We start from the raw sequence: 57,671 nt of genomic DNA, 5'->3' as shown, positions 1-57,671 counted from the left end.
TCCCGGACCTGCCGGCGCCCCGCCCGGCGTTCGAGATCTGGGTGTACTCGCCGCGCGTCGAGGGTGTGCACCTGCGCTTCGGCAAGGTCGCGCGCGGTGGTCTGCGCTGGTCGGACCGGCGGGAGGACTTCCGCACCGAGATCCTCGGCCTGGTCAAGGCGCAGATGGTCAAGAACACCGTCATCGTGCCGGTCGGCGCCAAGGGCGGCTTCGTCGCCAAGCAGCTGCCGGACCCGGCCGTGGACCGCGACGCCTGGCTGGCGGAGGGCATCGCCAGCTACAAGACGTTCATCTCGGCGCTGCTCGACATCACCGACAACATGGTGGCCGGCGAGGTCGTGCCCCCCGCCGACGTCGTCCGGCACGACGAGGACGACACCTACCTCGTCGTCGCCGCCGACAAGGGCACCGCGACGTTCTCCGACATCGCCAACGAGGTCGCCCAGCAGTACAACTTCTGGCTCGGCGACGCCTTCGCCTCCGGTGGCTCGGCCGGTTACGACCACAAGGGCATGGGCATCACCGCGCGCGGCGCCTGGGAGTCCGTGAAGCGGCACTTCCGCGAGCTGGGCGTGGACACGCAGAGCGAGGACTTCACGGTCGTCGGCATCGGCGACATGTCCGGTGACGTGTTCGGCAACGGCATGCTGCTCAGCGAGCACATCCGCCTGGTCGCCGCCTTCGACCACCGGCACATCTTCATCGACCCCAACCCGGACGCGGCCATCTCCTACGCCGAGCGGCGCCGGCTCTTCGAGCTGCCCCGCTCCAGCTGGGCCGACTACGACACCAACCTGATCTCGGCGGGCGGCGGCGTCTTCCCGCGCACCGCCAAGGCGATCCCGGTCAACGCGCACATCCGCGAGGCGCTGGGCATCGAGGGCAAGGTCGCCAAGATGACCCCGGCCGACCTGATGAAGGCGATCCTCCAGGCGCCGGTGGACCTGCTGTGGAACGGCGGCATCGGCACGTACGTGAAGTCCGGCGCCGAGTCCCACGCGGATGTCGGCGACAAGGCCAACGACGCCATCCGCGTCGACGGCAGGGACCTGCGCGTCAAGGTCGTCGGCGAGGGCGGCAACCTGGGTCTGACCCAGCTCGGCCGGATCGAGTTCGCGCTGCACGGCGGCCGGATCAACACCGACGCCATCGACAACAGCGCCGGCGTGGACACCTCCGACCACGAGGTGAACATCAAGATCCTGCTCAACAGCCTGGTCGCGGACGGCGACATGACCGTCAAGCAGCGCAACAAGCTGCTCGCCGAGATGACCGACGAGGTCGGCCGGCTGGTGCTGCGCAACAACTACGCGCAGAACACGGCGATCGCCAACGCCCTCGCCCAGTCCAAGGACATGCTCCACGCCCAGCATCGCTTCCTGCGCCACCTGGTGCGCGAGGGGCACCTGGACCGGGCCCTGGAGTTCCTGCCGACCGACCGCCAGATCCGCGAGCGCCTCAGCACCGGCCAGGGCCTCACCGGCCCGGAGACGGCCGTCCTGCTGGCGTACACGAAGATCACGGTGGCCGAGGAGCTGCTGCACACCTCGCTGCCGGACGACCCGTACCTGCGCGGCCTGCTGCACACGTACTTCCCGACCGCGCTGCGCGAGCAGTTCGGCGACCGTATCGACACCCACCCGCTGCGCCGCGAGATCACCACGACGGTGCTGGTCAACGACACCGTCAACACCGGTGGTACGACCTATCTGCACCGGCTGCGCGAGGAGACCGGGGCGTCGCTGGAGGAGATCGTCCGGGCGCAGACCGCGGCCCGCGCGATCTTCCGCTCGGCGCCCGTGTGGGACGCGGTCGAGGCGCTCGACAACAAGGTCGAGGCCGACGTCCAGACCCGGATCCGGCTGCACTCGCGCCGGCTGGTGGAGCGCGGCACGCGCTGGCTGCTCAACAACCGGCCGCAGCCGATCCAGCTCGCCGAGACCGTCTCCTTCTTCGCCGAGCGGGTGGAGCAGGTCTGGAACGAGCTGCCGAAGCTGCTGCGCGGCGCGGACCTGGAGTGGTGGCAGAAGATCTACGACGAGCTGACCGACGCCGGGGTGCCGGACGAGCTGGCCACGCGGGTGGCCGGGTTCTCCTCCGCCTTCCCGACGCTGGACATCGTCTCGGTGGCCGACCGCATGGGCAAGGAGCCGCTGGACGTCGCCGAGGTCTACTACGACCTCGCCGACCGCCTCAGCATCACCCAGCTGATGGACCGCATCATCGAGCTGCCCCGCGCCGACCGCTGGCAGTCCATGGCCCGCGCGGCCATCCGCGAGGACCTGTACGCCGCGCACGCCGCCCTCACCGCCGACGTGCTGGCGGTGGGCAACGGCAGCTCCACGCCGGAGCAGCGGTTCAAGGGCTGGCAGGAGAGGAACGCGGCGATCCTCGGCCGCGCCCGCACCACCCTTGAGGAGATCCAGTCGTCGGAGACGTTCGACCTCGCCAACCTGTCGGTGGCGATGCGGACGATGCGCACGCTGCTGCGGACGCACTCGTAGCCGCGTCCGTGGACGTACGACGCGAAGGAGCGCCCCGGGCCCGATGGTCCGGGGCGCTCCCCGTTGTACGGCGGCGCTCAGCGCAGCGCGCTCGCCAGCAGGCGCGCCGCCCGGCGCACCCGGGGCCGGGCCACGCGCCGTACCAGCGGGCGCACCACCCGCGCGGTCACGCCCGCCGGGCGCCAGCGGACCTGGAGCCGGCCCGTGCCGCGCTCCTCCGGTTCGACGGTGACCTGGTGCGGGGCGGCACCGGAGTGGTACTCCACGCGGGCGGTCAGCGGGGCGAAGGCGGTCTCCGGGGCCAGCAGGACGCCCCGGTGGTGCTGCCCCTGGTGCTCCAGGCGCAGCACGGGATGGCGGGCGCCGTCGAAGCCGTGCAGCGGGACCGGGGCGGCGGCCAGGTCGACGTGGACATGGCCCTCGTAGACGCCCGGGCCCACCGGTGACAGCCGGAACGGCACGGCCATGCGCCGGCGCCCGGGGGAGAGCAGCAGGGTGGCGGCCTGCGGGCCCACCGGGAGGCGCAGCGCGGGGTCGTACGTGCGGATCGCGAGGTCCACGGAGGCGCCGGGGCCGGGCACGATCTCGGTGACCTCGTGCCGGAGCAGGGCGTACGGGAGGGGGCAGGTGTCCGGGGCCAGCTCGGACAGGTCCAGCTCGCGGCGCGCCTCGTCGGTGTCCGGGAGGCGGTCGCCCCAGTACGTACGACCGTCCTCGTCCGTGACGACGGCGCGCGGGCCGACCGCGTACCCCAGGCCGCGCGCGGCGAGCCGCGCGTCCGCCAGGCGCAGGTCGCGCACCAGCTGGAGCACGATGCGCTCGGGGCGCGGGAGACGGGCGTACGCGCCCGGCGTGAGCGTCGCGAGATACGGGTTGACGATCTCCGCGAACTCCCCCAGCCACTCCTCGTCGCGGTACGGCAGGTCGCCGGCGTACATCCGGAAGTCGTGCTTGAGGAACTTGTAGTCCTTCTCCTCGTGCAGCGCGCCGTGCCCGCTCTCGTCCAGGAAAGCGTCGACGAGCCGCTGGACGTGCACCCGGTCGCGCACGTTGTCGAGCCGGTGCCGCTGGTTGGAGATGGAGGCGGTGTCGGCGGAGGCGTGCGGGGCGATGTACCAGCGGTAGACCGTCTCCGGGATGACGGTGAAGGCGCGGGCCAGACAGTAGGCCTGCGCGGAGAACAGCTGGTCCTCGTAGTGGATGCCCTCCGGGAAGCGCAGTCCGTGGCGGTCGAGGAAGGCGCGGGCGTACATCTTGCTGGTCGCCAGGTGCTCGAAGAACAGCCGCGGTTCGGCGTCGATGCCGTGCACGGTACGGCGCTCGCCGACCAGGTCCGGCATCCACCGCGCGCGGTTCCCGGTGTCCGCGCGGACCCGCTCCACCGCGCCCATCACGAAGTCGACGTCCTGGTCGCGGTGGGCGGCCAGCAGCAACTCGACCGCGTGCGGTGGCAGCTCGTCGTCGCTGTCGAGGAACATCACGTACGGCGCGCGGGCGATCTCCAGCGCCCGGTTGCGCGGCACGCTGCACCCGCCGCTGTTCTCGTCCAGGCGCAGATGGAGGATCCGCGGGTCCTCGGCGGCCAGCCGGCGGGCCACCTCGGGGGTGGCGTCGGTGGAGTGGTCGTCGCTGATGACGATCTCGATGTCGGCGTGGGTCTGGCGGCGCACGGAGGCCACCGCGCGGGGGAGGCGTTCGGCGTCGTTGTAGACGATCACCACGACGGTGGCATCGGGTGCTTCGGGGGCCTGCGCGGCCCTCGGGGCTTCCGGGGTCGGGGTCATGACGCGGTCGCCTCCTGCGGGGTGGGCGCGGGGACGCGCTCGTCGACGGGGATGATCGGGGGGAGGGCCTCCTCCGGCTCGCCCAGGAAGACCCGGCGTACGACCCGTTCGGCGGCGCGGCCGTCGTCGAACTCGCAGAACCGGTGCCGGAACACCGACCGGGCCTTGGCCGCGTCGTCGTCGCGCCAGGCCTCCGAGGTGAGGAGGTCGGCGAGTTCGCCCTGGGTGCGGGCCACCGGGCCGGGGGCCTCGGCCATCAGGTCGAAGTAGACGCCGCGGGTGGCCACGTACGTCTCCCAGTCGTCGGCGTGGATGACGATCGGGCGGTCCAGGTTGGCGTAGTCGAACATGATCGACGAGTAGTCCGTGACCAGCGCGTCGGCGGCCAGGCACAGCTCCTCGACCGGCTCGTAGACGGAGACGTCGAGGACGCGGCCCGCGCGGCGCAGCCCGGTGAGGGCCGACGCCGTGCCGGCGTGGAAGTAGTGGGCGCGCACCAGCAGCACCGTGTCCTCGCCGAGCCGGTCGGCGAGCGCGGCGAGGTCCACGCGCGGGGTCCAGCCGGCCTCGTAGTCGCGGTGGGTGGGGGCGTAGAGGATCGCGCGCCGGCCGGGGGCGATGCCGAGGCGGGCGCGGATCACGGCGATGTCGGCGGCGGTCGCGGTGTAGTAGACGTCGTTGCGCGGATAGCCGTGGTCCAGGGAGACGAACCGGGACGGGTAGGCGCGTTCCCACATACGGGTGGTGTGGCTGTTGGCGGAGACGCTGTAGTCCCACTTGTCGATACGGGCCAGCAGGGCGGCGAAGTCCATGCCCTGGGCGGCGGCCGGATAGCTCATCTGGTCGATGCCCATGCGCTTGAGCGGGGTGCCGTGATGGGTCTGGACGTGCACCGCGTCCGGGCGTTTCACCACCGCGTTGGCGAAGTTGACGTTGTTGACCAGGAACTTCGCGCGGCCCAGCACCTCCCAGTAGCGGCGGCTGCCGGGCACGACATGGTCGGTGCCGGGCGGCAGCAGGCCCACACGGCCCGGGGCGACGATCCACACCGGGTGGATCTGCGGGGCGAGTTCGGCGAGCTTGGCGGCGATGGCGGCGGGATTGCAGGAGACGCCGCGGTTCCAGTACGCCGAGAAGACCGCCAGGTTGGGATCGACCGGGCGGCCCAGCGACCTGCGGTACTGGAGGGTGCGCACCTGCGTGCCGAGCCGGCGTTTGCCCGCGCGGAGGGCCGATTTCGCGGCCCGGCGGGCGTGGTTGGCGGTCTGGAGGGCGCGGTAGCGGGCGTAGCCGTCCTCTTCGAGGAGGGCGCGGCGCAGGCCCTCCGGCCCGGCCGGATGGCGCAGGCCCCTGGGCCGCCACCGGCGGGCCGCCTCGGAGGCGCGGTGGAAGAAGACCCGGGCGTCGTCCTCCGGCATGCCCGCGCGGACGAAGGTGCGCAGGCTGTCCCGGATCATCAGCTGGTACAGCACCGCGTGGGGCGGCGTGCGCGTCCGGGTGGCCTCCAGCAGGGCCTCGTAGCGGTCGAGGACGGCGAGGTGGTCGTCCAGGGTGCGCGGGGGGAGGCTTTCCCGGCGCAGTTCCCGGTGTTCGAAGCCGGGGTGGTGGGAGCAGGCGATCCGCGCGGCGGTGAGCAGGGCGGTGTGGGCGGCGAGCGCCTCGTCGTCGGTGCCGAGGGCGTCGGCGTGGGCGCGCCAGTGCTCCGCGCGTATGAGGCGGTTGCCGAGCATCGGGGTCAGCCGCAGCAGGGCGGGCCGGTCGTCGAGGGTGATCTCGGCGCGGCCCGCGCGGGCCAGCAGACGGCTGTCGTAGGAGGGCGCGCCGGAGGTCTTCCAGGTGGTGCGGACGTGGTCGAACAGGAGTACGTCCACCGTGTCCGGGAGTTCGGCGGCGCGGGCGGCCAGCAGGGCCGGGGCGCCCGCGGGGAGGCCGTCCTTGGCGTGCACGAAGTGCAGCCACCGTCCGGACGCCCGCGCCGCTCCCGCCGCGCGGGCCGCGGCGTCCCCGGTCCCGTCCGGCAGCGGGAGCAGCACCGCGCCCGGGTCGTGTTCGCGGGCCGCCTCCCGGGCCCAGTCGCCGACCGCGACCACGATCACCTCGGTGTCCGGGGCCGGGTCGGCGGCCAGGGAGGTGAGAAGGCCGGTCAGATGGCCCTGGGTGTTCGGGCCGTGGACGACGATGCTGAGCTCTGGTGGCACGGCGGACTCCCTTCACACGTTCGGGTGCCTCACGCGGCATGGCCTATTCGGTCATCGTGGCACCAAAGCGGTGAAAGGGTTAAGCCGAGTTGAGCCGGTCGGGACGCGGGGCGGGTGGGCGCCGGGCGGGGCGGGGCTCAGGAGGCGACGGCGGCCTGCGCGCCTTCGGCGGCCGTGGCCGGTTTGGGGTCGGGCTTCGGGGCGGCTGTGGCCGGCTTGGGGTCGGGCTTTTGGGCGGCGGCCGCGTCCGGCTTGAGCTCGGGCTTCGGAGCGGTGGCCGGCTCGGGCTTCGGGGCCGTGGCTGCTGCCGGCTTGGGCTTGGGCTTCGGCTTGGGCCTGGCCGTCTTGTCGCCGGTGAACGCCTCGTACTCCTTCAGGACGTCCTCCGTCGGCCCGTCCATCCGCAACTCGCCGCGCTCCAGCCACAGCACCCGGTCGCAGGTGTCGCGGATGGACTTGTTGTTGTGGCTGACCAGGAAGACCGTGCCCGCGTGCTTGCGCAGCTCGCGGATGCGGGCCTCGGAGCGCTTCTGGAAGGAGCGGTCGCCGGTGGCCAGCGCCTCGTCGATGAGCAGCACGTCGTGGTCCTTGGCGGCGGCGATGGAGAACCGCAGCCGGGCGGCCATGCCGGAGGAGTAGGTGCGCATCGGCAGGGTGATGAAGTCGCCCTTCTCGTTGATGCCGGAGAAGTCGACGATCTCCTGGTAGCGCTCCTTGACCTGCTCGCGGGACATGCCCATCGCCAGCCCGCCGAGGTGGACGTTGCGCTCGCCGGTCAGGTCGTTCATCAGCGCCGCGTTGACGCCGAGGAGGGACGGCTGGCCGCCCGTGTAGATCCGGCCGTTCTCCACCGGGAGCAGCCCGGCGACCGCCTTCAGCAGGGTCGACTTGCCGGAGCCGTTGGTGCCGATCAGGCCGATCGCCTCGCCCTTGTACGCCACGAAGGACACGTCCCGGACCGCGTGCACCCGGCGGACCCCGGACGCCTTCTCGGTCTGCTTGCGGCGCAGGATGCGGTTGAGGGCGGCGGTCGCGGAGCCGCGGCCGGCGCCGGTGCCGTTGACGCGGTAGACGATGTCGACGTGGTCGGCGATGACCGTGGGGATCTTCTCGGGGTTCTCGGGGGTCTGCTCAGCCACGGCCGTACGTCTCCTCAGCCTTCCAGAAGTAGATGAAGCCTCCGACGCCGGCGAGCAGGGCCCAGCCCGTCGCGAGCATCCACACGTGGGGTGGCAGCTGGCTCGCGTGGAAGCTGTCGATGAGCGCGAAGCGCATCAGGTCGATGTAGACGGCGGCCGGGTTGGCCTGGAGCAGCGTCCCCACCCAGCCCGGCAGGTCGGTGTGCTTGCGCAGGATGTGGTCGATGCTGAACATCACGCCGGAGGCGTACATCCAGGTCCGCAGCACGAACGGCATCAGCTGCGCGAGGTCCGGCGTCTTCGCCCCCAGCCGGGCCATGGCCATCGAGACGCCCGCGTTGAACGTGAACTGCAGGATCAGCGCCGGGACCGCCAGTGCCCAGGACGCGGCGGGCGGCACGCCGAAGGCGAGCAGGATCACGATCAGGGCCGACATCGAGAACAGCAGCTGCTGGAGCTGCTGGAGGCAGAACGAGATGGGCAGCGCGGCCCGCGGGAAGTGCAGGGCCCGCACCAGGCCGAGGTTGCCGGAGATCGCGCGGGTGCCCGCCAGGATCGAACTCTGCGTGAAGGTCCAGATGAACACGCCCGTGACCAGGAACGGAACGTAGTCCGGCACGCCGTTCTTGGTCTGCAGCAGCACGCCGAAGATCAGGTAGTAGACCGCCGCGTTCAGCAGCGGGGTCATGACCTGCCAGACCTGGCCGAGCTTCGCCTGGCTGTACTGGGCGGTGAGCTTCGCCGTGGAGAACGCGGCGATGAAGTGGCGGCGCGCCCACAGCTGCCGGATGTACCGCGGCAGGGACGGGCGGGCGCCGCTGACCGTGAGGCCGTGGCGGGCGGCGAGGGCCGCGAGGTCGGCGAGATCGTCGCCGGCCGGGGCTGGGGTGGTGGTCCGGGCGGTCGTCGGGGGCGGTGTGTCGAGGACCTGGCTCACATCCGCTGCTTTCGGTCGGGGGGGGAGGGGGGTGGGCGCGAGCGGCCGGGTTACGTCGGGACGGCACCGTATCGTCGCAACGCGAGCGTAGGACGTCGAGCGTCGGAACGCAACCGTTTCGTCGTGGCGTCCCGCGTCGGAACGCAACCGTTTCGTCGCAACGCCCTATGCTGTCCGCATGACGACGAACGCCGACGGCCCCCAGCCGCGTCCGCGCCGCCGTACCCCCGCAGGCGCGGCGGTGCTCCGCGAGGACGTGACGGAGGCCATCCGCGCGGCCGTCTTCGAGGAACTGGCGGCCGTCGGCTACGCGCGGATGTCGATCGAGGGCATCGCCCGCCGCGCGGGCGTCGGCAAGACCGCCGTCTACCGCCGCTGGCGCTCCAAGCTGCACCTGGTGCTCGACGTCGTCTCGGCCATCGCCGTGCAGGGCCTGCCGGCGCCGGACACCGGCTCGCTGGAGTCCGATCTGCGGCTGCTGTACGAGGTGACGTCCCGCGCCCTGCGGCACCCCATCGCCTCGCAGATCATTCCCGACCTGCAGGCCGAGGCGGCCCGCAACCCGGAGATCGCCGAGGCGATGCAGAAGGCGCTGCGGGACGGGCAGGAGGGCGTCGCGCTGAAGATCGTGGCGGCGGCGGAGCGGCGCGGCGAGGTCCGCCGGGGCATCGACGGCGAGCTGGCGCTCGACCTGATCTCCGGCCCGCTCTACTGGCGCTCGGTGGTGATCCGCAGCCCGAAGCTGCCGAAGGGATACCTGGCCGCGCTGTCCCACGCGACCGCCGAAGCCCTGAAGGCCCTCTGACATCAGCCGGTCAGCCGCCGCGCCAGCTCCCTCAACTCGCCCGCCCGCAGCACCCGTTCCCCGAAGCCGGGCAGCGGCACGTGCAAGGACTCGGTCCACCGCTCGGGTATCGCGTCGGCTCCGTACACCGCCCCCGCCAGCCCGCCGGTGACCGCGGCGACGGTGTCCGTGTCGCCACCGAGGTCGACGGCCGCGCGGACGGCGTCCTCGTAGGAGGAAGTGGTGCGGACGGCCCAGACGGCCGAGCCGAGGCAGGGCCAGACCGCCCCGTTGAACTCGGTCGCCAGGTCGGGGTGCCAGCCGGGGTCGAGGACGACGGCGTAGCGCGCGCGGTGGTCGGGGTGGACGGCCGCCAGCGTCTCCGGCAGGACGGCCGGCGGATCGCCCCCGGCGAGCGCGGTCCGCACCAGCTCGTGGAAGACGGCGGTGCCCTCCCAGGCGGCCCGGTCGCCATGGGTGAGGGCGGCCAGGCGGCGGGCGGCGTCCATGGTGGCGTCCCGGCCGAGGCCGGCGAAGTACACCGCGGAGGTCGCCGCCCGCATCAGGGCCCCGTTGCCCGCCGCGCGCTGGTTGACCTGGAAGTGCAGCGCGGCGGCCGTGTCCCAGCCGTCGCCGCCGCCCAGTACCGCCTCCGTCTGCAGCCCGATGTCCTTCGGCTCGGCCGCCGCCCAGCGCTGGAAGCGCCGGAAGACGTCGGGCAGGTCGAGCCCGCCCCGCTCCAGGAGGGACTCGCCGACCAGGACGGCCATCTGCGTGTCGTCGGTCGCCTCGCCCGGCTCCCAGCCGCCGCCTCCGCACATCTCCCCGCCCCGTCCCGGATGCGGGAAGCGGGCGGTGAAGGCCCCCTCGGGGCCGAACTCGAAAGGGGCGCCGAGGGCGTCGCCGACGGCGGAGCCGAGAACGGCGCCCACCGCGCGGTCGAGGCGAGAAGGGGACATCCGCGCAGGTTAGTCCCGCGCCGCCCCCGGGTGCAGCCGCACCCAGCCCTCCCACGCGGACGTGATCATGTCCTGGACGTCGTGCTTGGCCTTCCAGCCCAGCTCGGTGGCGATGCGCTCGGCGGACGCGACGACGCGGGCCGGGTCGCCGGGGCGGCGGGGAGTGACCGTCGGCGGGCGGTCGTAGCCGGTGATCGCGTTGATCCGGTCGATCATCTCCCGCACGGAGACGCCCTCGCCGCGCCCGATGTTGAGGGTGAGGTCGCGGCCGGGGGACGCCTCCAGCGCGCGGGCCGCCGCCACATGGGCCTCCGCGAGGTCGACGACGTGGATGTAGTCCCGTACGCAGGTGCCGTCCGGCGTCGGGTAGTCGTCGCCGAAAACGCGCGGAGGCGCGCCCTCGGTCAGCTTCTCGAAGACCATCGGGATGAGGTTGAAGACGCCGGCGTCGGCCAGTTCGGGGGCGGCCGCGCCCGCCACGTTGAAGTAGCGCAGGGAGGCGGTGGACAGGCCGGTCGCCCGGCCCGTCGCCCGGACCAGCCACTCACCGGCCAGCTTGGTCTCGCCGTACGGCGACATCGGCACGCACGGCGTCTCCTCGGTGACCAGGTCCACGTCCGGCATCCCGTACACGGCCGCCGAGGAGGAGAACACGAAGGACGGCACCCCCGCCGCGGTGACCGCCTCCAGCAGGACGCGCAGGCCCTCCACGTTCTCCCGGTAGTAGTGCAGTGGCAGGTCCATGGACTCGCCGACCTGCTTCTTCGCCGCCAGATGCACGACCCCGTCGATCCCGTGCCCGGCGAGCACCCGGCTCAGCCGCTCCCGGTCCAGGGTCGAGCCCACCTCCAGCGGCACGTGCTCCGGCACCCGTTCGGCGATCCCCGTGGACAGGTCGTCGTAGACCACGGCCCGCTCGCCCGCCTCGGTCATCGCGCGTACCACGTGCGCCCCGATGTATCCGGCGCCGCCGGTGATCAGCCAGGTCATGTGCGGCCGTCCCCTCGTCAGTCGGCCCCCGCGGGGCCCGGTCGGTGTGCTGGGCACACAGTGAAGCAGGCGAAGGGCCGCTGTGTGACGTGGGCGTGACGCGCCGTAGCCGGATGAAGGACGGGGCGGCGGCCAAGGGGTGGTGGATCGTGCGCCGGACGAATGCGATGAACAACCTGATGTGCCGTCAATCACCGCGAATGAGCTGTTAATAGCACAACATCGTGCCCGTGCTGCTGCGCGCCGAGACCAGGACCAAGCCGTCACGACCCGCTCGCCCCGCCCGCCTCGTCGCCGTGGCCGTCCCCGCGGCTGTCATGCTCGCCGTCGGCCTCTGGGGGCTCGACCGGGGCGGGATGTGGCGGGACGAGGCCGTCAGCTTCCAGGTCGCGCGGCGCTCGGTGCCGCAGATCTGGCGGCTGGTGCAGCACGTGGACGCGGTGCACGCCCTGTACTACCTCCTCCTGCACCCCGTTCTCGCGGTCCGCCCCGACGAGGTCGCCCTGCGCCTGCCCTCGGTCTGCGCGGCTGCCGCCACCGCCGGTCTGGTCGCGGCCCTCGGCGTCCGGCTGGCCGGGCCGCGCGTGGGTCTGTGGGCGGGGCTGCTGTACGCGGTCACGCCGATCGCCGGTCACTACGCCCAGGAGGGCCGCTCCTACGCCCTGGTCGCTGCCGGGGCCGCCGGGGCGACGCTGCTGCTGGCGCGGGGGATGGCGGGGCCGTCGTGGCGGGCCTGGGCGGCGTACGGGGCCGTCGTCGCCGGCACCTGTCTGCTGCACGTCCTCGCCGCGCTGCTGCTGCTCGCCCACGCGGTGACGCTGGCGCTCGCGCGGGTGCCGGGCCGGGTGTGGCGCGGGTGGGCCGCCGCGGCGGGCGCGGCGCTGCTGGTGCTGGCCCCGCTGGTGCTGGTCTCGCAGGGGCAGGCGGCGCAGGTGGCCTGGCTCCCGGTGCCCCGGTGGGGGACCGCCGAGCGGCTGCTGCGGGCGTTCGCGGGGTCGTCCGGCCCGGTCTTCTGGACGTACGTCGCCCTCGTCGCCGTCGCGGTGACGGGGGTCCGCCGGTCGCCGCTGGTACGGGTGGCGCTGCCGCTGATGGTCACGCCGCCCGCCGCGCTGATCGCCGTCTCGCAGCTGCGGCCGATGTACGACGACCGGTACGTGCTGTACGCCCTCGCGGGGGCACCGCTGCTGGCGGCGGCGGGCGCGGACCGGGTGCTGAGCGCCCTGCCGCGGCGGCCCCTGGCGGGAACCCTCGCCGGTGTGCTGGCCGTCGCCCTTGTCTTCGTCCACCAGCTCCCGCTGCACCGCCAGCACCGCACGCCCGCCCAGCGCGCCGACAACCTGGCCGCGGTCGCCGCCGTCGCCGCCCGCGAGCTGCGCCCCGGGGACCCGGTGCTGTTCCTGCCGTCCATCGGCCGGCGGGCCGCGGTGGCCTATCCGAAGGGGTTCCGGCGGGCATGGGACCTGGCGCTCGCGGTGCCCGGGCCGCAGTCGGGGACGCTGTACGGCCGGGAGCTGGGCGCGCCGGAGCTGCGGCGCAGGCTGGCCGGGGTGGACCGGGTCTGGGTGGTGGCCGAGCCGTACGCCCTGGGCTCGCGCTGGCGGCCGCGCAATCCGGTGGAGCGGACGAAGCTCACGGTCGTCGCCGAACAGTTCGTACCGCGCGCGCAGCACGTACGCGGCGGAGTGACCGTACGCCTCTACGTCCGCCGTACGGGCCCTGACGCACCGCCATCCCCGCGCGCCTGACCACCGACCTCCGCGCCCAGCGTCTGGCACGCCACCGTCCCCACGGTGGCCTGCGCCCAGCGCGCCGCCGTCCCCGCCGGACCGGCCGCCGGCCTTCCGCCTCGCGGCCCGCGCCCAGCGCGCCGCCGTCCCCGCGGGACCGACCACTGGCCTTCCGCCTCGCGGCCCGCGCCCAGCGCGCCGCCGTCCCCGCGGGACCGACCACTGGCCTTCCGCCTCGCGGCCCGCGCCTAGCGCGCCGCCGTCCCCGCCGGACCGACCACCGGCCTCCCGCCTCGCGGCCCCCGCCCCGCGCCTAGCGCGCCGCCGTCTCCGCCGTCTCCGTGGCCACCGCCGCGTCCAGTGCGCTGGTGAGCTGGTCGAGGCGGTCGCGGAGGGCGCGGATCTCGTCGACGTCGGAGCCGGTCGCGGCGACGATCCGGCGCGGTACCTCCACCGCCCGTTCGCGCAGGGCGGTGCCCTCCTCGGTGAGCCGGACCTCGACCGAGCGCTCGTCGCGTGCGCTGCGCTCGCGGCGTACCAGGCCGGCCGCCTCCAGCCGCTTGAGCAGCGGGGAGAGGGTGCCGGAGTCGAGCCGAAGCCGCTCGCCGAGCCGCTTCACCGGCTGGTCGCCGTCCTCCCAGAGCACCAGCATCACCAGGTACTGGGGGTAGGTCAGCCCGAGGTCCTTGAGGATCACCCGGTAGACGCCGTTGAAGGCGCGCGAGGCGGCGTGCAGCGAGAAGCAGATCTGGCGGTCGAGGCGGAGCCAGTCGTCCGCGGGCGTGCTGGTCATGGATCCAGAGTAGCTCTTGCGAGCCATTTAGTTGTGCACAACTGAATTGTGTGCTGTACTTCTGGTCGTACGGCGGCCGGACCGAACCGCCGCTCCCCGACCCGAGAGGGATGGTTTCCCATGGACGCGCTCTACACCGCTGTCGCCACCGCCACCCACGGCCGCGAGGGCCGCGCCGTCTCCTCCGACGGCACGCTGGACCTGCCGCTGGCCATGCCGGTGCAGCTCGGCGGCAACGGCCAGGGCACGAACCCCGAGCAGCTCTTCGCCGCCGGTTACGCCGCCTGCTTCGGCAGCGCCCTCGGCCTCGTCGGCCGCCAGGCCAAGGTCGACGTCTCCGACGCCGCCGTCACCGCCGAGGTCGGCATCGGCAAGCAGGGCGAGGGCTTCGCGCTCGCCGTCACGCTGCGCGTCGAGCTGCCCGACACCGTGGACGAGGCGACCGGCCGCAAGCTGGTCGAGCAGGCCCACCAGGTGTGCCCGTACTCCAACGCCACCCGCGGCAACGTCCCGGTCGACCTCGTCATCGAGTAACCCCCCGCGCGGACCCCTCACTCGGGAAGCCGCGCCAGCACCTCCCCCGTCCGCCGGCTCCACGCCACCACGACCGCCTCCTCGGGCACCTCGCGCCAGCGCGTCAGCAGCAGCCAGCGCACCTGGTGGCGGCGGGCGATGGCGGTGCGCTCGGCGCGGGTCGCCGCCGGGTCGAGATAGGCCCACATGTCGGCGACCCGCCGCCGGCGCTCGGTCTCGTCCAGCGCCGCGTCCGGCCAGGTCGGCGCGGCCAGGTTCGGGCCGTGCCCGGCGATGGCGTGCACGGCGTAGTAGCCGTCGGTGATCACCACCTCGCCCGGCTTGATGTACTCGGCGGCCCAGTCGTACGACGGCCAGCGCGGCGGCTGTTCGAAGCCGACCGGATCCAGCGACCGCGGCACCACCGCCCCCGCGTGCACGGAGAGGAACGCCGCGCAGGCCGCGACCGCCGCCCCCGCCCCCAGGATCCGCCGCCACACCGGCCAGGGCCGGGGCGCCGCCAGCTCGACGGCGAGCGCGAACTGCAGCGGCACCAGGGTGAGGCCGAGGATCCGCCCGTAGGTGTAGTGGCCGCTGAACCAGCCGTACGCCACCACCGCCGCCTCCAGTGCGAACATCAGCACCAGCGGGTCCCGCCAGGACGCGCGCCGCGCCCGCAGCCACAGCGCGGGCAGCCCGATCAGCGCCAGCCCGAACTGGCCACCGAGGTCGCGATACAGCCGCCGGTGCATGGCGTCGACGCTGGTGTCGCCGCTCAGCGCGAAGACGTCGAAGTACGGCCAGGCGGCACCGACCAGCAGCGCCACGCCCCCGGTCAGCGCCCACCGGCCGGCCACGGGGACGGTCCACCCGCGCTGCCACCCCAGCACCAGCGCCAGCCCGCCCAGCACCGCCGCCACCGAGGTGATCGGGTGCACCAGCAGGATCAGCCCGTACACCGCGCCCAGCCCCGCGTAACCGGTCAGGCTCGGCAGCCCGTTCGGCCCCACGAACCGCACCGGCCGGCCGTCCCGTGCCCGCGCCCCCGTCCAGGCCCACGCCCAGAAGGCGAGTCCGATCGCGAACGCCGACGGGTAGGGCAGCGTGCCGGTCATCGAGATCAGCGAGAGCCAGCCGCTCCACCAGGCCCGCTCGACACCCCAGAGCAGCGTCATCGCGGCCAGCGCCAGCACCGGCGCCCACGGCCGGGGCGTCAGCATCCGCACGAAGCGGTTCAGGCCGGTCAGCAGCACCAGCAGGTTCACCGGCCCGGAGAGCCGCACCACCTCCCAGCCGCTCAGCCCGGTCAGCCGGGCGAAGGCGCCCTGGAGGACGGCGTAGGGCGAGTAGTAGGGGCTGCCCGCACCCGGCAGGTCGGCGGTCGGGTGGCGCGGGTGGAGCAGGTCGGCCTTCAGGCGTTCGACGACCGCCGCGTGCTGCCCGGCGTCACAGCACAGCGGCACCCGCCAGTACGCCAGCGACATCACCAGCCAGAACAGGAAGCCGAAGACCTGGTACGGGGTGGGCCGCCAGGCCCGGCCGCGCAGCGCCGTCGCACCGCGCGGGGGCCGCCGGACGAGGACTCCGGCGCTCATCGAGCCGAGTGAGGGGTAAGCGTCTGAGGCATTTGCCGTATGTTCCCGAGAACGTCTACGGCATGACCTCACGTCACCGCATCGAGTGAGTCCGTTCGGGGTGCCCCTGTGCCGGCAGGGCGACCGGCCGCCGCAGCACCGCGTCCAGCAGCAGCGGCACCCCCACCACCGGCAGCAGCCAGGCCAGCACGATCAGCCGTTCGCCCCAGATGTTGATGTCCGGATGCCCGGCCTGGGTGAGGATCCCGGTGAACGCCGCCGCGGCCAGGAACACCCCGAACGCGGGCCGCCGCGCCGCCCCCCACGCCCCGGCGGCCAGCGCCGCCAGGAACAGCGGCTGCCACAGCTGCCGGCGCAGCCACTCCATCCAGAAGTTCCCCTGGAGCTGGAGGAACTCCGGCCAGGGGTCGGCGCGGTCGGGCCGCGCGAAGTGGTGGGTGAGCAGATCCTGCACGCTGTCCTCGGTCGACGGATACCCGAGCAGCTTCGCCAGCAGCAGCGTCAGCACGCTCGCGGCCAGACCGGTCCCGGCCACCGCGAGCACCCCGCGCCCGGTCGGCCGGCCCCGCCGCCACCGCCGTACGGCGACCAGCGCGCCCGCCGCCGCCAGGCACACCCCGAGGAACAGCGCCTGCGAGTGCTTGACCGTGAACAGCGCCGCGAGCGCCCCAGCGACCAGCGCGAGCCCGGCCCGCGTCCGCCGCCCGCCGAGGACCAGCGCGCACCCCCACACCGCCGCCAGCGTCAGCGCCAGCATCAGGCCCTCGGTCATGGGGCGCATGGCGGTCGTGCCGACCGGCAGCACGTAGTACAGGCCCTGCCCGGTCAGGCACAGCGGCAGCGGCACGCGCAGCGTCCGCAGGATCAGGAAGACCAGCACCCCGCCCGCGACCGCGATCACCACACTGGCCGCCCACAGGCCCCACACCACCCCGAACACGGTCACGAACGGCAGCAGGAACACCGGATACCCGGGCCGCGCCTCGAAGATCCGCATGAACCGCTCCGGCATGTACGGCACGGTGTGCCCGCCGGTCTGCCCCGCCTTCAGCCGCCGCTCCACGATCCGCCACTCGTCCGCCCCGCACTCCCGCTCCACGCGCGGCGCCGGGTCGGGGCGGTGGAAGCGGACCACGTGCACGTTCTGCGCACGATGGGCCAGCGAGGCCCGCCCCGCGCACACGTAGTCGATGGTCGCGGCGGCGGCCTCCCGCTTGGAGTCCCCGCGCAGACTGAGCGCGTACGACAGGTAGTTCTTGGTGTCCGGGGTGTCCCGGCCGGTGACGTTCGCCAGCTGGAACAGGGCGAACACCGCGGCCAGGAGCAGCACCCAGGTGCGCGGTCGCAGGCGGAGCTTCACGACGCGGTGAGCACGTCGTGGTCGGAGGCGGCGACCGGGGCCGGCAGCGTGACCGGCTCCGGCGTCCACGTCTCCTCGCCCAGCATCAGCGTCCGCACCACCCGCTCGGCGGCGTGCCCGTCGTCGTACTCGCAGAACCGCTCCCGGAACCCGGCCCGCAGCCGCTCCGCGTCCTGGTCCCGCCACGTTCCCGAGGCGAACAGCCACGCCAGTTCGCGGTAGGAGCGCGCGACATGGCCCGGCGGATCGGCGGTGATGTCGAAGTAGGCGCCGCGGCTCGCCGCGTACGCCGTCCAGTCGTCGGCGTGGATCACGATCGGCCGGTCCAGGTTGGCGTAGTCGAACATCAGGGCGGAGTAGTCGGTGACCAGGACGTCGGAGGCGAGCATCAGATCCTCGACGTGCGGCTCGTCGGTGGCGTCGATCAGCACGCCCCGCCGGTGCAGATCCGTCAGGCCCATCCCGCGCGCGTGGCCCGTGGCGAGCGACGGGTGCAGCCGGACCACGAGGGTGTGGTCCTCGCCCAGGTCCTCGGCGAACCTGGCCAGGTCGACGCGGTCGACGTGCCCGCCGCGCCGGTACTCGCGGCGGGTCGGCGCGTACAGCACGACCGTGTGGTCCTCGGGGATCCCGAGCCGCGTCCGCACCCGCGCACCCGCCTCGGGACCGGCGGTCACCAGCACGTCGTTGCGGGGGCTGCCGGTGCGCAGCGAGCTGAAGTGGCAGGGGAACGCCCGCTCCCACACCAGCTCGGAGTGCCGGTTCGCGACCAGGCTGTAGTCCCAGCGGTCGGCGCGCCACAGCATCTTCGGCACGTCGAAGCCGTGCCGGGCGCCGGGCTTGGTGAGCAGGTCGGCACCCATGTACTTCAGCGGGGTGCCCTGGTGGGTGTGGATGTGGACGGTGCCGGGGCGTTTGACCAGCGCGCCCGGCCAGTTGACGTTGTTGACGAAGTACGTCGCCCGCGCGGTGACCCGGTCGTAGGCGGCGGAGCCCAGCAGCACGTGCTCCACGTCCGGCGGCAGCAGCGCGGCCGTCTCCTCGTCCTTGACCACCCACACCCCGCGCAGGTGCGGGGCGATCTCGCGCGCCGCCCGGTAGATCGCCGCCGGGTCGCCGAGCACGCCCCGGTGCGAGAACGCCGAGTACACCGCGAGGTGCGGGTCCAGGGGGCGCGTCCGCAGCAGCGCGGTGCGGGCCCGGCGCGCCCGGCCGACCGCCGCCGCGCGCACCCGTTGGGCCCGCAGCTCCAGCGCCCGCCCGGCCCGCGCCGCCTGCCGCCGGGCCACATAGGCGGCGTAGCCGCCCTCCAGCACCCGGTGCTCCTCGGCGACCGTGGCGCCCTCCGGCTTGTACGTGCGGAACATCTCGGCCGTACGGCGGAAGAACTCGCCCTTGGCGGCGGGCGGCAGCCGGTCCGGCTTGGCGAGGATGTCCAGGCAGTGCTCGGCCATCTTGGCGTGCAGGAAGGCCCGCCAGGAGTGCAGCTCCGGATGGGCGTCGACGAACGCGAACACCCGCTCGTACTGCCCGTGGATGTCGAAGTGCTTACGGCTGGTGGTGGACAGGATGTTGCCCTGGCGGCGCTGCCGGTACTCCAGGCAGACCCGGTCGAGGGCGGCCATCCGCTCGGCGCTGAGCAGCACCGGGAACGTCCACGGCGTGTCCTCGTAGTAGCCGGGCGGGAAGGCGAAGCCGTGCCGCTCGACGAAGTCCCGGCGGTAGATCTTGTTCCACACGACCATCAGCAGGTCGAGCACCTCGGGCCGCTCGGTGGCGGTGAACGTGCCCGCGTCGGCCGCCTCGCCCAGTACGGGGGCCAGCACGTTGCGCCGGGTGCCGCCCCACCAGTAGGTGCGGACGTAGTCGAAGATCAGCACGTCCGGGTCGCCGGTCTCGGCCAGCCGGTCGGCCATCGCGCGCAGCGCGCCCGGGGTGAGGGTGTCGTCGCTGTCGAGGAAGAACAGGTAGTCGCCGGTGGCGTGCGGCATGCCCGCGTTGCGGGCCCGGCCGAGGCCGACGTTCTCCGGCAGGTGCAGCGCCTTCACACGCGGGTCGCGGGCCGCGTACTCGTCGAGGATCGCGCCGCAGCCGTCCGGCGAGCAGTCGTCGACGGCGATCACCTCGAGGTCGCCGAACGACTGCTCCAGGACCGAGTCGAGGCATTCGCGCAGGAAGCCCTGCACCTTGAAGCAGGGGAGGATGATGCTGAAGCGGGGCACGTCAGTTCCTTACGAGGGTCGTCGCGGCGGGTGCGGGGATGCGCTCGGCGAGCGGGATCACCGGCGGGATCGCCTCCGGCGGCTCGCCGAGGAACACCCGGCGCACCACCCGCTCCGCGGCCCGTCCGTCGTCGTACTCGCAGAACCGCTCCCGGAAGGCGGCCCGCAGCGTCCGCGACTCCTCGCCCGCCCAGGAGCCGTCCCGGAAGATCCGCGCCAGCTCCTCCGGGGTGTGCGCGACCGGGCCGGGCGGGGAGTGCATCAGGTCGAAGTAGACGCCCCGCGTCTCCCGGTAGACCTCCCAGTCGTCGGCGTACACGACGATCGGCCGGTCCAGGTTGGCGTAGTCGAACATGATCGACGAGTAGTCGGTGACCAGCGCGTCGGCGGCCAGGCAGACGTCCTCGGAGGAGCGGTGCGAGGTGACGTCGATGATCCGGCCGGAGGCCTTGGAGCGACCCCGGTCGTAGAAGTAGTGGGCGCGCAGCAGCACGACGACGTCCTCGCCGGCCGCCTCGCAGAACGCCTCCAGGTCGAGGCCGGTCTCGAAGCCGGTGTGCCAGTCGCGGTGCGTGGGCGCGTACAGCACCGCCGTCTTGCCCTCGGGCACGCCCAGCTCCCGGCGCACGCGGGCCACGTCGGCGGCGGTCGCCGTGTAGTACACGTCGTTGCGCGGATAGCCGTACTCCAGATGCTCGTACGACCCGGGGAAGGCGCGCTCCCACATCTGTGTGGAGTGGCTGTTGGAGGAGATGTTGAAGTCCCAGCGGTCCACCCGGCCCAGCAGCTTGGCGAAGCTGCCGGTCTGCGCGGCCACCACCGGGTACGTCGACTGGTCGACGCCCATCTTCTTCAGCGGGGTGCCGTGCTGCGTCTGCACGTGCACGCTGCCCCGCCGTTTGACCACGCCCTCGGCGAAGTTGGCGTTGTTGACCAGGTACTTGGCGCGGGCCAGCACCTCCCAGTAGCGGCGGCTGCCGATGATCGCGTGGTCGACGTCCTTCGGCATGGCGTGCGCCTGGTCGGCCTCCACCAGGAACACCGACCGGACGTGCGGGGCGAGTTCGCGCGCCTTGGCGTGGATGGCGGCCGGGTTGCAGGCGTAGCCGCGGCCCCAGTACGCGCAGTACACCGCCAGGTCGGGGTCGAGCGGGCGGCGCAGCTGACGGCGGTAGAGCAGCCGGGTGCGCAGTCCGCGCGGGCGCGGCAGCTGCTCCCCGGCCCGCACCGCCGACTCCTTGGCGCCGCGCAGCACCCGGAACGCCGTGTACGTGCCGGTCGCCAGCAGCCGGTGCTGGACCCCGAGGCTGCCGCCCGGGGTGCGGTGCCCGGCCGGGCGGTGGCGCCGGTACAGCCTGCTCGCCCGGCGGAAGAAGGCGCGGCGGCCGCGCGGCGGCAGCCGGCGCGGGTGGCCGGCGGTCTTCAGGACGGTGGCGAAGAGCTGGTCGAACAGGGCGTGCGCCCGCTCGGCGGACAGCTCCGGGGCCAGCGCCAGCGCCCGCTCGGCCTGGTCGAGCAGCTCCGCGTGGTGCTCGCCGGGCAGATACAGCCGGTTGCCCTGCCGCCGCATGTGATGCCGTACGACGGGCTCGCGCAGGACCGCGACCCGCTCGGCCCGCGCCATCACGGTCGCGCCGAAGCCGATGTCCGTGAAGTGGCCCTCGGGGAAGGTGATGTTCCGCTCGGTGAGGAAGGCCCGCCGGTAGGCCGCGCTCCACGCGGGCAGCTGGACGCCGGTCAGATGCGGCGCCCGGTCGGGGTGGAAGGCGCCGGACGGGGCCTGGGCGAGCAGCGGTGCCGCGGGCTGCGTGGGCTCGCCTTCCCACCAGGGGGTCCGCTCGTAGCCGAAGAGCAGGACGTCCAGGTCGCCGGTGTGCGTCAGCCGCGCGTCCAGCGTGGTCAGCGCGCCCGGCAGCAGGATGTCGTCACCATCGAGGAACAGCAGATACGCGCCCGTCGCCGCCCGCGTGCCGGCGCCGCGCGCCCCGGAGAGTCCGGCCGATGGCGGTGAGTGGACGGGGGCCACCCGGGAGTCCCGCTCGGCGTGGGCGGCGGCGACGTCCGCCGCGGGGGAGCCGGGCCCGTCGCACACCGGGATCAGCTCGAAGTCGCCGAAGGACTGTGCGAGGACCGAGTCCAGCGCCTGGGCCAGCCGGCCCGCGACCCCGTGGGACGGGACGATGATGCTGAAGCGGGGCATTCTGCTCTTTCCGTGGTTGTGCCGGTCCGGGTCGTGCGTAAGGAGCGCGCCTCGGACCGTGTGAGGAACGGCCGGGCCGCCCCGACGGCCGCCACGTGGACGGCCGGGTCGGGGTCGGCCGCGACGAACTGCGGGGCATACGAACTCCCGGAAGGTGAAACGGTCATCGGCGGCCGTCGGTGACGGTGAGCGGACCAGAAGGTTGCGGCACGGTGGCCAGCGGGCTGCGCGGGTGCGCGGCCGCGGCGGACGGCACGGGGTGGCGTTCGGCGAGCGGGATCACCGGCGGGACCGCCTCCTTCGGCTCCCCGAGGAAGACATGGCGTACGACCCGCTCCGCGGCGCGCCCGTCGTCGTACGGGCAGAAACGCTCCCGGAACGCGGTGCGCAGCTGGGTCGAGCGGGAGCCGCGCCAGTGGCCGGTGGCGAAGATGTCGATCAGCTCGTCCTCGCTGCGCGCGACCGCGCCCGGCGGGAAGGAGCGCAGGTCGAAGTAGGTGCCGCGGGCCGCCCGGTACGCCGCCCAGTCGTCGTCGGGGCTGTGGATCACGATGGGGCGGTCCAGGTTGGCGTAGTCGAACATGATCGACGAGTAGTCGGTGAGCAGGGCGTCCGAGGCCAGGCACAGCGACTCCACGCTCGGGTGGTCGGTCACGTCGACGACCCGGCCGTTCGTGGCCGCGAGCGGGCCGCCGTGCCGGGCGTGGGCGCGGGCCAGGACGACGAACCGCGGGCCCAGCCGGCGCACCACCCGGTCCAGGTCCAGGGCGGTGCGCTGGGTGCGACGGTGGTCGCGGTGGGTCGGCGCGTACAGGATCGCGACCGAGCCCTCCGGGATGCCCAGCGCCTCCCGGGCCCGCGCCACGTCCGCCGAGGTCGCCTGCTGGAAGACGTCGTTGCGGGGATAGCCGTACTCCAGCGTGGTGTAGCGGCCGGGGTAGACGCGCTCCCAGGTCAGGGTGGTGTGGCGGTTGGCGGACAGCACGTAGTCCCAGGTGTCGACGCGGTCCAGGAGCCGCGCGAAGTCCATGTCGCGGGCCGCCGCCGGGCGTTCCTGGAGGTCGAGGCCCATGTGCTTCAGGGGCGTGCCGTGCTGGGTCTGCACGAACACCTGGCCGGGGCGCTTGACCACGCGGTGGTCGAAGTTGACGTTGTTGACCAGGTACTTGGCGCGGGCCAGCGCCGTCCAGTACGCGGCGGTGCCCGGGGTGAGGCGCCGGGTGCCGGCCGGGATCGTGTGGTGGTGCTCGGGGCGGGCGATCCAGGCGGTGCGGATGTGCGGGGCGTGCGCGCGGACCGCGGCCTCCAGCGCGCCCGGGTTGCAGCCGTGCCCGCGGCCCCAGGAAGCGGCGAACACGGCCCGGTCGGCGCGCAGGGGCAGCCGGAGCTGGATCCGGTAGTGCAGGCGGAGCGCGGCGGCCCGGACGGCCCGTGCCAGGCCCCGGGCGAGCCGTGCCGTACGGCGGCGGGCGGCGAGGACGAGGTGCAGGGCGCGGAAGGTGCGGTGCGCGCCGAACCGGACGAAGGCGTGGCGGAGGCGGGCGCGCAGCGGCACGGGGGCGTCAGGGACCCGGTAGCGGCGGTAGTGGGCGCGGGCCCGGCGCAGGAACGCGGCGCGGCTGCGGCGCGGCAGACGGTCGGGCTTGCGGTACACCAGCGTCAGGTGGTCGACCATGCGGCGGAACAGCAGCGGGCGCCACCGGGCGAGTTCGGGGCGCGTCTCGAGATACGTGAAGACCCGGTCGTACTGGTCGAAGATGTCGAAGTGCTTGTCGCTGGTGGTGGACAGGATGCTGCCCCGGCGGCGCTGCCGGTAGTGCACACAGACCCGGTCGAGGGTGGCGATCGACTCCGCCGCCATCATCACCGGGTAGGTCCAGGGCGTGTCCTCGTAGTAGCCGGGCGGGAAGGCCAGGGCCGCCTGCTCGACGAACTCCCGCCGGTACGCCTTGTTCCAGGCCACCATCAGCAGCCGCAGCAGACCCGGCCGGTCCTCCAGCCGGAACGGGGCCGGGCCCTCCTCGGTGAGCTGGCCGGAGGCCTTGTTGCGGACCGCCTCGCCGGTCCAGTACGTGCGGGCGTAGTCGTAGACCAGGACGTCCGGTTCGCCGGTCTCCTTCAGCCGGTCGGCGATGGCGCGCAGGGCGTCCGGGGTGAGCGTGTCGTCCGAGTCGAGGAAGATCAGGTAGTCGCCGCTCGCCTCCCGCATCCCGGCGTTGCGGGCGGGGCCCAGGCCGCCGTTCTCCGGCAGGTGGACGGCCTTGACGCGCGGGTCGCGGGCCGCGAACTCGTCGATGATCTCGCCGCAGGCGTCCGGCGAGCAGTCGTCCACCGCGATCAGTTCGAGATCGGGGTACGACTGCGAGAGCACCGATTCCAGGCACTCGTGCAGGTACGCCTGAACCTGGTACGCGGGGACGATGACACTGAACCTGGGCAAGGGGACATCCAAGGGTCGGCGGGTCTGCTCGGGCGTTCTGCCCGGGAACGGCCGTTGGCGCCCAGGAGTTACGGTCCGTACGGCATCCGGGGGAATCGGGGTGAATGCGAAGGGACCGGCCGGTGACTCCGGCCGGTCCCTGTGAAGTGGCTTGAAGAAGCCGCTACTTGACGGCTCCCGCCATCACGCCCGACACGAACTGCCGTTGGAACGCGAAGAACACGGCCAGCGGCACCACCATCGAGATGAACGCGCCGGGTGCCAGCACGTCGATGTTGTTGCCGAACTGCCGTACCTGCGTCTGCAGCGCGACCGTGATCGGCTGGCTGCCGGCGTCCGTGAACACCAGCGCCACCAGCATGTCGTTCCACACCCACAGGAACTGGAAGATGCCGAGGCTGGCGACCGCGGGTCCGCCCAGCGGCATCACCACCCGTGCGAACAGCCGCAGTTCACCCGCCCCGTCGAGACGGGCCGCCTCCAGCAGCTCGCGCGGAATCTCCGCGAAGAAGTTCCGCAGCAGGAACACGGCGAACGGCAGGCCGAACCCGACGTGGAAGAGAATCACGCCCAGGATGGATCCGAACAGACCGATGTTGCCGAACAGTTCGGCGATCGGGATCAGCGCCACCTGCACCGGCACCACCAGCAGCCCCACCACGGCCAGGAACCACCAGTCGCGGCCCGGGAACTCCATCCACGCGAACGCGTATCCCGCCAGCGCCCCGATCACCACGACCAGCACGGTCGCCGGGACCGTGATGAGCACCGTGTTGACGAGGGAGTCGGTGATGTCGCCGTTCTCCAGCAGCTTCTGGTAACTGTCGACGGTGAGTTGGGCGGGCTCGGTGAACACCGTCCACCAGCCGCTCTCGTTCATGTCCGCCGGGCTGCGCAGCGAGGACAGCAGCAGACCGATCGTCGGCACCAGCCAGAACAGGCCCACGACGATCAAGAAGGCGCGGACGGCGCCGCCGCTCAGCTTCTCGACGAGCCGTGCCGCCAGGGACTTTTGCGACGTGGGCGTCATCGCCGTACCTCCCGCCTGAGCCGCCGGACGTTGAACCACATCACCGGGATCACCAGCAGCAGCAGGAACACCGCGATGGCGCTGGCGATGCCCGGCTGGTCCTCGGCGAAGCCCTTGCGGTACAGCTCCAGGGCGAGCACGTTCGCGTCGTCCTGCGAGGAGCCCGGGGCGATGATGAAGACCAGGTCGAACACCTTCAGGACGTTGATCATCAGCGTCACGGTGACGACCGCGAGGACGGGCGCGAGCAGCGGCACGGTGACTCTCCGGAACACCTGCCACTCGTTGGCGCCGTCCACCCGCGCCGCCTCCAGCAGCTCCCGGGGCACCCCCGCGAGACCGGCCGCGATCAGCACCATCGCGAAGCCCGCCCACATCCAGATGTACGACCCGATGATGGCCGGGGTGACCAGCGACGGGCCGAGCCAGTCGAGCCCGTTGTACGGCTCCTTGAAGTTGTCCGCGGGCAGCCGCAGCAGCGCCCCCTCGGCGGAGGCGGGCAGCGTGAAGGTGCCGTCGTCGGCGGCCGTCGTGGAGGCGACCACCTTGCCGTCCCTCACCGCCTCGATCTTCATCCCGGCGTAGCCGACCTCGGACGCGTCGGGCGCGTTGAGGGTGCCCACGCCCTTGCCGCGGGTGAAGTCCTGCCAGGTGGTGCCGGTGATCTTCCCGGGGTCGTCCGGTGCCGGGCGGGCCGGTTCGGCACCGTCCGGCATGAGATCGGGCGCCACGCCCACCAGCGGCAGGGCCACCGGATCGCCGAGGCGGACCGGCTCCCTGGTGACGAACGCACCCCCGCCCGCCGCCTCCAGCGGCGACTCGCGGCCCGGGTGCGCCTTCGGGAACGCCGACGACTGGGCGAACGTGTCGTGCACGCCCACCCACACGGCGTTGGCGACGCCCTTGTCCGGGTCCTGGTCGTACACCAGCCGGAAGATGATGCCCGCGGCGAGCATCGAGATGGCCATCGGCATGAAGACGACCAGCTTGAACGCGGTGCCCCAGCGCACCCGTTCGGTCAGCACCGCGAAGATCAGACCGAGCGCGGTCGCGACGGTCGGCGCGAACACCACCCAGATGATGTTGTTCTTCAGCGCGGTGCGGATGCCGTCGTCGGTGAACAGGGCCTGGTAGTTGTCGAATCCGGCGAAGCCGTCGCCGGACTGGTCGTAGAAGCTGCGGACGACCGAGTACCCGATCGGGTAGACCACGAGCGCGCCGAGCAGCACCAGGGCGGGCAGCAGGAAGAGCGCCGCGATGGTGGTGCGGGTGCCGGTCACGCTCTTGCGCGTGGGGGGAACGGCGGGGGTCGGAGGGACCCCCGCCGAGGGCGCCGGCGAGGCCATCGCCGGCTCAGTCCCCGTACGCCGCGGCCGCGTCGGCCTCCAGCCGCCGCTGGGTGCCGGCGATGTCCTTCGGGTTCTTCAGGAAGTCCTGCAGCGCCTTCCACTCGCCCTTGCCGGGGGTGCCGCCGAAGGCCTGGGGCGCCTGGTCCGACATGTCGAAGCGGAAGTCGTCACCGGCCGCGATCAGCGACTTGGCCATCTCCTGCTGCACCGCGTTCGGATACGCCGACGGGTCCACGTTCTTGTTCGGCGAGAGATAGCCGCCGAGCTTCGCCTGGATCGTCGCCGCGTCCGGGGAGGCCAGGAAGGTGGCCAGGGCCTGCGCGGCCTTCGAGTCCTCCAGGATCACGGCCGCGTCGCCGCCGGAGACGACGGGCGCGGTGTCACCGACGGCGGGGAAGGGGAAGACCTTCGCATCGGTGCCGACCTCCGCCTCCGTCTCGGCGATGTTGACCTGCACGAAGTCGCCCTCGTAGACCATGCCGGCCTTCGGCTGGTCGCCGCCGGTGAAGGTCTGGGTGACGGAGGCAGGGAACTCGGTCTGCAGCGCGCCGCTCGCGCCGCCCGCGAGGTAGTCCTGCTTGCCCCAAATCTGCGCGAGCGTGGTCAGCGCCTCCTTGACGGAGGGGTCCGTCCACTTGATCTCGTGCTTGGCCAGCTGGTCGTACTTCTCCGGCCCCGCCTGGGAGAGATAGACGTTCTCGAACCAGTCGGTGAGGGTCCAGCCGTCCGCGCCGCCGACGGAGAAGGGCGTGACACCGGAGTCGTAGATGGTCTGCGCGGTGGTGAGAAGCTCGTCCCAGGTCTTGGGCTCCTGGGCGCCCGCGTTCTCGAAGACCTGGGTGTTGTACCAGATCAGGGACTTGTTGGCGGCCTTGTAGTAGACGCCGTACTGCTTGCCGTCGACCTTGCCGATGTCCTGCCAGCCCGGCGAGAAGTTCTTCGCCAACTCGGCCTGCGCCTCCGCGCCCAGCGGCTTGGCCCAGCCCTTGTCGACGGCCTGCTTGATGGCGCCCGGCTGCGGCAGCATCGCGACGTCCGGCGGCTGGCCACCGGCGATCTTGGAACCGAGAAAGTTGATGATCGGGTCCTGCGCGGGGACGAAGGTGACCTTCGCACCGGTCCGCTTCTCGAACTCCGCGAGCACCTTCTTGAAGTTGGCCTGCTCCGGGCCGGTCCAGACGGCGGCGACCTCCAGGGACTCGCCGTCCAGCTTGGGGAGTTTCACCGTGGCGGTCGTCTCGGTGCCGCCGCCGTCTTTGGTCTCGCTGTCCTTGTCCTCGCCGCCACAGGCGGTGAGCGCGAGCGCTCCCGCGAGGAGGGCTGCGGCGGTTCGCGCCGCCCTGCGTGTCGTCGTCCGGCTGGTGCTGCTCTCGCTGTGCATCACGGCCCCGTTCTTCGTTCCTCGTCGAACGTCCAGCGCTGCTCCGTGAGCACTGGTCTACGCCGGGTGACGGGGGTCGGCAAGGGCGCGAACCGTGTCAAGGGGGTGATCGTGACCGCGCTGTGACTCGGGTCGGCGCGGCCCGGGACCGTCGCTTCGCGTAGGCCCTGTTGTGTGGATCGCCGTTTTCGGATCGCCGTCGTCCGGATCGCCGTCGTCCGGATCGCCTCGCGACGCCGGGTCGATCCGAACGACAGGGCCCGGCCCGCGACTACAGCAGCGACGGCACCTGGGACGCCGACACCTCCCGGGCCGCCCGCTCCAGCGCGCTGGCCAGCAGGGCCAGGTCCGTCGGACCGTTGCCCAGCTCCCGCACCGGGCGGCGGGCCGGCGGGTCGCCCATGCGGTGCCAGTCCAGGGGGACGACCGTCGGCCGCAGGGTCGCGGTGCGCGGAATGCGCCCCGTGACCCGCCCGCCCTGGAACGGCGTGCTCCGGCCGTCGGGCCCGGTCAGCCGCCCGCGCCCCGGCGCCGGCTCGTCCGGACCCGCCGCCGGTGCCTCCAGCACGATCCGCAGCCGCGCCCGCCGCGCCGCCTCCGACTCGGCCGTACGACCGCCCGGTCCGGCCGCCGCGACCAGATGCACGCCCAGCCGCTCGCCCTCCCGGGCCACCGCGTCCAGCGCCCGTACGACCGACCCGGCCGCGGGGCGTCCCGGGGAGCCGAGCGCGGGCGAGACCAGCGCGTCCAGGTCGTCCACGACGACCACGAGCCGCGGCAGCGGCGGCGCCGCGTCGGCCTGCCGGCGCGCCCCGCCCGGCCGCAGCCGCAGCGTGGAACTGGGCGGCGCGTCCAGGTCCGCGGCGCCGGAATCATGGGCCCCCGGCGCCTGTCCCGGCGTCTGCTGGGGTGCCTGGCGCTGCGTGACCATACGACCCGCCAGCTCCCGGCCGGTGTGCCACTCGATGAAGTCCGAGCGGCCCAGCAGCTCCGCCCGCCGCTTCAGCTCGGCGCTCAGCGACTGCGCGAACTCCCGCATGCGGACGGGGTCGTTGGCGGTGAGATGGGTGGTGACGTGCGGTACGTCGGTGCAGACGCGCAGCCCCTCGCCGTGCGCCGGGCCCGTGCCCACGCTGTCCCGGCCGTCCATCAGCACGATGCCCAGCCGGTCGGGCCGCTCGGCGGCGGCCAGCGAGGCGACGATCGCGCGCAGCAGCTCCGTACGCCCGCTGCCCGCCGGGCCCTCGATCAGCAGATGCGGCCCGTCCGCCACGAGGTCCACACCCACCGGCCCACGCGGACCGGCCCCCAGCACCGCCCAGGCCCGCCCGCCGAGCGCCCGGGTGTCGTCGGCCGCGTCCGCCCAGCGGGCCATCAGCGACGCCGGGGTGGCCCGGGCCAGCCCCAGCTCGTCCAGCAGCCGGGCCGACTGGGGCAGCGGTGCGGACACCCGCGCCTGCCGCTCGCCGCCGGAGCCGTCCGGCCGCAGCGGCGCCAGCGCCCGCGCGAACCGCTCGGCCCACGCGGGGGAGACGGCGTCGACGGTGGCTATCGTGCCGTGGCCGACGGGACCGGCGGGGGCGGTCCCCTCCGCCGGGGCCACCCGCAGCAGCCGCAGCGCCGTCGCCACATCGCCGCTGAGCAGCGCCACCGCCCCGCACTGCCGGAACGTCGGCGCCGCCGCGCAGGCCGCCTCGTACGTCTCCGTCACCGGCGACGCGGGCGAGGCGGGGTCCGTCTCGGCCAGGCACACCACATGGATCCCGGCCCGCGGTCCCTCCACCGCCAGCCGCGCCACCGCGTCCCGCAGCCCCGCACTCCCGGGGTCCCCGTCCACCACGACGACGGTGTACGGCCCCCGGAAGCCACCCTCGGCCCCGTCCGGCCGGGCCCACGAGGGACGCCGTGCCGCTCCGCGGGCGGGGGCGGCGGTTGCCTCGGGCCGGGGGAGGTCCGCTGCTGCGGGGTGGGGGCCGTTGCCCGCGCCGGGGTCGGCCGGCAGGCCGTGGGCTGCCGCGCCCGGTCCGGCCGGGGCGGGCAGGCGGTGCGCCGCCGAGTCCGGGCCCGCGGTGGCGGCCCCTGCGTGCTGCCCAGGACCGGCCGTGGCGCTGCCGTCGGCCGCCGCGAAACGAGGGCTGCCGCCCGTGCCGGGGCTGCCCGGCAGGCGGTGCGCCGCCGTGCCCGGACCGCCGTCGGCGGCCCCTGCGGGGCGCCCGGTACGGGTGGGGACGTCGGCGTGGGGCGCCGCGGACCGAGGGTCACTGCCCGCGCCGGGACCTCCCGGCAGGCCGTGTGCTGCCGCGCCGGAGCTGCCCGGCATGCCATGCGCCGCAGTGCTCGGGCCCGCGTCCGCGGTCCCTGCGGGGTGCGTGGGACTGGTCGGGGCGCTGCTGTTGGTTGCCGCGGACCGAGGGTCACTGCCCGCGCCGGGGCCGCCCGGCAGGCCGTGTGCTGCCGCGCCCGGGCTGCCGGGCGTGCGGTGCGCCGCCGTGCCGGGACCCGCGTCGGCAGCCGCCGAGAGGTGCGCGGAACCGGCCGTGGCGCTGCCATCGGTCGCCGCGAAGCGAGGGCCGCCGCGCGGTCGCCCGTCCGCGGTCCCTGCGGGGTGCGCGGGACTGGTCGGGGCGCTGCCGTTGGCTGCCGCGGACCGAGGCCCGCCGCCCGTGCCGGGGCTGCCCGGGAAGCCGCGTGCTGTCGTGCCGGAGCTGCCCGGCGTGTGGTGCGCCGTGCCCGGACCGGCTGCGGTCGGCAGGCCGTGCGCCGCCGAGCCCGGATCCGCGTCCGCAGCCGGGCGCCCCGAACCCGGCGGGGTGCCGCCATCGGCCGCCGCGGGGTGGGGGCCGTTGCCCGTGCCGGGGCCACCCGGGAGCCCGTGTGCTGTCGCGTCGGCGGCGCCCGGCAGGTGGTGGTGCGCCGCCGCGCTCGGGCCCGCGTCGGCAGCCGCTGCGGGGTGCCTGGCACCGGTCGGCGCGCTGCCGTCGGTCGCCGTGGGCCGAGGGCCGCCGCCCGCGCCGGGACCGCCGGGCAGGCCGTGCGCCGCCGAGCCCTGATATCCGTCGGCGGCCGCCGTGGCCGGACGGCTACCGCCCGAGCGGTCCGTGAGGTGGTCCTCCAGGCGGCGCAGGAGTTCGTCGGTGCGGGCCGTGGCCTGTTCGCGGTCGTAGGCGAGGAGGAGACGGCAGTCTTGGCCGTGTCCCGGGCGGACCTGCGGGAGCCAGCCGAGCCAGGACCACTCCGCGGTGCGCTCGGCCACCGAGCGGGAGCGGTCGGTGCTGACCAGCACGATCTCCAGGGTCGAGGGGGAGTGCAGCGCGGCCAGCTGCGCGAGCACCGCGCGGGCCAGCCCGGCGAGCCGCGGGCGCGGTCCGGCCAGGCCCAGCGCCCCGGCCTCGCGCAGGTCGGCGGTCACCGGCACGGCGGGCAGCAGCCCGGAGCCGTCGGGCGCCGCCCGGTCGGCCGTGCCGAGCCGCACGGTCAGCGCCTCCGGGTGGCCCGGCCCGCGCTCCCACAACCGGGGCCCGGGACCGAGCGCGGTCAGCAGCAGGGCCGCCGGGTCCGGCCAGGTCTCCGGCAGACGGGGACCGACGTAGGCCGGCGGGAGGGGCGTACCGGCCGCCTCCTCGTCGTACGCCTCCGGTCCGGCCGCCGTCGGCTGCTCGCCGCGCCCGCCGGTCAGGCGGCGCGCCCAGGCGCCGAGGCCCCCGCGCCTGCGCCCGGAGTGCGGCGGCTGGGGTGCCCCGGAACCGTGCGGGTGGGCGGCTTCCTGGGTGCCTCGGTGGGCGGCCGGTGTGCCGCCCAGGTCGGGTACGCCCTGGCGTCCGCCGTGTGTGCCGCCGTCGGCCGGCGGCTGGGCGGGCGGCACCAGGCGGGCCCCGGGCGGGCGCCCGGCCGCGCGGCGCTCCTCGATCCGCGGTGCCCCGCCCTGCCCCGGGACGACCGGCGGCCTGACGGGCGGTTCGACGGGCGTGTGCTCCTGGGCGGCCGACGGCCCCCGGCCGGGCCGCTGCTCGTCGGCGGGGCCGTCCGCGCGCGTGTGGCTCTCGGGGGCCTCCGGGAGGCCGGCGGAGGCGGGCGCCGGAGCGACCCGGACGTGTCCCTCCCCGTCCGGTGTCGTGCCCCGCCGGGCCCCCGGCCCTCCGGCCGGGGCGAGCCGCAGGGCCGACTCGCCGAGACGCAGCAGCGCGCCCGGCGCGAGCCGCACCGGGCGGGAGTCCACGCGGACGCCGTCCAGGGTGGTGCCGTTGGTGGAGCCGAGGTCGGCGACGGTGACGCGGCCGTCGGGGGACAGGGTCACCGCGCAGTGCAGCCGGGAGACGTCCGGGTCGTCGAGCGGGACGTCCGCGTCGGCGGAGCGGCCGATGTCGATACGGCCGCCGTGCAGCAGATGCACCCCGCCCGCGTCGGGCCCGGCGACCACGTCGAGGCGGGCCGGGGCGTCGTCGACCTCGGGGTGCGGCTCCGGGTCGGCGGGCGCGCCCAGGGAGAGCACGGCGCCGTCCAGCAGCGGCGGCTCGCCGAGGGTGCAGCGGCGGTCGTCGAGGCGCTCAGCGCCGGCGTACAGCACCACCGGGCCAGGCTGGGCGGCGTCGCCGGTGACCGCCGAGGCCAGCGCCGAGGCGACCGCCGAGAGGGCCGTGCCGGCGGGCGCGGTGACCAGCACGTCGCGGCTCGCGGCGCGGCCCCGCGCCTCGGCCGAGGGCGGGCCCAGCGGGTCTACGACGGTCAGCCGGATCTGCATCGCCGTCAGCGGTCCCTTCTGCGCGGGCGCGGAGGTCCCCCACCCCACACGAGCACGTCGGCCAGTAACTGCACGCATCCTCGCACCTGTCACCGACAACACGCCCGCCGCTCCGGCAGAAGTGATCTTGATTGGTCGGCTCTGCCCGCAAAAGTGCCTGCCAGGGGCGGCACCGGCGACCGGTTGAGATCGGTCACGTCCGCTTTCGGCAACCTGGAGACCGAGGCGAGCGTCTTTCCTTCGAACGTGCGCGGGAACGCGTACGTAGACCCACAGGACCGAGGGCGACACCGCGTACGGGCGCGTGCCCGGGCCCACGGAAAGAGGACAGCCCGGTCTGTCGGACCACGGCACTACAGTGGGTCGGAACACCGACCATCAGGCAAGGCAAGCAGCAGGGAGCGCGTGACGTGCGGCCAGTCGGCAGCAAGTACCTGCTCGAGGAGCCGCTCGGACGCGGCGCCACGGGCACCGTCTGGCGGGCCCGCCAGCGGGAGACCGCGGGCGCCGAGGCGGCCGTGCCCGGACAGCCCGGCGAGACCGTCGCCATCAAGGTCCTCAAGGAGGAGCTGGCGAGCGACCCGGATGTCGTGATGCGGTTCCTCCGTGAGCGCTCGGTGCTGCTCCGGCTGACGCACCCGAACATCGTCCGGGTGCGCGACCTGGTCGTCGAGGGCGATCTGCTCGCCCTGGTCATGGACCTCGTCGACGGCCCCGACCTGCACCGCTACCTGCGCGAGAACGGCCCCTTCACCCCGGTCGCCGCGGCCCTGCTCACCGCCCAGATCGCCGACGCGCTCGCCGCCAGCCACGCCGACGGAGTGGTCCACCGCGACCTGAAGCCGGCGAACGTCCTGCTCCAGCAGAACGGCGGCCAGATGCACCCGATGCTGACCGACTTCGGCATCGCCCGCCTCGCCGACTCGCCCGGCCTCACCCGCACCAGCGAGTTCGTCGGCACGCCCGCGTACGTGGCCCCGGAGTCCGCGGAGGGCCGCCCGCAGACCTCGGCGGTCGACATCTACGGCGCGGGCATCCTCCTCTACGAGCTGGTCACCGGCCGCCCGCCGTTCTCCGGCAGCTCCGCCCTGGAGGTGCTGCACCAGCACCTGAGCGCCGAACCGCGCCGCCCCTCCACCGTCCCCGAACCGCTGTGGACGGTCATAGAGCGCTGCCTGCGCAAGAACCCCGACGAGCGCCCCAGCGCCGAGAACCTCGCGCGCGGCCTTCGGGTCGTCGCCGAGGGCGTCGGCGTGCACGCGAACTCCGCGCAGATCGCCGCCGCCGAGAACGTCGGCGCGCTGCTCGCCCCCGACCCGGCGCCCGCGGCGGTGCCCGGCTCCGCGGGCGCGGCGGACCCGACGCAGGTGCTCCCGCAGGGCTCCGCGCCGGGCGCGTACGACCCGAACGCCGCGACCAGCGTGCTGCCGCACACCGGCGGCCCGGCCGGCGCCGCCGACCCCACCGCCGTACTCCCGAACACCGGGGCCGCCGACCCGACGGCCGTCATGCCGCCGGTGCCCCCGCACCAGCCGGGCCATCAGGGCCAGGACGGCCGGCAGGGGGAGCACCCCTGGCAGACCCAGCTGCGGGCCGCGCGGGACCGTAACGAGCAGACGCAGATCCAGTACCTGGACCCCAGCGAGGACCCGCTGCGCCGCCGCCCCCAGCGGCAGGTGTCCCGGCCCCAGCAGCCGCCCCAGCGACCCCAGCAGCGCCCGCAGCAGGGACCGCCGCCCGGTTACGGCTACCCGCAGCAGCAGCAGCAACAACAGCAGCAACCGCAGCCGTATGCCCCGCCGCGCCGGCCCCAGCAGCCCCAACAGCCCCAGCGGTACGCCCCGCCCGCTCCGCCGGAGCCGCAGCGCCCCGCGCGGGAGCCGCGCCAGCCGCGTCAGCGCAGCGCCAACCCGATGCGCATCCCGGGTCTTGGCTGCCTCAAGGGCTGCCTGTTCACGATCGTCATCCTGTTCGTGGCCGGCTGGCTCATCTGGGAGCTGAGTCCGCTCCAGGAGTGGATCGGCACCGGCAAGGGCTACTGGGAGCAGCTCACGGACTGGGTCGGCACGGTGACGGACTGGATCAGCGACCTGGGCGGCGATTCCGGTTCCGGTACCGGCTCCGGGACGGGCTCCGGCCAGTAGCGAGCCTGTCTATTTGTCGACACCCGAGGGGTGATTTCCGCCTCCCCGGTGAAGGCCGGCTCCCCGGACGCGTAGTTTTAGCGACAACACGCGTCTGTAGGAGCAGTCTTGGCACGGAAGATCGGCAGCCGGTACACCGCGAACCAGATCCTGGGACGGGGCAGCGCCGGCACGGTGTGGCTGGGCGAGGGGCCGGAGGGGCCCGTCGCCATCAAGCTGCTGCGCGAGGATCTGGCATCCGACCAGGAACTCGTCGGACGCTTCGTCCAGGAGCGGACCGCCCTGCTCGGGCTCGACCACCCGAACGTGGTCTCCGTCCGTGACCTGGTGGTCGACGGCAACGACCTCGCCCTCGTCATGGACCTGGTCCGCGGCACCGACCTGCGCACCCGGCTGGAACGGGAGCGGCGGCTCGCCCCCGAGGCGGCCGTCGCGATCGTCGCCGACGTGGCGGACGGCCTCGCCGCCGCCCACGCCGCCGGGGTCGTGCACCGGGACGTCAAGCCGGAGAACATCCTGCTGGACATGCAGAGCCCGCTCGGACCGGGCGGCGCGCACCGCGCCCTGCTCACCGACTTCGGCATCGCCAAGCTGATCGACACCCCGCAGCGCACCCGGGCCACCAAGGTCATCGGCACCCCCGACTATCTGGCCCCCGAGATCGTCGAGGGCCTGCCCCCGCGCGCCTCCGTCGACATCTACGCCCTCGCCACCGTCCTCTACGAGCTGCTGGCGGGCTTCACCCCCTTCGGCGGCGGCCACCCGGGCGCGGTGCTGCGCCGCCACGTCACGGAGACCGTCGTCCCGCTCCCCGGCATCCCCGAGGAGCTGTGGCAGCTGATCGTGCAGTGCCTCGCCAAGGCCCCCGCCTCCCGGCTGCGCGCCTCCGAGCTGGCCGCGCGGCTGCGCGAGCAGCTGCCCACGCTGGCCGGGATGCCGCCGCTGGACGTGGACGAGCCGGACCCGGACGCCGAGCCGGCCGACGAGGCACCGCAGCCCGCGCAGGGCGAGCAGGCGCCCCCGCCGCGAGCACGCCGGGGCGCGGTCTCCCTGGTCCCCGGCGCCAAGCCCGACTCCAACCGGGACACCCACACCTCGATGCGGGTCCCCGCCCCCGACGAGCTGGCCGGCGGCGCCCACGGCACGGCCCGCGCCCCCCGCGCCGCCGGCGCCCCCCGCCCCGGCTCGGCCCGCAACCGCGCCGCCACCCGCCGACGTCGCCTCACCCTGGGTGCCGCCGCGGTGGCCCTCGCGGCGGCCATCGGCACGGGAGCCTGGCTGGCCACGTCGGGCGACGACGGGGGCGCGACGCCCCAGGACACGAAGAACTCCGCTCCGGACACACCGTGAGTGAGATGTCGTAGCGGTCACGTCTGGGCGCCGGCCGGTGAAAGTCAGCCTGTCCGGCGTGTGAGGAGGCACCGACGCCGGGTGCGTCACAACCGACGCTCAGGACGGCGCTGGCTCACCGGCGGAGCCGTTACGCTGGGAGCGTGGCAGTCGTCGATGTATCCGAAGAGCTCAAGTCCCTCTCCTCGACCATGGAGTCGATCGAGGCCGTTCTGGACCTCGACAAGCTGAGGGCAGACATCGCCGTGCTCGAGGAGCAGGCGGCCGCGCCGTCCCTGTGGGACAACCCGGACGAGGCGCAGAAGATCACCAGCAAGCTCTCCCACCTCCAGGCGGAGGTGAGGAAGGCCGAGGCCCTGCGCTCGCGGATCGACGATCTCGCCGTGCTCTTCGAGATGGCCGAGGAGGAGGACGACCCGGACACCCGTGCCGAGGCCGAGTCCGAGCTCGAGTCCGTCAAGAAGGCGCTCGACGAGATGGAGGTGCGGACGCTGCTGAGCGGCGAGTACGACTCCCGTGAGGCGCTGGTCAACATCCGCGCCGAGGCGGGCGGCGTCGACGCCGCGGACTTCGCCGAGAAGCTGCAGCGCATGTACCTGCGGTGGGCCGAGCAGCGCGGCTACAAGACGGAGCTGATCGAGACGTCGTACGCCGAAGAGGCCGGCATCAAGTCGACCACCTTCGCCGTGCAGGCGCCGTACGCCTACGGCACCCTCTCCGTCGAGCAGGGCACCCACCGCCTGGTGCGCATCTCGCCCTTCGACAACCAGGGCCGGCGCCAGACCTCCTTCGCCGGTGTCGAGGTGCTGCCCGTCGTCGAGCAGTCCGACCACGTCGACATCGACGAGTCCGATCTGCGCATCGACGTCTACCGGTCCTCCGGGCCCGGCGGCCAGGGCGTGAACACCACCGACTCCGCGGTGCGCATCACGCACATCCCGACCGGCATCGTGGTCTCCTGCCAGAACGAGCGGTCGCAGATCCAGAACAAGGCCACCGCCATGAACGTCCTCCAGGCCAAGCTCCTTGAGCGGCGCCGCCAGGAGGAGCAGGCCAAGATGGACGCCCTCAAGGGCGACGGCGCCAACTCCTGGGGCAACCAGATGCGTTCGTACGTCCTGCACCCGTACCAGATGGTCAAGGACCTGCGCACGGAGCACGAGGTCGGCAACCCCGAGGCCGTGTTCAACGGTGAGATCGACGGGTTCCTGGAGGCCGGAATTCGCTGGCGCAAGCAGCAGGAGAAGTAAGTTTGTCGACAAAGTCAACCGCCCCTGATTCAGGGGCGGTTGTCGTTTGTCCGGGTTTTACAGCACACTCACACACTGCAATCCCCGGTAAAGCGCGCCATATCCGGACAGTGCTCCCGTAATGACCTTGACGTTGCTTTGAAAAATCGGAAGGGTTGAGCGCGGCATGCGTATCTCTGGGGCGCATGTGAACCGGGGGGCTTCAGTTTCAGCTACCTCCGTCGATCACGGCCCCGAGCGCCGCCTCATTGACGATCAGCTACTGGGGGTAGCAACCACATGACCAAGAAGACGCGGATCCGTGTCGCGCGCATAGTGGCGGGCGCCGTGATCGCCGCCGGTGCCTCGCTGACCGCCGCGGGTGCCGCTTCGGCCGCTCCGGGTGACGACTGCGGGTTCCTGGGGATCGGGTGCGAGACGCCGTCCCCCGACCCGACCGACCCGGGCACGCCCACGGACCCGGGCATCCCGACCGACCCGGGGATCCCGACCGACCCGAACCCGACCGACCCGGGCACGCCCACCGACCCGGGCATCCCGACCGAGCCGGAGATCCCGACCGACCCGACGGAGAACCCGACCGAGCCGGAGGAGCCGGAGGAGCCGAGCAACCCGGGTAACCCGGGCAACCCCGGTGACGGCGACGACAACGGCAACGGGAACGACAACGGCAACAACGGTGGCGGCAACAACGCCAACCCCGACGGCGGCTCGAACGACTCCGCCCAGGGTGCCGGCTCGTCGGCCCTGACCGACACCGGCTCCGACACCCCGGCCGACACCTCGGCCCAGGGCGGCGGCGAGGAGCTGGCCGAGACCGGTGCCGCGCAGACCACGTTCCTGCTGGTCGGCGCCGCGACGATGATCGCCGGCGGTATCGGCTTCCGCGTGCTGCCGCGCCTCATGGGCGGCCGTGGCGGTGCGGCTGCCTGAGCAGGTAGCCGACAGTAGTCGAAAGGGCCCGGAGCGCAGTGCTCCGGGCCCTTTGCCGTTTACGCGGTCTGGTGTGCCAGCAGCGCCACCGCGGCGATCAGCACCACCAGCAGGGCGATCAGCGTCATCGGATTCAGGGCGGCCAGCGGATTCTCCTGCTGGAGCCGCTCCCGGTTGGCCCGGCACACGGGGCAGCGGCCCTCGCTCACGGGCGCGGCACAGTTCGCGCACACCAGCCGGTCGTACGTCATGTGCTCGCCCTCCTAGTGCCGGTTCTTTTCTGGACAACGCTCTCGGGGGCGAGAACGTTCCCCCTCCACTGTGCCAGGTTCCTCCGGAGGGTGCGCGGGGCCCTTCCTAGGGGTTGGTTCCGTCGTCGCGGGGCTGCGGGCTCGTCGTGGTTGCTCGCGCCCACGCGGCGGAGCCGCATATCGACACAGCCCCGCGCCCCTGGGGAGTCAGGTCCCCCTCAGTACAAATGCGCACAACCTGCGCGCAACCCTGACCGGTGACTGCAGTTGCCCACTCGGTTCGCGTATGGTCACGCTCATCTACCCCCGGCGACCCGTGGTGCATCCGTGATCCGATTCGACAATGTCTCCAAGGTCTACCCCAAGCAGACCCGCCCAGCCCTCAGGGATGTCTCCCTGGAGGTCGAGAAGGGCGAGTTCGTGTTCCTCGTGGGGTCCTCCGGCTCCGGAAAGTCCACCTTCCTGCGGCTGATCCTCCGCGAGGAGCGGGCCAGCCACGGGCAGGTGCACGTTCTGGGCAAGGATCTCGCGCGCCTCTCCAACTGGAAGGTGCCGCACATGCGCCGCCAGCTGGGGACGGTGTTCCAGGACTTCCGGCTGCTGCCGAACAAGACCGTCGCCGAGAACGTGGCCTTCGCGCAGGAGGTCATCGGCAAGTCCCGCGGAGAGATCCGCAAGTCCGTGCCGCAGGTGCTGGAACTGGTCGGCCTCGGCGGCAAGGAGGACCGGATGCCGGGCGAGCTGTCCGGCGGTGAGCAGCAGCGCGTCGCCATCGCGCGGGCCTTCGTCAACCGGCCCAAGCTGCTGATCGCCGACGAGCCCACCGGCAACCTCGACCCGCAGACCTCCGTCGGCATCATGAAGCTGCTCGACCGGATCAACCGCACCGGTACGACCGTCTTGATGGCCACGCACGACCAGAACATCGTGGACCAGATGCGCAAGCGCGTCATCGAGCTGGAGAAGGGCCGCCTCGTCCGCGACCAGGCCCGCGGCGTCTACGGCTACCAGCACTGACGATCCACGACGGAAAGGCTTAACCAGACGCCATGCGCGCCCAGTTCGTTCTGTCGGAGATCGGTGTCGGTCTCCGCCGCAATCTGACGATGACCTTCGCCGTCATCGTCTCCGTCGCCCTCTCCCTGGCCCTGTTCGGCGGTTCGCTGCTGATGAGCGACCAGGTCAACAGCATGAAGGGCTACTGGTACGACAAGGTCAACGTCTCGATCTACCTCTGCAACAAGGCCGACGCCGAGTCCGACCCCGCCTGCGCCAAGGGCGCGGTCACGGAGGAGCAGAAGAAGCAGATCAAGGCCGACCTGGAGAAGATGCCGGTCGTCGACCTGGTGTTGTACGAGTCGCAGGACCAGGCGTACAAGCTCTACAAGGAGCAGTTCGGCGACTCCCCGCTGGCCAGTTCCATCACTCCGGACCAGTTGCAGGAGTCGTACCGCATCAAGCTGAAGGACCCGGAGAAGTACCGGGTCATCGCGACCGCTTTCAGCGGCCGGGACGGTGTGCAGTCCGTGCGGGACCAGAGGGAGACCCTGGACAACCTCTTCAAGCTGCTCGAAGGCATGAACTGGGCCGCGCGCGCGGTGATGGCGCTGATGCTGGTCGTGGCGCTGATGCTGATCGTCAACACGGTGCGCGTCTCGGCGTTCAGCCGGCGCCGCGAGACCGGCATCATGCGGCTGGTCGGCGCCTCCGGCTTCTACATCCAGGCGCCGTTCATCATGGAGGCAGCGGTCGCCGGACTCATCGGCGGCGCCGTCGCGTGCGCGTTCCTGGTGACCGCGCGGTACTTCCTCATCGACCACGGACTGGCCCTCGCCGACCAGTTGCGGCTGATCAACTTCATCGGCTGGGACGCCGTTCTGACGAAGCTGCCGCTCATCCTCGCCACCAGCCTGCTGATGCCCGCGTTGGCCGCGTTCTTCGCGCTGCGCAAGTACTTGAAGGTGTGACGCATGCCAAGAGGGGCCGTACGGTCAACGGACCGTGCGGCCCTTCGTGTTGTCCTAGACTCACCGCCATGTCAGGTCGTGACCTGTTCTGTCAGCCCCGCCGCATGCGCCGCGGGGCCGCCCTGACACTGGTGTTCACGAGCGTGCTCGTCGCCGGTGCCGCCACGGGCTCGCTGCCCGGCACCGAGCGCAGGCCCGCGCCGGGCCCGTCCCGAACGGCCGCCTCGGTCGCCCGCCCCGACGAGGTGACGGACGCCGCGCTGGAGGCGATGGCCGACGGCAAGTCGCCCCTGGAGGCCGCCGAGCGCGCTGTCAGCCGCAGCGGGGACCGCTGGGACGCCGTGTATTCGAAGGGCGAGTACGAGGAGTTCGAGGAGGCCCTGGACGGCGCGTACACGGGCGTCGGGCTGTGGGCGCGGCGGGAGCGGGACGGGCGGATCGAGGTGACCGAGGTCGCCGCCGGCTCGCCCGCGGCCGACGCCGGGATCCGCGCGGGCGACCGGCTGCGCAGCGTCGACGGGCGCATGGTCGACGGGCGGCCGGTCACCGAGGTGGTCTCCTTACTCCGCGGCGACGCCACCGACGCCCCCGCCGGTACGCCCGTCCGGCTCGGCCTGGAACGCGGCACGCGCGCGTGGAGCCTCACGCTGCGCCGGGCCCGTCTCTCCACCGGCTCGGTGACCGTCCGCACCCTCCCCGACGGGGACACCCTCATCAAGATCGGCGCCTTCACCAGGGGCGCCGGCGACACCGTCCGCGACGCCGTCCGGCGCGCCCCGCGCGGTGCCGGGATCGTCCTCGACCTGCGCGGCAACTCCGGCGGCCTGGTCACCGAGGCCGTCACCACCGCCTCCGCCTTCCTCGACGGCGGGCTGGTCGCCACGTACGACGTCGAGGGCGAGCAGCGGGCCCTGCACGCCGAGCCCGGCGGCGACACCGAAAGACCCCTGGTCGCGCTCGTCGACGGGGGCACGATGAGCGCGGCCGAGCTGCTGACCGGAGCCCTGCAGGACCGGGGCCGGGCGGTCGTCGTCGGCTCCCGCACCTTCGGCAAGGGCTCGGTCCAGATGCCGAGCCGGCTGCCCGACGGCTCCGTCGCCGAGCTGACCGTCGGGCACTACCGCACCCCCTCCGGCCGCGGGGTGGACGGGCGGGGCATCACCCCCGACCTGGAGGCGGACCGGGACGCGCTGCGCCGGGCGGAGACGGTCCTGACGGGCCTGGGCAGCTAGCGGCACCCCCGGCTTCACCCCTCGCATAATGACTTCCCGCACACCCGCTCCGTAGTGCGAAAATGGTCGGCACTATGGCTAAGGAAAAAGGGCGCAAACTGATCGCGCAGAACAAGAAGGCGCGGCACGACTACCTCATCATCGACACCTACGAGGCCGGGCTGGTCCTCACCGGTACCGAGGTGAAGTCGCTGCGCCAGGGGCGCGCCTCGCTGGTCGACGGCTTTGTGCAGTTGGACGGTCACGAGGCGTGGCTGTACAACGTGCACGTGCCGGAGTACAGCCAGGGCACGTGGACCAACCACAGCGCCCGCCGCAAGCGCAAGCTGCTGCTGCACCGCGAGGAGATCGACAAGCTGGAGTCGAAGTCCCAGGAGACGGGTCACACGATCGTGCCGCTCTCCCTGTACTTCAAGGACGGCCGGGCGAAGATCGAGATCGCGCTGGCGAAGGGCAAGAAGGAGTACGACAAGCGGCAGACGCTGCGCGAGAAGCAGGACCGGCGCGAGGCCGAGCGGGCGATGTCGGCGGTGCGGCGCAAGCAGCGGGCGTAGCACCGTTTCCCGGCGCCGGGAATGAACCGGCACCGGGTGGTGTTGTACCTGGTACCACGGCTGGGTGACCGCCGGGAATACGGTGGCATCGTCGAGCGCTGATCCCGTACGATGGCACCTGCACCCCACGGTGGGTGCGGCGTTTGAAAAATCAACATGGGGATGATCGGTTTCGACAGCGGCTGTCGAAGCAGGGGAAGCGTGTCGAGGAAGCGGCCATGATCTCGTAAACCACAGGCCGAAAAAAATAATCGCCAACACCAAGCGCGATTCCTCCCAGCAGGCCTTCGCCCTCGCTGCCTGATCTCAGGTAGCAGAGCGAGCCTCCTAACAAGGGAGTGTCAGCCCGGGGCTGTTCCCGACCCGGATCCTGGCATCAGCTAGGGAACTAAACCTCGATCCCGGTCACGGGGTGAAGAGGGAAACCAAACAGTGACTGAGCCCGTCGGAGACTTGTCCGCGTGATCTCCGGGGCCGAGAAAATCAGAGCGGACTGCACACGGAGAAGCCCTGGTTCCGCACCGTTGGACGCGGGTTCGATTCCCGCCATCTCCACGAGCCCCTCCGGGGGTACCCCATGTGGGCAAGGCCCCGTCGCTGCGAGCGACGGGGCCTTTGTCATGCTGTGACCGTCATGCCGTGACCGTCCGGCGCGCCGTGCTGCTCCGCACCGTCAGCTCCGGCACCAGCAACGTCGCCCCCGGCACCGCTTCCCCGTCCAGCTTGCGCATCAGCAGTTCCACCGCGCGGGTGCCGATCTCGGTGGACGGGAGGGTGATGGAGGTCAGGGGGACGCGGGTGGACTCCGCGAGTTCGGTGGGGCAGATGGCGGTGACGGAGAGGTCGTCGGGGACGCGCAGACCCAGTTGCTCGAAGGCGTCGAGGAGGGGGTCGAGGATCGCCTCGTTGTGGACGACCACACCCGTCAGGGCCGGGCGCTCGCGCAGCAGACGTTCCGCCGTCGCGCGGGCCGCCGCGGGGGTCGCCTCGCAGGGGTGGACCGTGGAGGCGAGGCCGTGGCGGTCGGCGGCGGCCGTGAAGCCCTGGACCACGCGCTGGGCGTAGGCGGTCCGGCGGACGTAGACCTCCGGTGGGGAGCCGACCAGGGCCACCACCCGGTGGCCGAGCTCCGCCAGATGGTCCACGCACGCCTCGCCCGCCGCCCTGAAGTCCAGGTCGATACAGGTGAGTCCGGCTGCTTCCGCCGGCAGACCGATCGTCACCGATGGCCGGTCCAGCGTCCGCAGCAGCGACAGCCGGGGGTCGTGCAGCTGTACGTCCATCAGGATCAGCGCGTCCACCAGCGCCGTGTCCGCCACCCGCCGCAGGCCTTCCTCGCCCTCCTCCTGGGTGAGGAGCAGGACGTCGTGGTCGTACGTCCGGGCCGTGGTGACCACCGACACCGCGAACTGCATGGCCACCGGGATGTGGATGCCCGCCCGCAGCGGGACGACCAGGGCGAGCACGTTCGACTTGCTGCTGGCCAGTGCGCGGGCGCCGGCGTGCGGGCGGTAGCCGAGGGCGCGGATGGACGCCTGGACGCGGCGCCGGGTCTCCTCGGAGATCGGGCGTTTGCCGCTGAGCGCGTACGAGACGGTGCTGGGGGAGACGCCCGCGTGCCGGGCCACGTCCGTGATCTTGACCATCAGTCCCCCTGCTCCCCGAGGTCCAGCGTGAGGAATCCCGTTCCGGGCGATGCCCGGACCACCCGGTCCCCGGCCGCCAGCGCCCACGGTGCCGCCGGGTCGCCGCACGACGCGCGCAGCATGTCGCCCTCGCGGACGACCGTGAACGTCACGTCCCCGACCGGCACCGTGACCTGCGCGCCGCGCCGCAGCCCGTACACCCGCAGGGTGACCCCGTCGGCGTGGTCGTAGTCGGGGCGGTCGGCCACCGCGCCCACCGGGATCACCGCGCCCGGGCGGACCAGCATCGGGACACTGTCGAAGGCGTGCTTCTCGCGGACCCAGCGCGGGCCGGTCACCGTCTCCCCGCTCACGAAGTGGGTCCAGGTGCCCTCCGGGACGTAGTACGTGACGTCGCCCTCGTCGCTGAACACCGGCGCGACCAGCAGGTCCGGGCCGAGCATGTACTGCCGTTCCAGGAACGCGCACCCGGGATCGTCCGGGAACTCCAGCATCATCGCCCGCATCACCGGCAGCCCCTCGGTGTGGGCGGTGCGCGCGGCCTCGTACAGGTAGGGCATCAGGCGGAGCTTCAGGCGCGTGAAGTGCCGGGCCACCGCGACCGACTCCTCGTCGAACAGCCACGGCACCCGGTACGACGACGAGCCGTGCAGACGGCTGTGGGACGACAGCAGGCCGAAGGCCAGCCAGCGTTTGAACAGGGCCGGGGTCGGGGTGCCCTCGAAGCCGCCGATGTCATGGCTCCAGAAGCCGAAGCCGGACAGACCGAGGGACAGGCCGCCGCGCAGGGACTCCGCCATCGACTCGTACGTCGCCTCGCAGTCGCCGCCCCAGTGCACCGGGAACTTCTGGCTCCCGGCCGTCGCCGACCGGGCGAAGACCACCGCCTCGCCCTCCCCGCGGTGTTTGCGCAGGACGTCGAAGACCGTGCGGTTGTACAGGTACGTGTAGTAGTTGTGCATCCGCTCGGGGTCGGAGCCGTCGGACCACGCCACGTCCACCGGCACCCGCTCGCCGAAGTCGGTCTTGAAGCAGTCCACGCCCTGCGCGAGCAGCGCCTCCAGCTTGCCGGCGTACCAGTCGCGGGCCGCCGGTGAGGTGAAGTCGACCAGGGCCATGCCGGGCTGCCACAGATCCCACTGCCACACGCTGCCGTCCGGCCGGCGCAGCAGGTGTCCCAGGGCCTTGCCCTCGGCGAACAGCGGCGAGCGCTGGGCGATGTACGGGTTGATCCACACGCAGACGTGCAGGCCGCGCTCCTTCAGCCGGGCCAGCATGCCCTCCGGGTCGGGGAAGACCCGCGGATCCCACTCGAAGTCGCACCAGTTGAACTCGCGCATCCAGAAGCAGTCGAAGTGGAAGACCGAGAGCGGGAGTTCACGCTCCCGCATGCCCTCGATGAACGACGTCACGGTGTCCTCGTCGTAGGACGTGGTGAAGGACGTCGACAGCCACAGGCCGAAGGACCAGGCGGGCGGCAGCGCCGGGCGGCCGGTGAGGGCGGTGTACGTGCGGAGGATGTCCTTCGGGGTGGGCCCGTGGATGACGTAGTACGTCAACTGCTGTGCTTCCACGCTGAACTGCACCCGGGAGACGGCCTCCGAGCCGACCTCGAAGGACACCTTGCCCGGGTGGTCGACGAAGACGCCGTAGCCCGCGTCCGTGAGGTAGAACGGGACGTTCTTGTAGGCCTGCTCGGTCGCGGTGCCGCCGTCGGCGTTCCAGATGTCGACGACCTGGCCGTTCTTCACCAGCGGACCGAAGCGTTCCCCGAGGCCGTACACGCTCGTCCCCACGCCGAGGCCCAGCTGCTCCCGCAGATAGTGCGTGCCGGTCGCGTCCCGCATGATGCCGATGCCCTTGGGGCCGCTGGAGGTCAGGACCCGGCCGCCGGCGAGGAAGTCGACGTGCCAGGGGCCGGTGCGGGCCAGCCGCACCGACAGCGTGCCGGAGGTGAGGGTCGCGTACTCGTCGTCGTACGACACCTGGGGGGTGAAGTCGTGCCGGGTGAGGTCGAACTCCGGGCCCCGCGATTGCTCGCCCTCCAAGTGGGTGAGGGTGATGCCGATGACGTCGGGCATCGGCGCGTGCACGCTGATCGTCACGACCGGTCCCTTCAGGGTGTCGCCGCGGTGGCGGACGGGCTGCGTCGGCGCGTGGATCTCCAGCGTGCCGTCGGCGGCGGTGACGTCGTGGACCTCGACCGGGTGGGCCGCGGTGACGCCGTCGCGCAGCAGCCAGTAGCCGTCGGTGAACTTCAAGCCCCAACCCCTTACCTGACAGCCCCGACGGCGATGCCGCGGGTGAGTGTGCGCTGGAAGACGAGGAAGAAGACGAGCGCGGGCAGGACGCCCAGCAGGGCGGCCGCGTTGGTCATCGTGGCGTCCATCAGGCGCTGGCCCTGGAGGACGCCGAGCGCGACGGAGACCGTCTGGTTGTCGTTGGAGATCAGCATGACCAGGGGGAGCAGGAACTCGTTCCAGGTCCAGATGAAGAAGAAGACCAGCAGGACGCCGAGGGTCGGCCGGCTGACCGGCACGACGATCCGCCACAGCACCTGCCATCTGCTCGCCCCGTCGATGCGGGCGGCCTCGATGATCTCCCGGGGAAACCGGCTCAGCACCGACGACAGCAGATAGGTGCCGAACGCCGCCTGGATCACCGTGAAGACGATGATCACGCTGAGCCTGGTGTCGTAGAGGCCGACCTGCTTGCTCAGGTGGTAGACGGGGTAGACCAGCGCCTCCTGCGGCAGCATGTTCGCGAGCACGAAGAACGCGAGCACCCAGGTGCGGCCCTTCACGCGGCCGATGCCGATCGCGTACGCGGTGAGGATCGACAGGACCGCCGCGAGCACCGCCACCGCGCCGCTGATCAGCACCGAGTTGAACAGCTTCTGCCCGTAGTCGACCCGCTCCCAGAAGTCGCGCAGACCGTCCAGGTAGAGGCCTTCGGGGAGGCTGAGGGGGCCGTTGCGGGAGTACTCCGCCGGGGACTTCACCGCGTTCACCGCGACGATCAGGAACGGCACGATCATGAACAGGGCGGCGAGGCAGAGGGCCGCCAGCACCGGGAAACGGCGTACGGCGGTCATCCCCGGCCCTCTTCCTCGGCGTCCTCGGCCCGCGCCTGGAGCCTCAGCCCGATCAGGGACAGCGCCAGGATGATCACCGTCAGGACGGTGGAGATCGCCGCGCCGTAGCCGACCTGGGTCTTCTCGAAGAACGTGGTGAAGGAGAAGTAGGAGGGGACGTTCGTGGCGCCGCCCGGGCCGCCCTTCGTCAGCACGTACACGGCGCCGAACACCTTCAGCGCGGCGATCGTGCACCAGGTGAGCACGACATACGTCTCCGGGCGGATCTGCGGCAGCGTGATGTGCCGGAAGCGGCGCCACCAGCCGGCCCCGTCCAGCTCGGCCGCCTCGTACAGCTGCGGGTCGACCCGCTGGAGCCCGGCCATGAACACCACCAGCGGAAAGCCGAGCTGCACCCACACCATGACGCCCATGACGGTGTACAGCGCCAGGTCGGGGTCGCCGAGCCAGTCCCGCTGCCACGCGCCGAGGCCCACCGCCTCCAGGAGCGCGTTGAGGGAGCCGTTCTCGGGGGCGAGGATCCAGCTCCAGACGATGCCGGCGACCGCGATCGGGAGGACCTGCGGCAGATAGAAGCAGGCGCGCAGGACGGTGACCGTCCGTGTGCCGAAGTGCTTGCCGACGTAGTCGAACAGGGCGGCGGCCAGGACGAGCCCGAGGGCCGTCGGTATGACCGCCATCGCCACGACCATGAACAGGCTGTGGCGGAAGGACGCCCAGAACTCGGCGTCGTCGAGGAGCGTGCGGTAGTTGTCGAGCCCGGTCCATCGCGGGGTGCCCACTCCCTGCCAGTCGGTGAAGCTCACCCCGGTGTTCATCAGGAACGGCAGCACGACCACGGCGAGGAAGGCGAGGGCGCCCGGCAGCAGGAACAGCGCGTAGGAGTCGCGGAAGCGGCCCGTCATCGCTGGGCGACGCCCTTGTCGTACGCCTCCTGCAGGGCGTCCAGACAGGCGTCCGGTGTCGTGCTGCCCGTCATCAGCTTCTGCGTCTCGGAGACCAGCACATCGTAGAAGCCGGCGACCGGCCAGTCCGGGTAGAAGGCGAGGCCGTCGCGCTCGGAGAGGGTGGTGAAGTTCTTGATGAGAGTCTTGGACTGCGGGTCCGTGATGGCGTCCGGGTCGGCGGCGACGGGCACGCCGCCGTTGTTGCCGAGCAGGTTCTGGATCTTCTTCGACAGGGTGATGTCGATGAATTCGTACGCCAGTTGTTTGTTCTCGGCGTTCTTCGGGACCACCCACAGATTGCCCCCGGAGCCCAGCGTGAGCCGGGAGCCGGGCCACAGGAAGGTGCCCCACTCGAACTCCGCCTCCTCCTGGAAGCGGCCGTACCACCAGCTGCCGGAGAACAGGATCGGCGCCTTGCCCTGGAGGAAGGAGACTCCGGCCTCCTCGGCCTTGGTGTTGGTCGACTTGTCGCTGATGTACCCCTTGTCGACCCAGTCGGCGAAGGTCTCGGCGGCGTACGTCCAGGCCGGGTCGTGGAAGTCGGTCTCGCCGCGGTACAGCTCGTAGGCGTCGACCCAGGCGCGGTCGGCCTTCGACAGGGCCAGCTGGTAGAGGTACTGCTGGGCCGGGTACTCGGCGCCGGCGTTGGCGAGCGGGGTGATGCCCTCCTCGACGAAGGTGTCCATGGCGGCCGTGAGGTCGTCGAGGGTCTCGGGCTCGGCGAGGCCGTGCTGCCGGAAGAGCTCCTTGTTGTAGAAGACCATCGTGTACTCGGCGTAGTTGGGCACGCCGTACCACTTGCCGGAGCCCATCACCCCGTTCTCGTCGTACACGCTGGTCGTACGGACGCCCTCGCCGATCTTGTTGTCCCAGCCGCGCTTGGCCGCCTCCGCGGTCAGGTCGGTGAGCAGGCCCTGCCGGGAGAGGTGGCCCGTCGTCGCGTTGCCCTTGTTGTACTCCATGAGGTCCGGGGCGTCGGAGGAGTTCAGGACCATCGGGGCGGTCTTCTGGATCTGCTCGAAGCTCTTCTCCTCGAACTCCACCGTCACGCCCGGGTGGGTGGCCTCGAACTCCTTGATCGCCTCCGCCCAGGCGACGCCCATCGCGCTGTTGGGTCCCTCGTAGTGCCAGAGCCGGAGGGTCTTGGCGTCGTCGCCGCCGCCCTCTGCCTGGCCGCCACCGCAGGCGGCCAGGAGCAGCGACCCGGCCACGATCACCGCCGTCGCCGCGGTCCGGCCCACCACACGCCTTCGTGTCGTCAACATCCTGGCCTCCAGGGGGAGTTCGCGGGTTGCGGGTCGCGCAGGGTTGTCGAACTGGTTCGATGCGTGGCGCCTCGGTCATCGAAGCGCTTCGACGGGCGAAGGTATGTGCGGGGTAGGAGACCGTCAATGGGTTACGCGGCAATCCAGCGGAAACCTTGTGGGATTCGGTCGGAAGTCTTGTGGGGCTCAGTGAAGCGGTTCGACGACCCGAACGGGCCGGAGCGTGGCGAGGGTGATGACCAGGGCGGCCGCGGCTGCCGCGACCGGCACCCCGTACCCCGCCGTCGCCGACACATGCTCCGCCGTCCAGCCGCCCAGCGCGCTGCCGCAGGCGATCCCGCCGAGCAGCCCGGTCACGGCCAGCGTCATGCCCTCGTTGAGCCGCCCCTCGGGAGTGCGTTCCTGCACCAGAGCCATCCCGGTCACCATCGTCGGCGCGGTCGCCATCCCGGCGACCAGCAGCGCGCCCGCGAGGACGAGCAGCGAGCCGGTGAGCGCCGCCGCGAGCAGCGGCAGGGTGAGCAGTACGGCCATGGCGCCGATGCACCGGACGTACCGGACCTCGGCCGGTCCGCCCGGCCGGAGCCTTCCGTACACCAGCCCGGCCGCACAGGACCCGGCGGCCTGGAGGCCGAGGACGAGCCCGGCCGCCGTCTGCTGACCGCGCGCGTCGGCGAACGCGAGCGTGACGACCTCCATCGCGCCGAACACCGTCCCCATGGCGAGGCAGACGGCGAGCAGCGGCGGCATGCCGGGCGCGCGGATCGGCGAGGTGCCGCGGGCGCCCGGCCCCGCGGGCGGCGGCTCGGTGGCCCGCTGGGCGGCGAACAGCAGCACGCCGGAGAGCAGCAGGATGACGGCGACCAGCGTGCCCGCTTCCGGGAAGAAGGCCCCGCACAGAAAGGCGGCCAGCACCGGGCCCAGCATGAAACACAACTCGTCGGCCGCCTGCTCGAAGGCGTTCGCGGTGTGCAGCGCGGCCTGGTCACGCTTCAGCAGGTGGGCCCAGCGAGCGCGGGACATGCCGCCGAGGTTCGGGGTGGTGGCGGTGGCGGCGTAGGCGGCGAACAGGGTCCAGTCGGAGGTGCGGTGACGGACGCAGAGGACGAGCGCGAGGCTGCCGAGGACGGCCAGCAGGGTGGCGGGCACGGCGATCCGCGCCTGGCCGTACCGGTCGACCAGCCGGGCCGTCCAGGGGGCGACCAGCGCGGTCGCGGCGAGGCCGGTGGCGGTGACGGCGCCGGCGAGGGCGTACGAGTCGCGCGCCCCGGCGATCATCACGACCGCGCTCACGCTGAACATGCCCATGGGCAGGCGGGCTATGAGGTTTCCGGCGGTGAAGGCCTTGGCGCCCGGGTGGGCGAAGAGGTGGCGGTACGGCATGGACGTAACCGTCGCCCGGAAGTGATCAAGAGGTCCAACACCGGTTGCGGGCCGATTCACTCATCGTTGTTGTAAATTCCCCGGGTGTCCCGCCGTTCTCACATAGAACCCCGGCTCCTGCGCGCCTTCGTCACCGTCGCCGAGGAGCTGCACTTCACCCGCGCCGCTGCCCGGCTGTACGTCGCCCAGCAGGCGCTCAGCCGCGATATACGGCGGCTGGAGCGGGAGCTGGGCGCCGAGCTGTTCGTCCGCACCACCCGCCAGGTGACCCTGACCGCCGACGGCGAGCGCCTGCTCCCCTACGCGCGCCGGGTCCTCCAGTCCCACGACGAACTCCTCACCGCTTTCGGTCAGGCCCGCCCGCTGCTGGTGGACTTGAACTCCGCGGGCCTCGGCACCCCGCGCCGCGTCCTCCACCGCGCCCGCGAACTCGCCTCGGAACAGGAGCTGATGGCCCGCTACGAGAGCGGCCTCACCGGCGCGGCGACAGAGCTGGTGGCGGGACGCCTTGACGCGTCCTTCGGCCGCTACGCCGGTCTCACCCCGGCCCTGCGCAGCCAACTGGAGCACCAGCCGGTGCGGTGGGAGCCGATGGCGATCATCCTGCCGGAGCACCACCGGCTGGCCTCGTGGGAGTCCGTGCCGCTGGCCGAGCTGGCGGGGGAGACGGTGTACGCCGGGGCCGGCAATCCGCGCACCCCCGAGTGGACGGATCTGGCGCACCGGTTGTTCGAGGGGCGGGGGATCGAGGTGGCGCCGCCCGTTCCCCTCGCCGTCGGGGACGAGGAGTTCGAGCGGATCATGGCCAAGGGCGGCTATCCGGTGCTGGCCGTGGTGGACTTCCCGGCGCTGACCGGGTGCGTACTGCGCCCGCTCGTGGACCCGGTTCCGTTGTCGCCGGTGTCTCTGGTGTGGCGGAAGGGGCTGGTGCATCCGGGGTTGGATGCGTTGCGGCGGGCGGCGGTGGAGGTGGGGGAGGGGGAAGGGTGGTTGGGGTGGCCGAGTGACGGGTGGGCTCCGCCCCTGGACATCTCACTCATGGCAAGCGGGGGCGGGAGGAAACACGCCGCCCGGTTGTGATCGCCGTCCTCTAGAGTTCTCCAGGCCCCACACGAGCGAGGAGTGATCGTGACCGACCTGGCACCCATAGCCCTGCAGCAGGAGATCGCCCGCGAACTTCAGGTGAGCGAGTTCTTCGACGCGCGGGAGGAGATCGAGCGCCGGGTGGCCTTCCTCGCCGAGCGGCTGACCTCTACGGGCCTGCGCTCGCTCGTGCTGGGCATCAGTGGCGGGGTGGATTCCTCGACCGCGGGCCGCCTGTGTCAGCTGGCGGTGGAGCGGGTGCGCGACGCCGGGCACGAGGCGACGTTCTTCGCGATGCGGCTGCCGTACGGGGTGCAGGCGGACGAGGCGGACGCGCAGCGGGCGCTGGAGTTCATCCGGGCCGACCGGGTGCTCACCGTTGACGTGAAGCCCGCGAGCGATGCCGCGCTGGAGGCCGTGGTGGCCGGCGGGACGGTGTTCCGGGACGCACACCACCAGGACTTCGTGCACGGCAACATCAAGGCCCGGCAGCGGATGATCGCGCAGTACGCGGTGGCGGGCGCGGAGAACGGTCTGGTCGTCGGCACCGATCACGCCGCCGAGGCGGTCTCCGGGTTCTTCACCAAGTTCGGTGACGGCGCCGCCGACGTCGTACCGCTGACCGGTCTCACCAAGCGGCGGGTGCGGGCCATCGCCGCCGAGCTGGGTGCGCCGGACGCCCTGGTCTGGAAGACCCCGACCGCCGACCTGGAGACCCTCGACCCGGGCAAGCCCGACGAGGACGCGCTCGGTGTCACCTACGACGACATCGACGACTTCCTGGAGGGCAAGCCGGTCGCCGAGCCCGCCTTCGAGGCGATCGTCCGCCGCTACCGGCTCACCGAGCACAAGCGACAGCTGCCGATCGCTCCCTGACGCTCTCCGACCGCCGCTGGTCGGTTCCGCGTCGGCGCGCCCGTATGGAAAACTGCCCCGCGTTGCGCAAGTGAACGAAGTGACCCAAGCGACGTGGGGAGTGGGTTCGGGTGAGCAAGCGGCACATACAGAAGATGCTGCGGCTGATGGCGAGCGGGGAACCCGTGCAGGTCACGAGTGCGATGGCGTCCGTGAAGAAGCTCGCCAAGCTCGCCTTCGTTGCCCAGCAGTTCGGGTATGAGTACGCCGATGTGCGGCAAGGCGGGGCCAACAACAGCTCGCTCGTGATGCTCGTCGTGCCCGATCCCTCGCCCCACGCCCGGGCGCGGGCCGCGCAGAACTGGGCTCAGTATCCGAACGCGGGGGATGGGGTCTCGCTGCCGCCGTTCGTGCCGGACGCGCTGGAGCTGCTCAAGGCGCGGATCAACTTCGACCTCACCGGGAAGAGCGCCGAGAAGCGGATGATCTACGGGGCGATCGGTGTCACCGTGGGGTCCCTGGTCGTCGCCGTGCAGGATGGCGGGGAGGCTCTGCTCTGGGCCGGGATTCTCTGGGTTTTCTTTATGAGCATCCTCGGTCTCGGGTTCTTCGTCACCCGGCGGCGTAACGCCAAGTTCGCGGCGCGGCTCCAGGCCGCCGGGTTCGCGCGGGTCGCCGACGAGAGCGGGCGGGTGCGGTATCTGCCGCCAGGCGGGCAGCTGCCCGGGCACGGGAATCCGTTCGCTCAGCCCTACGGCCAGCAGCCGTATGCGCCGTACCCCCCTTCGTACCCCCAGCACCCCCAGCCCCACCAGAACCCCCACTGGCAGCCCCCGGCCCACTGAGCCGGCTGATCCAGCTGATCCGGGAACGACCTCTCATCCCCTCTCCCCCCAGGGTGAGAGCAAAGTTCCTTTCCGGTCACCCGCTGCCACAGGCCGGAAACGCGCCCTCCCTACCTTCGGGACTCAGCCACTCGTAGCCGATTGGACCCCGAGCCCGGAGCACCGTGGAGGCGTCATGACTGCCCCTAGTACCGCCCCCAGTACAGCCCCCGCACCCCCGCCCCCCGGCAGGGGCGGCCGCTGGATCCAGCACTGGGATCCGGAGGACGAGACGTTCTGGAGGGAGAAGGGGGAGAGGATCGCCCGGCGGAACCTCTTCTTCTCCGTGCTGTCCGAGCACATCGGGTTCTCGATCTGGACCCTGTGGTCGGTGCTGGTGCTGTTCATGGGGCCGGAGTACGGGCTCACCCCCGCCGACAAGTTCCTGCTGACCTCGATGGTCACGCTGGTGGGAGCCGTCGTACGTGTCCCGTACACCTTCGCCGTGGCGATCTTCGGTGGTCGGAACTGGACGATCATCTCCGCCGGACTCCTGCTCGTCCCGTCCGTCGCCGCGTTCGTCGTCATGGAGCCGGGGACGTCCTTCTCCACCTTCCTCCTCGTCGGTCTGCTGGCCGGCGTCGGCGGCGGTAACTTCGCCTCCTCCATGACCAACATCAACGCCTTCTTCCCGCTCAGGAAGAAGGGGTGGGCGCTCGGGCTGAACGCGGGTGGCGGGAACATCGGCGTGCCCGTCATCCAGCTCGTCGCCCTGGCCATCATCGGGGCGAGCGGCGGGCCGCGCGTGCTGCTCGGGATCTACATCCCGCTGATCTTCGTCGCCGCCGTCCTCGCCGCGCTCTTCATGGACAACCTGGAGAACGTCAAGAACGACACCGGCGCCGCCAAGGACGCCGCGAAGGACGGCCACACCTGGATCATGTCCTTCCTCTACATCGGGACGTTCGGGTCGTTCATCGGCTACTCCTTCGCCTTCGGGCAGGTGCTCACGAACCAGTTCGGGCGTACTCCGCTCCAGGCCGCGTACCTCACCTTCATCGGTCCGCTGCTCGGGTCCCTCATCCGGCCCGTCGGCGGGTGGCTCGCCGACCGGTACGGCGGGGCGCGCATCAGCCTCTACAACTACGTCGGCATGGGCGTCGCGACCGCCGTTCTCGTCTACGCCAGCATCGAGAAGTCGCTCGCGTTGTTCGTCTCCGTGTTCGTCGTTCTCTTCGTGCTGAGCGGGCTCGGGAACGGTTCCACCTTCAAGATGATTCCCGGTATCTTCCACGCCAAGGCCCTCGCCAAGGGGCTGCGCGGCGAGGAGGCCGCGGCCTACGGGCGGCGGCTGTCCGGGGCGTCGATGGGGCTGATCGGCGCGGTCGGCGCGCTCGGCGGAGTCGGCATCAACATGGCCTTCCGGCAGTCCTTCATGTCCTACGGCTCCGGCACCGGCGCCTTCGTTGCCTTCCTGGTCTGGTACGCGCTGTGCTTCATGGTCACCTGGGCCGTATACCTTCGCCGTCCCGCGCGGACCGAAACGGCGGCCGAGCCGACCGCCGACGAGAAGCCGCAGCTCAGCTACGCCCAGGTGTGACGTAACACCGGCGACATCGAGCCGATCCGAGCCTGTCACGCGGCGTTGACAGGCTCGGCGGCATGTAGGTGCAACGGACTCGAGTGCGGGACGAGAGTTATGTACGACGAACAGCAGCGACCGGACAAGCGACCGGACGACGGGATCCAGGAGCGGGCGGCCGAACATGGCCCCCTCGCCGGGTTCACCGTGGGCGTGACGGCCGCGCGCCGGGCCGATGAGCTCGGGGCGTTGCTCCAGCGGCGCGGAGCCGCGGTCCTGCATGCCCCGGCACTGCGGATCGTGCCGCTCGCCGACGACAGCGAGCTGCTGTCCGCCACCAAGGAGCTGCTCGACCGGGTGCCGGACGTGGTCGTGGCCACCACCGCCATCGGGTTCCGCGGCTGGATCGAGGCCGCCGACGGGTGGGGCTTCGGCGAGGCGCTGCTGGAGCGGCTGCGCGGGGTGGAGCTGCTCGCCCGCGGGCCGAAGGTGAAGGGCGCGATCCGGGCCGCCGGGCTGACCGAGGAGTGGTCGCCGTCCTCCGAGTCGATGGCCGAGGTGCTGGACCGGCTCCTGGAGGAGGGCGTCGACGGGCGCCGGATCGCCGTACAGCTGCACGGTGAGCCGCTGCCCGGGTTCGTCGAGTCGCTGCGGGCGGGCGGCGCCGAGGTGATCGGCGTGCCCGTGTACCGGTGGCTGCCGCCGGAGGACCTCTCGCCCGTCGACCGGCTGCTGGACGCCACCGTCTCCCGGGGCATCGACGCGCTCACCTTCACCAGCGCGCCGGCCGCCGCGTCCCTGCTGGGCCGGGCCGAGGAGCGCGGGCTGCTGCCCGAACTGCTCGCCGCCCTCCACCACGACGTCCTCCCGGCCTGCGTCGGACCGGTCACCGCGCTGCCCCTCCAGGCCCGCGGCGTCGACACCGTGCAGCCCGAACGCTTCCGGCTCGGCCCGCTGGTCCAGCTGCTCTGCCAGGAACTGCCCGCGCGGGCCCGGTCGTTGCCGATCGCCGGGCACCAGGTGGAGATCCGCGGGCACGCGGTGCTGGTGGACGGGGCGCTGCGGCCCGTACCGCCCGCCGGGATGTCCCTGCTGCGGGCCCTGTCCCGGCGGCCGGGCTGGGTGGTCGCCCGCGCGGAACTCCTGCGGGCCCTGCCGGGCGCGGGCCGCGACGAGCACGCCGTCGAGACGGCCATGGCCCGCCTGCGGACGGCCCTCGGCGCGCCCAAACTCATCCAGACCGTCGTCAAACGCGGCTACCGGCTCGCCCTCGACCCGGCCGCCGACGCCAAGTACGCAGACGTCTGATACGCCGACGTCTGACACGCCGACGTCTGAGCCCACACCCGCCGGCGCATACCCCGCGTCTCATCCATGGCCGTTCCAGGGGGTTACGGAGGGGAATCCGGGCAGGCACTGTAGGAGGGACCCTCGGTGACCCCTAGGCGGTGACAGGCGCATGGCACTGGGTACGGCCACGGACGCTCCCGAGCTGCGGTTCGACGCCGGGCGGCACTGTCTCGACCTGCTGGCGACCACCCATCCCGGGGAACGGCTGGACTCGGTCGAGGTGCTGCGTGCCTGGATCGCCGGGTCCGGACTGGTGCCGCCGGGCACCCCGCTCGCGCACGCGGACACCTCCTGGCTGCTCGGATTCCGCGAACTGCGCGCCCGTATCGACCCGTTGGTGCGCGGCGCGCTGCGCCCCGGCGGGACCGGGACGGCGTACGACCGTGCTCTCGCCCGGCTCAACGAGATTGCGCGCGCCGCGCCCCCGGCTCCCCGCGCGGTGCGCGCCGCGGACGGCACGCTCGTCCGGCGGCTGGACCGCCCGCCCGAGTCCGCCGCGCTGCTCGCGGCGGTGGCCCGGGACGCCGTGGACCTGCTCACCGATCCTTCCGCGCGGGCGTGTCTGCGGCAGTGCGCGGGCGACAACTGCCCGATCGTCTACCTCGACACCTCGCGCGGGCGGCGCCGGCGCTGGTGTTCCAGCGAGGTGTGCGGGAACCGGGAGAGGGTGGCGCGGCACCGGCGCCGGGTGGCCCAGGTGGCCCTGCCAAGTGCCGCGCCGGCGAAGTGATGTGGGTAACACCGAGTCCGTGGCGACCCTTGTCTTCGTGGGGGAAATGTAAAGGCAGGGCGGGGGAATTGTGGCCCCATGTCCGCCTCGTCGTGTCACCTCGCAGAAATCTGTCGCCCGCCTTTGAACACCCAACGCCCCGTGTCCGTACCCGTCGTTGAGCGACCGGCTGGGGGAACCCCCGGACATCGGAGGTGGGCGTGCGCAAGGATTCCGTCGTGGCCAAGGAACGAGGAACGAGGGCCCGACATCGCATGTCTTCTCAACCCTCGGAGCCCGACGAGGAGCTGATGCGTGCGCTGTACCGCGAGCACGCCGGACCCCTGCTCGCCTATGTGCTGCGCCTCGTCGCCGGAGACCGGCAGCGCGCCGAGGACGTGGTGCAGGAAACGCTCATCCGTGCCTGGAAGAACGCCGGTCAGCTCAACCGAGCGACCGGATCGGTACGCCCCTGGCTGGTGACGGTCGCCCGGCGCATCGTCATCGACGGCCACCGCAGCCGGCAGGCCCGGCCGCAGGAGGTCGACCCGTCGCCGCTGGAGGTCATCCCCGCGGAGGACGAGATCGACAAGGCGCTGTGGCTGA

42 protein-coding genes and 1 other RNA gene (2 of these 43 only partly in view) are annotated in these 57,671 nt (G+C 72.5%); 20 read left to right on the top strand and 23 right to left on the bottom strand.

The window, feature by feature from the left end; translation table 11 throughout:
• A protein-coding gene (locus ACZ42A_RS17500; protein ID WP_468528069.1) for an NAD-glutamate dehydrogenase crosses the window boundary here: on the top strand, positions 1-2,504 show its 3' portion. The gene continues 2,434 nt to the left of window position 1, outside the view; 2,504 of the gene's 4,938 nt are visible here — the last part of the coding sequence; the start codon falls outside the window, past its left edge; it ends in the stop codon at positions 2,502-2,504.
• 77 nt (positions 2,505-2,581) lie between these two features.
• Here ACZ42A_RS17500 and ACZ42A_RS17495 read toward each other — a convergent pair whose 3' ends face one another.
• From ACZ42A_RS17495 to ACZ42A_RS17480, 4 genes are all read right to left on the bottom strand, one after another.
• The gene (locus tag ACZ42A_RS17495) at positions 2,582-4,288 is read right to left on the bottom strand and encodes a glycosyltransferase family 2 protein (protein WP_468528068.1); all 1,707 of its coding nucleotides are present in this window, start codon (positions 4,286-4,288) and stop codon (positions 2,582-2,584) included.
• Positions 4,285-6,486, bottom strand: coding sequence for a CDP-glycerol glycerophosphotransferase family protein (locus ACZ42A_RS17490; RefSeq protein WP_468528067.1), 2,202 nt, complete (start codon positions 6,484-6,486; stop codon positions 4,285-4,287). The genes ACZ42A_RS17495 and ACZ42A_RS17490 overlap by 4 nt, the downstream gene beginning before the upstream one ends.
• 137 nt (positions 6,487-6,623) lie before the next feature.
• Complete coding sequence (locus ACZ42A_RS17485; protein ID WP_468528105.1) at positions 6,624-7,643, bottom strand: ABC transporter ATP-binding protein; 1,020 nt, start codon at positions 7,641-7,643, stop codon at positions 6,624-6,626.
• Positions 7,618-8,562, bottom strand: a complete 945-nt coding sequence (locus ACZ42A_RS17480; RefSeq protein WP_468528066.1) for an ABC transporter permease — start codon at positions 8,560-8,562, stop codon at positions 7,618-7,620. Before ACZ42A_RS17480 ends, ACZ42A_RS17485 begins: the two co-directional genes overlap by 26 nt.
• Positions 8,563-8,740: 178 nt before the next feature.
• Here ACZ42A_RS17480 and ACZ42A_RS17475 point away from each other — a divergent pair, with 178 nt between their 5' ends.
• The gene (locus ACZ42A_RS17475; RefSeq protein ID WP_468528065.1) at positions 8,741-9,367 is read left to right on the top strand and encodes a TetR/AcrR family transcriptional regulator; all 627 of its coding nucleotides are present in this window, start codon (positions 8,741-8,743) and stop codon (positions 9,365-9,367) included.
• A gap of 2 nt (positions 9,368-9,369) precedes the next feature.
• On the opposite strand, the gene ACZ42A_RS17470 is transcribed toward ACZ42A_RS17475, so the two are convergent.
• The gene (locus ACZ42A_RS17470; protein WP_468528064.1) at positions 9,370-10,305 is read right to left on the bottom strand and encodes an ADP-ribosylglycohydrolase family protein; all 936 of its coding nucleotides are present in this window, start codon (positions 10,303-10,305) and stop codon (positions 9,370-9,372) included.
• A gap of 9 nt (positions 10,306-10,314) precedes the next feature.
• A complete protein-coding gene (gene galE, locus ACZ42A_RS17465) occupies positions 10,315-11,295 on the bottom strand; it encodes a UDP-glucose 4-epimerase GalE (protein WP_468528063.1) in 981 nt (326 codons plus the stop codon).
• Between the two features lie 224 nt (positions 11,296-11,519).
• Between galE and ACZ42A_RS17460 the strand changes: the two genes are divergently transcribed.
• Complete coding sequence (locus ACZ42A_RS17460) at positions 11,520-13,043, top strand: glycosyltransferase family 39 protein (protein ID WP_468528062.1); 1,524 nt, start codon at positions 11,520-11,522, stop codon at positions 13,041-13,043.
• A gap of 295 nt (positions 13,044-13,338) precedes the next feature.
• On the opposite strand, the gene ACZ42A_RS17455 is transcribed toward ACZ42A_RS17460, so the two are convergent.
• Positions 13,339-13,818 (bottom strand): MarR family winged helix-turn-helix transcriptional regulator, encoded by a 480-nt coding sequence (locus tag ACZ42A_RS17455; RefSeq protein WP_468528061.1) that lies wholly within the window; start codon positions 13,816-13,818, stop codon positions 13,339-13,341.
• A gap of 120 nt (positions 13,819-13,938) precedes the next feature.
• On the opposite strand from ACZ42A_RS17455, the gene ACZ42A_RS17450 reads away from it, so the two are divergent.
• Positions 13,939-14,352 carry an organic hydroperoxide resistance protein gene (locus ACZ42A_RS17450; protein ID WP_468528060.1) on the top strand — a complete coding sequence of 138 codons (414 nt, stop codon included), beginning with the start codon at positions 13,939-13,941 and terminating at the stop codon, positions 14,350-14,352.
• Between the two features lie 17 nt (positions 14,353-14,369).
• Here ACZ42A_RS17450 and ACZ42A_RS17445 read toward each other — a convergent pair whose 3' ends face one another.
• The 9 genes from ACZ42A_RS17445 to ACZ42A_RS17405 form a co-directional block, all read right to left on the bottom strand.
• Entirely contained in the window at positions 14,370-15,926 is a 1,557-nt protein-coding gene (locus ACZ42A_RS17445; RefSeq protein ID WP_468528059.1) for a hypothetical protein, read from the bottom strand.
• A gap of 73 nt (positions 15,927-15,999) precedes the next feature.
• Positions 16,000-17,274: a hypothetical protein gene (locus ACZ42A_RS17440; RefSeq protein ID WP_468528104.1), complete on the bottom strand. Its 1,275-nt coding sequence runs from the start codon at positions 17,272-17,274 to the stop codon at positions 16,000-16,002.
• Between the two features lie 8 nt (positions 17,275-17,282).
• Positions 17,283-19,508 carry a bifunctional glycosyltransferase/CDP-glycerol:glycerophosphate glycerophosphotransferase gene (locus ACZ42A_RS17435; protein ID WP_468528058.1) on the bottom strand — a complete coding sequence of 742 codons (2,226 nt, stop codon included), beginning with the start codon at positions 19,506-19,508 and terminating at the stop codon, positions 17,283-17,285.
• A 1-nt stretch (position 19,509) separates the two neighbouring features.
• On the bottom strand, positions 19,510-21,708 hold the full coding sequence (locus tag ACZ42A_RS17430) for a bifunctional glycosyltransferase/CDP-glycerol:glycerophosphate glycerophosphotransferase (protein WP_468528057.1): 2,199 nt from the start codon (positions 21,706-21,708) through the stop codon (positions 19,510-19,512).
• Positions 21,709-21,871: 163 nt separating this feature from the next.
• Positions 21,872-24,148 carry a bifunctional glycosyltransferase/CDP-glycerol:glycerophosphate glycerophosphotransferase gene (locus ACZ42A_RS17425; RefSeq protein WP_468528056.1) on the bottom strand — a complete coding sequence of 759 codons (2,277 nt, stop codon included), beginning with the start codon at positions 24,146-24,148 and terminating at the stop codon, positions 21,872-21,874.
• A gap of 163 nt (positions 24,149-24,311) precedes the next feature.
• The gene (locus ACZ42A_RS17420; RefSeq protein WP_468528055.1) at positions 24,312-25,178 is read right to left on the bottom strand and encodes a carbohydrate ABC transporter permease; all 867 of its coding nucleotides are present in this window, start codon (positions 25,176-25,178) and stop codon (positions 24,312-24,314) included.
• Positions 25,175-26,458 carry a carbohydrate ABC transporter permease gene (locus tag ACZ42A_RS17415; protein WP_468528054.1) on the bottom strand — a complete coding sequence of 428 codons (1,284 nt, stop codon included), beginning with the start codon at positions 26,456-26,458 and terminating at the stop codon, positions 25,175-25,177. Before ACZ42A_RS17415 ends, ACZ42A_RS17420 begins: the two co-directional genes overlap by 4 nt.
• A 73-nt stretch (positions 26,459-26,531) precedes the next feature.
• On the bottom strand, positions 26,532-27,908 hold the full coding sequence (locus ACZ42A_RS17410; protein WP_468528053.1) for an ABC transporter substrate-binding protein: 1,377 nt from the start codon (positions 27,906-27,908) through the stop codon (positions 26,532-26,534).
• 271 nt (positions 27,909-28,179) lie between these two features.
• On the bottom strand, positions 28,180-32,646 hold the full coding sequence (locus tag ACZ42A_RS17405; protein ID WP_468528103.1) for an FHA domain-containing protein: 4,467 nt from the start codon (positions 32,644-32,646) through the stop codon (positions 28,180-28,182).
• 410 nt (positions 32,647-33,056) lie between these two features.
• Here ACZ42A_RS17405 and ACZ42A_RS17400 point away from each other — a divergent pair, with 410 nt between their 5' ends.
• The 4 genes from ACZ42A_RS17400 to ACZ42A_RS17385 all read left to right on the top strand — a co-directional run bounded on the left by ACZ42A_RS17400 (position 33,057) and on the right by ACZ42A_RS17385 (position 38,323).
• On the top strand, positions 33,057-34,790 hold the full coding sequence (locus ACZ42A_RS17400) for a serine/threonine-protein kinase (protein WP_468528052.1): 1,734 nt from the start codon (positions 33,057-33,059) through the stop codon (positions 34,788-34,790).
• Positions 34,791-34,898: 108 nt separating this feature from the next.
• Positions 34,899-36,140: a serine/threonine-protein kinase gene (locus ACZ42A_RS17395; RefSeq protein WP_468528051.1), complete on the top strand. Its 1,242-nt coding sequence runs from the start codon at positions 34,899-34,901 to the stop codon at positions 36,138-36,140.
• 143 nt (positions 36,141-36,283) lie between these two features.
• Positions 36,284-37,390 carry a peptide chain release factor 2 gene (gene prfB / locus ACZ42A_RS17390; protein WP_468528050.1) on the top strand — a complete coding sequence of 369 codons (1,107 nt, stop codon included), beginning with the start codon at positions 36,284-36,286 and terminating at the stop codon, positions 37,388-37,390.
• 279 nt (positions 37,391-37,669) lie between these two features.
• Complete coding sequence (locus ACZ42A_RS17385; protein ID WP_468528049.1) at positions 37,670-38,323, top strand: LPXTG cell wall anchor domain-containing protein; 654 nt, start codon at positions 37,670-37,672, stop codon at positions 38,321-38,323.
• 59 nt (positions 38,324-38,382) lie between these two features.
• Here the strand turns inward: ACZ42A_RS17385 and ACZ42A_RS17380 are convergent, their stop codons facing one another.
• Positions 38,383-38,574 (bottom strand): hypothetical protein, encoded by a 192-nt coding sequence (locus ACZ42A_RS17380; protein WP_468528048.1) that lies wholly within the window; start codon positions 38,572-38,574, stop codon positions 38,383-38,385.
• A gap of 327 nt (positions 38,575-38,901) precedes the next feature.
• On the opposite strand from ACZ42A_RS17380, the gene ftsE reads away from it, so the two are divergent.
• From ftsE to ssrA, 5 genes are all read left to right on the top strand, one after another.
• Entirely contained in the window at positions 38,902-39,591 is a 690-nt protein-coding gene (gene ftsE, locus ACZ42A_RS17375) for a cell division ATP-binding protein FtsE (protein WP_468528047.1), read from the top strand.
• 32 nt (positions 39,592-39,623) lie between these two features.
• Positions 39,624-40,541, top strand: a complete 918-nt coding sequence (gene ftsX / locus ACZ42A_RS17370; RefSeq protein WP_468528046.1) for a permease-like cell division protein FtsX — start codon at positions 39,624-39,626, stop codon at positions 40,539-40,541.
• 68 nt (positions 40,542-40,609) lie between these two features.
• The gene (locus ACZ42A_RS17365) at positions 40,610-41,773 is read left to right on the top strand and encodes a S41 family peptidase (RefSeq protein WP_468528045.1); all 1,164 of its coding nucleotides are present in this window, start codon (positions 40,610-40,612) and stop codon (positions 41,771-41,773) included.
• Positions 41,774-41,847: 74 nt separating this feature from the next.
• Complete coding sequence (smpB, locus tag ACZ42A_RS17360) at positions 41,848-42,327, top strand: SsrA-binding protein SmpB (RefSeq protein WP_043506586.1); 480 nt, start codon at positions 41,848-41,850, stop codon at positions 42,325-42,327.
• 158 nt (positions 42,328-42,485) lie between these two features.
• Positions 42,486-42,885, top strand: a transfer-messenger RNA (tmRNA) gene (ssrA, locus tag ACZ42A_RS17355).
• A 74-nt stretch (positions 42,886-42,959) separates the two neighbouring features.
• On the opposite strand, the gene ACZ42A_RS17350 is transcribed toward ssrA, so the two are convergent.
• From ACZ42A_RS17350 to ACZ42A_RS17325, 6 genes are all read right to left on the bottom strand, one after another.
• The gene (locus tag ACZ42A_RS17350; protein ID WP_468528044.1) at positions 42,960-43,973 is read right to left on the bottom strand and encodes a LacI family DNA-binding transcriptional regulator; all 1,014 of its coding nucleotides are present in this window, start codon (positions 43,971-43,973) and stop codon (positions 42,960-42,962) included.
• Entirely contained in the window at positions 43,973-46,234 is a 2,262-nt protein-coding gene (gene yicI, locus ACZ42A_RS17345; RefSeq protein ID WP_468528043.1) for an alpha-xylosidase, read from the bottom strand. Before yicI ends, ACZ42A_RS17350 begins: the two co-directional genes overlap by 1 nt.
• An 11-nt stretch (positions 46,235-46,245) precedes the next feature.
• Positions 46,246-47,067, bottom strand: a complete 822-nt coding sequence (locus ACZ42A_RS17340) for a carbohydrate ABC transporter permease (protein ID WP_468528042.1) — start codon at positions 47,065-47,067, stop codon at positions 46,246-46,248.
• Positions 47,064-47,972: a carbohydrate ABC transporter permease gene (locus ACZ42A_RS17335; RefSeq protein WP_468528041.1), complete on the bottom strand. Its 909-nt coding sequence runs from the start codon at positions 47,970-47,972 to the stop codon at positions 47,064-47,066. The genes ACZ42A_RS17340 and ACZ42A_RS17335 overlap by 4 nt, the downstream gene beginning before the upstream one ends.
• The gene (locus ACZ42A_RS17330; protein WP_468528040.1) at positions 47,969-49,279 is read right to left on the bottom strand and encodes an ABC transporter substrate-binding protein; all 1,311 of its coding nucleotides are present in this window, start codon (positions 49,277-49,279) and stop codon (positions 47,969-47,971) included. Before ACZ42A_RS17330 ends, ACZ42A_RS17335 begins: the two co-directional genes overlap by 4 nt.
• Positions 49,280-49,465: 186 nt before the next feature.
• Positions 49,466-50,662 (bottom strand): MFS transporter, encoded by a 1,197-nt coding sequence (locus ACZ42A_RS17325; RefSeq protein WP_468528039.1) that lies wholly within the window; start codon positions 50,660-50,662, stop codon positions 49,466-49,468.
• Positions 50,663-50,746: 84 nt separating this feature from the next.
• Here ACZ42A_RS17325 and ACZ42A_RS17320 point away from each other — a divergent pair, with 84 nt between their 5' ends.
• The 7 genes from ACZ42A_RS17320 to ACZ42A_RS17290 form a co-directional block, all read left to right on the top strand.
• The gene (locus ACZ42A_RS17320; protein WP_468528038.1) at positions 50,747-51,742 is read left to right on the top strand and encodes a LysR family transcriptional regulator; all 996 of its coding nucleotides are present in this window, start codon (positions 50,747-50,749) and stop codon (positions 51,740-51,742) included.
• Between the two features lie 48 nt (positions 51,743-51,790).
• A complete protein-coding gene (gene nadE / locus ACZ42A_RS17315) occupies positions 51,791-52,621 on the top strand; it encodes an ammonia-dependent NAD(+) synthetase (protein ID WP_468528037.1) in 831 nt (276 codons plus the stop codon).
• A 110-nt stretch (positions 52,622-52,731) separates the two neighbouring features.
• Positions 52,732-53,445 (top strand): hypothetical protein, encoded by a 714-nt coding sequence (locus ACZ42A_RS17310; protein ID WP_468528036.1) that lies wholly within the window; start codon positions 52,732-52,734, stop codon positions 53,443-53,445.
• Positions 53,446-53,620: 175 nt separating this feature from the next.
• Entirely contained in the window at positions 53,621-55,024 is a 1,404-nt protein-coding gene (locus ACZ42A_RS17305; protein WP_468528035.1) for a nitrate/nitrite transporter, read from the top strand.
• A gap of 99 nt (positions 55,025-55,123) precedes the next feature.
• The gene (locus ACZ42A_RS17300) at positions 55,124-56,314 is read left to right on the top strand and encodes a uroporphyrinogen-III synthase (RefSeq protein ID WP_468528034.1); all 1,191 of its coding nucleotides are present in this window, start codon (positions 55,124-55,126) and stop codon (positions 56,312-56,314) included.
• A 151-nt stretch (positions 56,315-56,465) separates the two neighbouring features.
• Positions 56,466-57,086, top strand: a complete 621-nt coding sequence (locus tag ACZ42A_RS17295; protein ID WP_468528033.1) for a CGNR zinc finger domain-containing protein — start codon at positions 56,466-56,468, stop codon at positions 57,084-57,086.
• A gap of 254 nt (positions 57,087-57,340) precedes the next feature.
• Positions 57,341-57,671, top strand: partial view of a sigma-70 family RNA polymerase sigma factor gene (locus ACZ42A_RS17290; RefSeq protein WP_050782511.1) — the 5' portion only. It continues 194 nt past the right edge of the window; 331 of the gene's 525 nt are visible here — the first part of the coding sequence; its start codon is at positions 57,341-57,343; the stop codon falls past the right edge of the window.

Source organism: Streptomyces sp. NPDC030838 (genome assembly GCF_055572035.1).
Note: the sequence above shows the minus strand (reverse complement) of the source record. Positions and strands in the feature narration are given on the sequence as shown.

Excerpts from the sequence above, each read along its gene's own strand:
- ACZ42A_RS17495 (WP_468528068.1), bottom strand. The coding sequence starts at position 4,288 with ATGACCCCGACCCCGGAAGCCCCGAGGGCCGCGCAGGCCCCCGAAGCA.
- ACZ42A_RS17475 (WP_468528065.1), top strand. The coding sequence starts at position 8,741 with ATGACGACGAACGCCGACGGCCCCCAGCCGCGTCCGCGCCGCCGTACC.
- ACZ42A_RS17470 (WP_468528064.1), bottom strand. The coding sequence starts at position 10,305 with ATGTCCCCTTCTCGCCTCGACCGCGCGGTGGGCGCCGTTCTCGGCTCC.
- galE (WP_468528063.1), bottom strand. The coding sequence starts at position 11,295 with ATGACCTGGCTGATCACCGGCGGCGCCGGATACATCGGGGCGCACGTG.
- ACZ42A_RS17455 (WP_468528061.1), bottom strand. The coding sequence starts at position 13,818 with ATGACCAGCACGCCCGCGGACGACTGGCTCCGCCTCGACCGCCAGATC.
- ACZ42A_RS17450 (WP_468528060.1), top strand. The coding sequence starts at position 13,939 with ATGGACGCGCTCTACACCGCTGTCGCCACCGCCACCCACGGCCGCGAG.
- ACZ42A_RS17445 (WP_468528059.1), bottom strand. The coding sequence starts at position 15,926 with ATGAGCGCCGGAGTCCTCGTCCGGCGGCCCCCGCGCGGTGCGACGGCG.
- ACZ42A_RS17430 (WP_468528057.1), bottom strand. The coding sequence starts at position 21,708 with ATGCCCCGCTTCAGCATCATCGTCCCGTCCCACGGGGTCGCGGGCCGG.
- ACZ42A_RS17420 (WP_468528055.1), bottom strand. The coding sequence starts at position 25,178 with ATGACGCCCACGTCGCAAAAGTCCCTGGCGGCACGGCTCGTCGAGAAG.
- ACZ42A_RS17410 (WP_468528053.1), bottom strand. The coding sequence starts at position 27,908 with ATGCACAGCGAGAGCAGCACCAGCCGGACGACGACACGCAGGGCGGCG.
- ACZ42A_RS17405 (WP_468528103.1), bottom strand. The coding sequence starts at position 32,646 with ATGCAGATCCGGCTGACCGTCGTAGACCCGCTGGGCCCGCCCTCGGCC.
- ACZ42A_RS17385 (WP_468528049.1), top strand. The coding sequence starts at position 37,670 with ATGACCAAGAAGACGCGGATCCGTGTCGCGCGCATAGTGGCGGGCGCC.
- ACZ42A_RS17380 (WP_468528048.1), bottom strand. The coding sequence starts at position 38,574 with ATGACGTACGACCGGCTGGTGTGCGCGAACTGTGCCGCGCCCGTGAGC.
- ftsX (WP_468528046.1), top strand. The coding sequence starts at position 39,624 with ATGCGCGCCCAGTTCGTTCTGTCGGAGATCGGTGTCGGTCTCCGCCGC.
- ACZ42A_RS17365 (WP_468528045.1), top strand. The coding sequence starts at position 40,610 with ATGTCAGGTCGTGACCTGTTCTGTCAGCCCCGCCGCATGCGCCGCGGG.
- smpB (WP_043506586.1), top strand. The coding sequence starts at position 41,848 with ATGGCTAAGGAAAAAGGGCGCAAACTGATCGCGCAGAACAAGAAGGCG.
- ACZ42A_RS17350 (WP_468528044.1), bottom strand. The coding sequence starts at position 43,973 with ATGGTCAAGATCACGGACGTGGCCCGGCACGCGGGCGTCTCCCCCAGC.
- ACZ42A_RS17340 (WP_468528042.1), bottom strand. The coding sequence starts at position 47,067 with ATGACCGCCGTACGCCGTTTCCCGGTGCTGGCGGCCCTCTGCCTCGCC.
- ACZ42A_RS17335 (WP_468528041.1), bottom strand. The coding sequence starts at position 47,972 with ATGACGGGCCGCTTCCGCGACTCCTACGCGCTGTTCCTGCTGCCGGGC.
- ACZ42A_RS17330 (WP_468528040.1), bottom strand. The coding sequence starts at position 49,279 with ATGTTGACGACACGAAGGCGTGTGGTGGGCCGGACCGCGGCGACGGCG.
- ACZ42A_RS17325 (WP_468528039.1), bottom strand. The coding sequence starts at position 50,662 with ATGCCGTACCGCCACCTCTTCGCCCACCCGGGCGCCAAGGCCTTCACC.
- ACZ42A_RS17305 (WP_468528035.1), top strand. The coding sequence starts at position 53,621 with ATGACTGCCCCTAGTACCGCCCCCAGTACAGCCCCCGCACCCCCGCCC.
- ACZ42A_RS17300 (WP_468528034.1), top strand. The coding sequence starts at position 55,124 with ATGTACGACGAACAGCAGCGACCGGACAAGCGACCGGACGACGGGATC.
- ACZ42A_RS17295 (WP_468528033.1), top strand. The coding sequence starts at position 56,466 with ATGGCACTGGGTACGGCCACGGACGCTCCCGAGCTGCGGTTCGACGCC.